Origin of the sequence: Aquimarina agarivorans (assembly GCF_000218485.1) — a bacterium.
In the GTDB taxonomy this organism is placed as follows: domain Bacteria; phylum Bacteroidota; class Bacteroidia; order Flavobacteriales; family Flavobacteriaceae; genus Aquimarina; species Aquimarina agarivorans.
Window position 1 is genome coordinate 1 of sequence record NZ_AFPB01000022.1, and the last position, 57,084, is coordinate 57,084.

Annotated in this window: 49 protein-coding genes; 29 read left to right on the forward strand and 20 right to left on the reverse strand. The window is 33.8% G+C overall.

Annotated features, from left to right (window positions below; translation table 11 throughout):
- Positions 1-60: 60 nt before the first annotated feature.
- From GMC_RS0100780 to GMC_RS0100820, 8 genes are all read right to left on the reverse strand, one after another.
- A complete protein-coding gene (locus GMC_RS0100780) occupies positions 61-4,965 on the reverse strand; it encodes a DNA repair ATPase (protein WP_010520338.1) in 4,905 nt (1,634 codons plus the stop codon).
- A gap of 285 nt (positions 4,966-5,250) precedes the next feature.
- Complete coding sequence (locus GMC_RS0100785) at positions 5,251-6,558, reverse strand: serine hydrolase domain-containing protein (protein WP_010520339.1); 1,308 nt, start codon at positions 6,556-6,558, stop codon at positions 5,251-5,253.
- 142 nt (positions 6,559-6,700) lie between these two features.
- Entirely contained in the window at positions 6,701-7,000 is a 300-nt protein-coding gene (locus GMC_RS0100795; protein WP_010520340.1) for a hypothetical protein, read from the reverse strand.
- A gap of 104 nt (positions 7,001-7,104) precedes the next feature.
- Positions 7,105-9,204, reverse strand: a complete 2,100-nt coding sequence (locus GMC_RS0100800; RefSeq protein ID WP_010520341.1) for a flotillin family protein — start codon at positions 9,202-9,204, stop codon at positions 7,105-7,107.
- 13 nt (positions 9,205-9,217) lie between these two features.
- The gene (locus GMC_RS0100805) at positions 9,218-9,889 is read right to left on the reverse strand and encodes a hypothetical protein (protein WP_010520342.1); all 672 of its coding nucleotides are present in this window, start codon (positions 9,887-9,889) and stop codon (positions 9,218-9,220) included.
- A 129-nt stretch (positions 9,890-10,018) separates the two neighbouring features.
- The gene (locus GMC_RS18505; protein ID WP_010520343.1) at positions 10,019-10,453 is read right to left on the reverse strand and encodes a YbjQ family protein; all 435 of its coding nucleotides are present in this window, start codon (positions 10,451-10,453) and stop codon (positions 10,019-10,021) included.
- Positions 10,454-10,813: 360 nt separating this feature from the next.
- On the reverse strand, positions 10,814-11,527 hold the full coding sequence (locus GMC_RS0100815) for a PspA/IM30 family protein (protein WP_010520344.1): 714 nt from the start codon (positions 11,525-11,527) through the stop codon (positions 10,814-10,816).
- Positions 11,528-11,531: 4 nt separating this feature from the next.
- Positions 11,532-11,927 (reverse strand): CesT family type III secretion system chaperone, encoded by a 396-nt coding sequence (locus GMC_RS0100820; protein ID WP_010520345.1) that lies wholly within the window; start codon positions 11,925-11,927, stop codon positions 11,532-11,534.
- 272 nt (positions 11,928-12,199) lie between these two features.
- Here GMC_RS0100820 and GMC_RS0100825 point away from each other — a divergent pair, with 272 nt between their 5' ends.
- Positions 12,200-12,958: a helix-turn-helix domain-containing protein gene (locus GMC_RS0100825; RefSeq protein ID WP_010520346.1), complete on the forward strand. Its 759-nt coding sequence runs from the start codon at positions 12,200-12,202 to the stop codon at positions 12,956-12,958.
- 71 nt (positions 12,959-13,029) lie between these two features.
- Here GMC_RS0100825 and GMC_RS0100830 read toward each other — a convergent pair whose 3' ends face one another.
- The 3 genes from GMC_RS0100830 to GMC_RS18515 form a co-directional block, all read right to left on the reverse strand.
- Positions 13,030-13,434, reverse strand: a complete 405-nt coding sequence (locus GMC_RS0100830; protein WP_010520347.1) for a lipocalin family protein — start codon at positions 13,432-13,434, stop codon at positions 13,030-13,032.
- Positions 13,435-13,694: 260 nt separating this feature from the next.
- Positions 13,695-16,217 carry a T9SS type A sorting domain-containing protein gene (locus GMC_RS18510; RefSeq protein WP_010520348.1) on the reverse strand — a complete coding sequence of 841 codons (2,523 nt, stop codon included), beginning with the start codon at positions 16,215-16,217 and terminating at the stop codon, positions 13,695-13,697.
- A gap of 894 nt (positions 16,218-17,111) precedes the next feature.
- Complete coding sequence (locus GMC_RS18515) at positions 17,112-18,518, reverse strand: family 43 glycosylhydrolase (RefSeq protein WP_010520349.1); 1,407 nt, start codon at positions 18,516-18,518, stop codon at positions 17,112-17,114.
- A gap of 456 nt (positions 18,519-18,974) precedes the next feature.
- On the opposite strand from GMC_RS18515, the gene GMC_RS0100845 reads away from it, so the two are divergent.
- Complete coding sequence (locus GMC_RS0100845; RefSeq protein ID WP_157998124.1) at positions 18,975-20,024, forward strand: 3-deoxy-D-manno-octulosonic acid transferase; 1,050 nt, start codon at positions 18,975-18,977, stop codon at positions 20,022-20,024.
- 83 nt (positions 20,025-20,107) lie between these two features.
- Here GMC_RS0100845 and GMC_RS0100855 read toward each other — a convergent pair whose 3' ends face one another.
- The 3 genes from GMC_RS0100855 to GMC_RS0100865 all read right to left on the reverse strand — a co-directional run bounded on the left by GMC_RS0100855 (position 20,108) and on the right by GMC_RS0100865 (position 22,406).
- On the reverse strand, positions 20,108-20,884 hold the full coding sequence (locus tag GMC_RS0100855) for a hypothetical protein (protein ID WP_010520351.1): 777 nt from the start codon (positions 20,882-20,884) through the stop codon (positions 20,108-20,110).
- Between the two features lie 98 nt (positions 20,885-20,982).
- The gene (locus tag GMC_RS0100860) at positions 20,983-21,597 is read right to left on the reverse strand and encodes a deoxynucleoside kinase (RefSeq protein ID WP_010520352.1); all 615 of its coding nucleotides are present in this window, start codon (positions 21,595-21,597) and stop codon (positions 20,983-20,985) included.
- Between the two features lie 5 nt (positions 21,598-21,602).
- Positions 21,603-22,406: a hypothetical protein gene (locus GMC_RS0100865; RefSeq protein WP_010520353.1), complete on the reverse strand. Its 804-nt coding sequence runs from the start codon at positions 22,404-22,406 to the stop codon at positions 21,603-21,605.
- A 164-nt stretch (positions 22,407-22,570) separates the two neighbouring features.
- On the opposite strand from GMC_RS0100865, the gene queG reads away from it, so the two are divergent.
- From queG to GMC_RS0100925, 11 genes are all read left to right on the forward strand, one after another.
- On the forward strand, positions 22,571-23,497 hold the full coding sequence (queG, locus tag GMC_RS0100870) for a tRNA epoxyqueuosine(34) reductase QueG (RefSeq protein ID WP_010520354.1): 927 nt from the start codon (positions 22,571-22,573) through the stop codon (positions 23,495-23,497).
- A gap of 304 nt (positions 23,498-23,801) precedes the next feature.
- Entirely contained in the window at positions 23,802-26,075 is a 2,274-nt protein-coding gene (locus GMC_RS0100880; RefSeq protein WP_010520356.1) for an NADP-dependent malic enzyme, read from the forward strand.
- Positions 26,076-26,215: 140 nt separating this feature from the next.
- Entirely contained in the window at positions 26,216-26,797 is a 582-nt protein-coding gene (ruvA, locus tag GMC_RS0100885) for a Holliday junction branch migration protein RuvA (protein WP_010520357.1), read from the forward strand.
- 4 nt (positions 26,798-26,801) lie between these two features.
- Positions 26,802-34,166, forward strand: coding sequence for a T9SS outer membrane translocon Sov/SprA (sov, locus tag GMC_RS0100890; protein WP_010520358.1), 7,365 nt, complete (start codon positions 26,802-26,804; stop codon positions 34,164-34,166).
- A gap of 123 nt (positions 34,167-34,289) precedes the next feature.
- Entirely contained in the window at positions 34,290-34,670 is a 381-nt protein-coding gene (gene gcvH / locus GMC_RS0100895) for a glycine cleavage system protein GcvH (protein ID WP_010520359.1), read from the forward strand.
- The gene (locus tag GMC_RS0100900) at positions 34,663-35,076 is read left to right on the forward strand and encodes a VanZ family protein (RefSeq protein WP_010520360.1); all 414 of its coding nucleotides are present in this window, start codon (positions 34,663-34,665) and stop codon (positions 35,074-35,076) included. Before gcvH ends, GMC_RS0100900 begins: the two co-directional genes overlap by 8 nt.
- Before the next feature lie 44 nt (positions 35,077-35,120).
- The gene (locus tag GMC_RS0100905) at positions 35,121-35,858 is read left to right on the forward strand and encodes an energy transducer TonB (RefSeq protein WP_010520361.1); all 738 of its coding nucleotides are present in this window, start codon (positions 35,121-35,123) and stop codon (positions 35,856-35,858) included.
- Between the two features lie 165 nt (positions 35,859-36,023).
- Positions 36,024-36,926: a heme o synthase gene (gene cyoE / locus GMC_RS0100910; protein WP_010520362.1), complete on the forward strand. Its 903-nt coding sequence runs from the start codon at positions 36,024-36,026 to the stop codon at positions 36,924-36,926.
- A complete protein-coding gene (locus tag GMC_RS0100915) occupies positions 36,917-37,498 on the forward strand; it encodes a cytochrome c oxidase subunit 3 (protein ID WP_010520363.1) in 582 nt (193 codons plus the stop codon). Before cyoE ends, GMC_RS0100915 begins: the two co-directional genes overlap by 10 nt.
- Positions 37,499-37,552: 54 nt before the next feature.
- Positions 37,553-38,533 (forward strand): cytochrome c oxidase subunit 3, encoded by a 981-nt coding sequence (locus GMC_RS0100920; RefSeq protein WP_010520364.1) that lies wholly within the window; start codon positions 37,553-37,555, stop codon positions 38,531-38,533.
- A gap of 26 nt (positions 38,534-38,559) precedes the next feature.
- Entirely contained in the window at positions 38,560-38,916 is a 357-nt protein-coding gene (locus tag GMC_RS0100925; RefSeq protein ID WP_010520365.1) for a cytochrome C oxidase subunit IV family protein, read from the forward strand.
- 97 nt (positions 38,917-39,013) lie between these two features.
- On the opposite strand, the gene GMC_RS0100930 is transcribed toward GMC_RS0100925, so the two are convergent.
- Positions 39,014-39,784 carry an XRE family transcriptional regulator gene (locus tag GMC_RS0100930; protein ID WP_010520366.1) on the reverse strand — a complete coding sequence of 257 codons (771 nt, stop codon included), beginning with the start codon at positions 39,782-39,784 and terminating at the stop codon, positions 39,014-39,016.
- A 107-nt stretch (positions 39,785-39,891) separates the two neighbouring features.
- On the opposite strand from GMC_RS0100930, the gene GMC_RS0100935 reads away from it, so the two are divergent.
- Both GMC_RS0100935 and GMC_RS0100940 read left to right on the forward strand, forming a co-directional pair.
- A complete protein-coding gene (locus GMC_RS0100935; protein WP_010520367.1) occupies positions 39,892-40,251 on the forward strand; it encodes a DUF559 domain-containing protein in 360 nt (119 codons plus the stop codon).
- A gap of 174 nt (positions 40,252-40,425) precedes the next feature.
- Positions 40,426-40,944 (forward strand): hypothetical protein, encoded by a 519-nt coding sequence (locus GMC_RS0100940; RefSeq protein WP_010520368.1) that lies wholly within the window; start codon positions 40,426-40,428, stop codon positions 40,942-40,944.
- 84 nt (positions 40,945-41,028) lie between these two features.
- Here the strand turns inward: GMC_RS0100940 and GMC_RS0100945 are convergent, their stop codons facing one another.
- From GMC_RS0100945 to surE, 5 genes are read right to left on the reverse strand one after another with little or no spacing between them, the layout of a single operon-like run.
- Positions 41,029-41,397 carry a methylglyoxal synthase gene (locus GMC_RS0100945; protein ID WP_010520369.1) on the reverse strand — a complete coding sequence of 123 codons (369 nt, stop codon included), beginning with the start codon at positions 41,395-41,397 and terminating at the stop codon, positions 41,029-41,031.
- A 31-nt stretch (positions 41,398-41,428) separates the two neighbouring features.
- A complete protein-coding gene (locus tag GMC_RS0100950; protein WP_010520370.1) occupies positions 41,429-41,917 on the reverse strand; it encodes a C40 family peptidase in 489 nt (162 codons plus the stop codon).
- Entirely contained in the window at positions 41,914-43,023 is a 1,110-nt protein-coding gene (lpxB, locus tag GMC_RS0100955; RefSeq protein ID WP_010520371.1) for a lipid-A-disaccharide synthase, read from the reverse strand. The genes GMC_RS0100950 and lpxB overlap by 4 nt, the downstream gene beginning before the upstream one ends.
- A 7-nt stretch (positions 43,024-43,030) precedes the next feature.
- The gene (locus GMC_RS0100960; protein WP_010520372.1) at positions 43,031-43,321 is read right to left on the reverse strand and encodes a hypothetical protein; all 291 of its coding nucleotides are present in this window, start codon (positions 43,319-43,321) and stop codon (positions 43,031-43,033) included.
- Positions 43,314-44,096, reverse strand: a complete 783-nt coding sequence (surE, locus tag GMC_RS0100965; RefSeq protein ID WP_010520373.1) for a 5'/3'-nucleotidase SurE — start codon at positions 44,094-44,096, stop codon at positions 43,314-43,316. The genes GMC_RS0100960 and surE overlap by 8 nt, the downstream gene beginning before the upstream one ends.
- Positions 44,097-44,514: 418 nt before the next feature.
- Between surE and GMC_RS18525 the strand changes: the two genes are divergently transcribed.
- The 14 genes from GMC_RS18525 (at position 44,515) to GMC_RS22860 (ending at position 57,081) form a co-directional block, all read left to right on the forward strand.
- Positions 44,515-46,653, forward strand: a complete 2,139-nt coding sequence (locus GMC_RS18525; protein ID WP_010520374.1) for a carboxy terminal-processing peptidase — start codon at positions 44,515-44,517, stop codon at positions 46,651-46,653.
- Between the two features lie 5 nt (positions 46,654-46,658).
- The gene (locus GMC_RS0100975; RefSeq protein WP_010520375.1) at positions 46,659-47,771 is read left to right on the forward strand and encodes an ABC transporter permease; all 1,113 of its coding nucleotides are present in this window, start codon (positions 46,659-46,661) and stop codon (positions 47,769-47,771) included.
- Positions 47,772-48,015: 244 nt separating this feature from the next.
- Positions 48,016-48,819 carry a DNA/RNA non-specific endonuclease gene (locus GMC_RS0100980; protein WP_010520376.1) on the forward strand — a complete coding sequence of 268 codons (804 nt, stop codon included), beginning with the start codon at positions 48,016-48,018 and terminating at the stop codon, positions 48,817-48,819.
- A 45-nt stretch (positions 48,820-48,864) separates the two neighbouring features.
- Positions 48,865-49,428, forward strand: coding sequence for a porin family protein (locus GMC_RS0100985; RefSeq protein WP_010520377.1), 564 nt, complete (start codon positions 48,865-48,867; stop codon positions 49,426-49,428).
- Positions 49,429-49,797: 369 nt separating this feature from the next.
- Positions 49,798-51,141 (forward strand): deoxyguanosinetriphosphate triphosphohydrolase, encoded by a 1,344-nt coding sequence (locus GMC_RS0100990; protein ID WP_010520378.1) that lies wholly within the window; start codon positions 49,798-49,800, stop codon positions 51,139-51,141.
- Between the two features lie 35 nt (positions 51,142-51,176).
- On the forward strand, positions 51,177-51,821 hold the full coding sequence (locus tag GMC_RS0100995; RefSeq protein ID WP_010520379.1) for a DMT family transporter: 645 nt from the start codon (positions 51,177-51,179) through the stop codon (positions 51,819-51,821).
- Between the two features lie 103 nt (positions 51,822-51,924).
- Positions 51,925-52,368 (forward strand): hypothetical protein, encoded by a 444-nt coding sequence (locus tag GMC_RS0101000; RefSeq protein ID WP_010520380.1) that lies wholly within the window; start codon positions 51,925-51,927, stop codon positions 52,366-52,368.
- Between the two features lie 36 nt (positions 52,369-52,404).
- Positions 52,405-52,995, forward strand: coding sequence for a penicillin-binding protein activator LpoB (locus tag GMC_RS0101005; RefSeq protein ID WP_010520381.1), 591 nt, complete (start codon positions 52,405-52,407; stop codon positions 52,993-52,995).
- 173 nt (positions 52,996-53,168) lie between these two features.
- The gene (locus tag GMC_RS0101010) at positions 53,169-54,563 is read left to right on the forward strand and encodes a COG3014 family protein (RefSeq protein ID WP_010520382.1); all 1,395 of its coding nucleotides are present in this window, start codon (positions 53,169-53,171) and stop codon (positions 54,561-54,563) included.
- A gap of 39 nt (positions 54,564-54,602) precedes the next feature.
- A complete protein-coding gene (locus GMC_RS0101015) occupies positions 54,603-55,547 on the forward strand; it encodes a 2-hydroxyacid dehydrogenase (protein ID WP_029489532.1) in 945 nt (314 codons plus the stop codon).
- Between the two features lie 248 nt (positions 55,548-55,795).
- Positions 55,796-56,002 (forward strand): NINE protein, encoded by a 207-nt coding sequence (locus tag GMC_RS18530; RefSeq protein WP_010520384.1) that lies wholly within the window; start codon positions 55,796-55,798, stop codon positions 56,000-56,002.
- Between the two features lie 86 nt (positions 56,003-56,088).
- Entirely contained in the window at positions 56,089-56,571 is a 483-nt protein-coding gene (locus tag GMC_RS18535) for a DUF6428 family protein (protein ID WP_010520385.1), read from the forward strand.
- A 94-nt stretch (positions 56,572-56,665) separates the two neighbouring features.
- Positions 56,666-56,878 (forward strand): GNAT family N-acetyltransferase, encoded by a 213-nt coding sequence (locus GMC_RS20375; protein WP_010520386.1) that lies wholly within the window; start codon positions 56,666-56,668, stop codon positions 56,876-56,878.
- Positions 56,879-56,931: 53 nt separating this feature from the next.
- Positions 56,932-57,081, forward strand: a complete 150-nt coding sequence (locus GMC_RS22860) for a GNAT family N-acetyltransferase (protein ID WP_157998125.1) — start codon at positions 56,932-56,934, stop codon at positions 57,079-57,081.
- Positions 57,082-57,084: the final 3 nt, after the last annotated feature.

Below are 57,084 nucleotides of genomic sequence, written 5' to 3' on the forward strand. Positions count from 1 at the left end.
AGACACTAAGCGGATATACGTAATTTATTTTATTGAAATTTATCGCTTGCTTTAATGAGGTTACTTTTTTAATCTATTTTTTAGGCCATTTTTCAACACTTCTTGAATCCCCATTAAATTCTCACTAAACTGCATCATTTGAGCCAATACTTGTGCCATTTCGTTTTTATCACCAAAGCCTTTTAGCTTGTTGTTTTTTACAAAAGTTTCTTTAATCACTTCCCATCGAGGTAACTCTTCTCCAGCAATGGTATTTGTAAGCTCTTTGTACTTTAATAAATTAGCTTCGGCGGCACTAGTTAAGGTTTGGGATTCGTTTTCGTAATGCGATAGGAGCAGGCTTTGCAATTCCTTTTCGTTCATAATAGGAACTACTTTAGCGACTAATTTACTCATGTCTCTGTACGAACCTTGTAATTTGAACGAAGGTTCGGTACGGTAGGCATCTTCCATAGCTGCCGATTTAATGTAAGTTTCATTTACCTTAAGCACGGTGTTTCGTATAGTAATTACTTTTTCTAGAATGGATACATAATCCTGTATCTCTTGTTTGGTATGATTTCCTTGGAGTTCAATACCTTCTTGCGAACCTGTTTCGACCATTTCAATCAGTTTATAAATATCATCAAAATACTTGCTGCTTAATTGATACAATATCGGGTTGGAAGTCATGGCGTTTTCAACCAAACTCAGTTTAAATAAGTCGGCAGTATCGCCAATAATATCTCCTAAATTATAAATATCTGCACGGTTAGCTAACATGTCCGGAATCTGGAATTTTTCGCCACTTTCGGTATAGGGATTTCCTGCCATAATAACACAGAATTTTTTGCTACGTAAATCATAGGTTTTTGGTTTGCCTTTATAAATCCCTTCAATTTTTCGAGTTCCATCGGAAAGGGATATAAATTTTTGTAAAAACTCGGGATTGCAATGCTGAATATCATCAAGGTATAGCATCACATTATTCCCCATTTCAAAAGCAAGATTTAGCTTTTTCAATTCCTCTCGTGCTGCCGAGTTGATAGCAGCCATTGGGTCTACAGAGGTCACCTCATGACCAATAGCAGGACCATTAATTTTCATAAACACCAGACCTAAACGATTGGCCATATATTCCATTAAGGTAGTTTTACCATAGCCTGGAGGCGAAATTAATAGTAACATTCCCATACGATCGGTACGCTTGTTATCGCCAAGACTCCCCAATTGTTTGGATAAGTTATCGCCAAACAAAGGCAAGTAGACTTGATCTATTAATTTGTTACGGACAAAGGAGGAAAGGACTCTAGGTTTAAATTCCGAAAGTTTTAATGATTCTTTTAATTCTTCAGTGACCTGATGTTTGGCATTTTTATAACTTTCAAAAGCAGGCACTTCTACAGCAGTGAAAAGTGTTATATCTGAAATAAATTGGTGGTAATTAAAAGTAAAATTACCTTCGGTTATTGAGGCATGACTTCCTTTTAAGTTTTCGATAATTTGCAAAGGATTTACATGAATCACTTCGGACGTTGAGGCATCTTTAAACAAAAGTAGGCAAACGACCTCATGTGCGTAGGCTTGTAAATTTGAATGGGCTATTTTTATATACGAAGTAACCCATTGCAGCGCTAATTGTATGGTTTCGTGAATACCATGTTGTTGCCTAGTGTTTTCAAGCGATTTTTTAAAGGAAGTATTTCCCTTTTTACTTTTTAATTCCTTGATAAAAGCATCATGTATTTCTTGAGCAGTTTGGCTTATGCAAAAAACAGTGTCAGTTTGTAACTCATAAAATAAGTAGGAAGCTACAGCGGTTTCAGTAAAAAGTGAATTTGCTGTAGGCGTTGCCACATTTTTTTCAAGGATTTTTGCAGTGGATATATACGCTGCTAATTCCGAAATGATGTTTTGGTAGGCAGTACTTTCAGGAAAAACAGCACGTACCTCGCCCGATGCTTTAATTTTTTGATTCCAATACTCTTTTTGTTCGTCAGCTAAGCTGTGCCAAAAAAACTGTCCATGAGCTCTAGTAATTGGAGAGAAACGCAGTAGGCCTAAATCATGATTTTTAGTGACTAACACCTTTAAAATTTTAGCCGCATCAATATCATGCACGCCTTTCACATAACCTTCGGCATAATTTTTACTGCTTTGGGTTTGTATAAGTTGTAGTAAGTCTTCTTCCGTTTGCTTTTCTAAGCTTTCTTTTGGATTGTTGGAAAATACCTTGTAGGCTAAATAGGCTGATCGATATACGTTCTCATTTTCGGAAATTAATTCTTGATTCCAATATTTTTTAGATTTAAGAAGGATTTCATTTTCAATTTCTTGATAAAAATCAGTCCCCGTTAAATGGTATTGTAACGCATTGTCTTTGTATACAATAGTTAAATCTAATGCTTGTTTATTAACGCCAAACTTGTGCTTACCCAGTTTTATAACATTCTCACCATCCTCATATAAATCTTGTTTGTCTTTTAGTTTTCTAGTGGCATCTTCCTTAGCAACCTTTAACGCAGTTTCAATAGTTTCCGCCTTACCTGCATCATCTAATTTTTGTAAGCTTTCAATAATATCTCTAAGCTTATTAATCATTAAATCCGAAGCAAAATAACCATTGATTTCGGCAACACTGGCAAAACTCAATGCCTTTTTGGTGACTCCTTTTAAAATTCGGTTTGCAGAATTTTCTAAGGCAACCGCTTTTTTGTTTCGGGCCTCAATTAAACTGTTTTTTCTAGTTTCAAAGGCATTGTAAACCTCTTCGCGTTTATCAATGATTTGAGAAATGAAATCTTCAAAATCAGCAAAACGTCCTTCTAAATCTTCTAGCTGAACCGAAACCTTGTTGAGTAATTCATCTGTTTTTTCGGGTGTGCTAGCAATATCTAAATAGTTAATAATACTTTGATTAACCAGTTTTAATTGTGCGCCAAATTCGGCAGTGGCTTCCTTACTGCCTAAGGATTTTATGCTGTTTTTTATTCCCGCTTTAAGCTGATTTATAGTTGCAAAAATCAAAGAAATATTGTCAATTATTTTGGTAGAATGCGAGGTGTCCTCAATTTGCAAATTAGACACAATGTCGATAAGCATTTCTAAATCCACCGCAATTTGATTGACTTCTTCCTCTAGTTTTTTGACAGCAATTACTTTTTTAATGCTTTCAAGTGCCGTTTGTTTTTCCTCTAAACGTTTGTGGTAGGGCAGAAGGGCTTTGTCATCCAATAAAAATTGAACACAACGTTGCGAAATTCGATCTGTTTGTTCGGCAATTTCTGCTTCTAAATCGCTAATAAATTGTTTGTCCACATAGCGGATATCATTCATGCCAATAACTTCTCCGCGAAGGCTACGTAATTGCGCTAATACCTGAACAAAATCATCAATGGATTTAAAGGAACTGCTTTTTATTTTACTAAAAATAGCATCGGCCTTAGCTTTGGTTTCCTTGGTAGTGTTTTCGGCCGTTTTTCGGAGTTGGATAACCTTTTCAAACTCATCAATAGCTGCATTGGCAGCGCCGTTAATTTCATCTAAGGGAACCGCTAAATCAGAGGTGTCTGGTTCTCTAATCCAATAATAACTATTGGTAATGTCACTTGAAAATTTAGCAATATCATCGTACAAACCATCGTAACTATCCTCCTTATTTAAAAGAGTAATTAAGCCCTGGCATTCGGCCATGGCTTTTACAATATCTTTGTTGCCTATTTTATAGAGTAAGGTATCTGTATGTTCCGAAGGAATAACATCTCCTTTAATAAAAGGCGTTTGCCAAATTTGAATCACATGGTGTTTGGTTTGTTCATCTTCGGTTTTAAAATAACATAATTCGCCCTGCGTTAAAATGGTAAAACCATTACAAATAATAGGTGTTTTTACCTGTTGCTCAATCACATTATAGGACATTAATACATATAAGCCTTTTTTACTTTCGTAGAAGACATATAAATAATCTTCTCCATTAGGAGAGCTTATTTTTTCTTGAAATTTAACATCGTTAATTCCATTGTCAAATAATTTAAAATCGCCAGACTGCAAGTAATACCCATCGGCAAAAATAACGCCTTGTTCATCGGATAATAAAACGCAAGCATCTTTTATGCTGTCAATTTTTTTGACTTCTTGAATTTTATGGTTGTACACAAAATAACGAGGCGCTTCCTGAAAGGGTTTAATTTCAATAGCAATTAGGTTGCCTAAATCGGCATAACGGTATTGTCCGTCATCCAAAGTTTGGTCAACTAATTCAACCGATTCATTATAAATTCCTTTACCATCGTTGGTGTTATCTTCGATTTTAATGGTTAAATCACCTCCAATGGTTTCTACAAAAACCTTGTCTAAAATTGAAATATGCGGATGATCACCATAACGATGCATATCACGAGTTACCTCGGTCCAATTAAATTCGTGTTGTTTCGGAAATGTAAACTCGTGTTCACTTCGGTTATCAATATAAGTAAGTTGCCCTTCATTAATTAACCATTTAAAGGTTTTAATATCGGTGGGACTATCACTTAACTGAAACACCATATGCAAGTAATTACCAACAATGGCAAACTTGGAAAATATGGTGTTTCGGTAATATTTATATAGGTTTACAAAATCGCTTACAAAAGTAGAGTCTTCAAATAGCTCTAAAGGCTGAGGTGTAAAATGATTTTCTTCGTAGGTGTAAATGCTAAACACGTCGGCTAAGGTCATTTCGGTACGTAAGCCGAAATGAACATTATATCCAAAAATACAATGTTCTCCTATAGTTACAATATCGCGTGCAATACAGTTGTTTTCGGTATTGATGCGATTATTAGCAATCAATTTGGTTTCAACACTTCCAAAAACTTTTTTACGGGCATCATTTAACTGAGCTAAACGCTGTAGTAGTTCCGTTTTCTGTTTTTGTAAACGGTTTTGGATAATCTCATAGGTACCTCCTTCGAGTTGTTGTGTACTATTTGTGTTGTTTTGTTCCATGTACTATTCTTTTATTATCGGTTGTATGAAACCTCTTTTTTTCACTTAGCAAAATTTATGTGCTCCATTTTTAAAAAAAACAAGGCGCGATTTAAAAGTTTTAATGCTATTAATCTTATGTGTTAGAATTTTGTCATGAGGTTATGATGTATAATAAATACTAGTGTTTTCATGATTTTAGCATAGCATCATTGCTTTATAGTTAAATTAAAAAATACAGTTTGTGGTAGTATTTACAGTAAATCATAAATACAATAGTTTCTAATGCATAAATCGGGTTCAATTTTATTCCTTAGTCAAAACTTGAATGAGCCCCCCTTGTTTAAAAGTCATTTGATTTTTTGAAGGCACAAACTCCATACTGATTCCAGCAGGTTTAAATGTAAACAAATGGGTGTCTTTTTTACTTAAGTTGAAAGCGCTTTGACCAGTAGCTTGCGCTTTTAATGTATTGCCACTTTGGAATAGTGTAATTTTTAAAGGGAAACTTCCATTTCCATAAGTACCTACATAGGCATCATAATTTACTTTAATATTAAAATCAGGGATGGTATAAGGTTTGTCAAAAAGGGCACTTAAAACGGCAATGGTGATGTCGTTCAGCGCAAAGTCAATTCCATTTGAAACTATAGCAAATGCCTTTTTATCTTTTGGGAAATACGAAAAAGCAGATTGAAATCCATCAATTCGTCCATTGTGACCGTAGGCTTTTTTTTCATAAAATGGAATACTGGTAATACCAAGGCCATAGTTTTCTTTAAGCCTTTTCATTAACTCAACATTTTTTTTTGAAATAATTTCATAGTTAAAAAGGGCATCAGCAAATAAAACCAAATCACTAGGAGTTGAGCTTATTGCGCCAGCACCTAAAGGTACTGAGATATGAGTTTCCGGTTGTTTTGTCCAATTTTTAGCCAATAAATAAGAGTTACTTTCATTATTTTGGAGGTTAATTTTTGGCTTTATATACGTGTTTTTTAGTTGTAGCGGTACAGTAATTTTTTCTTGTAAAATGTCGCTAAACTTCTTTTTATATATTTTTTCTAATAGTATTGAAAGTAATACATAATTGGAGTTGCTGTATGAAAATTTTTGACCAGGAGGGAAATCACTATCAAAATTAGTAATGAGAGCTACTAATTTTTCTCTGGTTATAGGTTTGGTGTAGTAATTAAAAAAATTTGGATCGCTCGTTAAATTATGAATGCCGCTACGGTGTTGTAATAAATGAGTTACGGTAATGCTGTCGGCATTTTTTATTTTAGGAAAAAATGCAGATAGTGGATCGGTGAGTTTTAGTTTGTTTTCTTCAACCGCTTTGAGAATTAATGTAGCGGTAAAAGTTTTACTAATAGATCCAATTTTATATTTGGTATTAGCTGAAGGTTTTTTATTAGTCGCTATATCAGAAAACCCTACCTGTTTAGTGTACACAATGCTGTCATTTTGAAACAAAGCAACACTACCCATAAATTTATTGTGTTCCTCCAAGTTTTCGAAATATTGATCTAGTTTTTTGGTGTTGATATGTTGGGCATAGCCTGTTTGGACTAGCAACAAGCACATAAATGATTTAAATATTCTAGTTAGCATGATAATAAGTTTGTTTTGTGTTGTTTTTTAATACTGTTGCCATTGCGGCAGCTGCTCCTCCAAATCCCATATTCCTGAATGTTTATTAGTGTTTGCTTTTGATTTTTAATTTCAATCCACCGTTACCCACGTATTATTTTCGTTATCCCAAACTTAATTTTTTGTGGTAGTTTCGGATACTACATTTTCCACCGTAGATCGATCCGTTAGAGAGGAACCATCGGTATGTTTTGTAGTTTTGTATACGGTCATTTTTTGTGGTAGTAATGGAACCCTTTTCATTTTTTTTGCTAATCACTTCATCAATTACCGTATCAATTTTAATAACACGTGCTTCAGTTTCAGTAGCAAGGTTGTTTTTGCTACTATCTAGATCTTTTTTGTTCGATAGTGTACAGCTAATGGCTGTAACTATAATTAGTAAGCTGAGTATTTTTTTCATTGTAATAAAGTATTAGAGTGATTGTGTTGTGTATTAATAAATTACAATTAGGGTATCAGACAGCACCTCGATCACTTGTACTGTCTGATCAATACTAACAATATTTACCCTAATTTTTTATCAGATAAACCTAATCCTTTTGCCAAATTAGCTAAGTTGCTAAATAGGTTTTGTTCACTACTATCGGTGGTTTTGCCTTTCAAATCAAGTAATAGATTTGCAATAGTTACATTTTTGATATCCTCAGATGAAATTCCGTATTTAGTAGCAAAGCCTTTTACTTTATCTAATAAATTTCCCTTAACATCGTCGCTTCCTAAAATAGCATCTTTAACCTGAGTAATATTATCTGAATGGTTTACTAAACGATCTACACCTTTTGATTTAGTGATCTGTCCAATAATTTGATCAAAAAACATCGTTTCCCCACCAACTATATCAATATTGGCCGCTTTTAAGGCTGCACCAATAACATCTGCTTGTGCGTAAGCAATTTCTTTTTGGATATTGATTTCGGCCAAGTCCACTTGTAATTCCTTATCCAAACGCAACTTGAATTCTTCGTGCTCTTTACCCACACCGTCAAGTTTTTTCATAGCTTCCGCTTTTTCTTCAATACCAGCAGCTTCGGCTAAAGCGATTTCTTTATCGCCAATAGCTTTAGCTAAGGCTTTTTCTTTGATAACTTCTGCTTCAGCAATACCTTCTTCTTTAGTAGCTTCAGCTTTCGCTAAAATACCAGCAGCTTCGGCTTTGGCTTTCTTCTCAATAACGGTAGCTTCAACAACACCTTGTCGCTCATTAGCATCCGCTTTGGCATGCATTACTTGCGCTTCGGACATTCCAATAACAGCCTCTTCCTTGGCAGTTGCTTCGGCTAATGTTTTACGAGCTTCCGCTTCTTTTTCACTAGCTTCTTTTTGCGCTTGCGCTTCAATATTAATTTCTTGTGCTTTTTGTTTTGCCGCTTCTTTTTGTGCCTCGGCAGCTTTGGTGGTTTTAATCAACGCTTCTTCTGCTTCGGCTTGAGCTATAGTAATTTTAACTTGTTTCTGGCGATCCGCAGTTTTAAAGGCTTCAATATCCTTCATGTTTTCCTGCTCCTCAACCACACCTTTTTCTAAAGTAACCCGATCTCTGATGACATCTTGAATGTTTTTCTTTTCAACCTCTACTACCTTTTCTTTCTCAATTTGAGCCAAGGTTACAATACGTTCGCGTTCGGTAGCTTCAAGCATACGGTCTTTTTCAACACGTTCAGTTTCCACGGCATCGGTACGTTGTTTGTTTTTAGCAGCAACAATAATTTGTCGCTCCATGTTTTCTTCAGCAACTTTTACTTTTTCTTCAGTAATAATGCGAGCGGTTTCAGCTTTTAAACGCTCTTCTTCAGATACTTTTAAGGTCTCTGCTTCTTCTCTAGCTTTAATGTTGGCAATTTCGCGCTTTTGTTGTTCTTCTTTTTCGGCAAGTTGTTTGTCTAATTCCAAAATGGCTTCTCTAGCTTCCACATCTTGTTTACGGATCACCTTTTCCTCATCGCGTTTGATGAGGTTGGCTTTCATGTTTTGAGCCGCCGTTAATTCAGTGATTTTTTTAATTCCTTCGGCATCTAAAATATTATCGGGTTTTAAATAGGTAACCGGAGTTTGCTCTAGGTAATCAATGGCGCAGTCTTCCAAGGTATATCCATTAAGATCGGTTCCAATAATGTCTACAATTTCATCGCGAAACTCTCTACGTGCCTCATACAATTCTATAAACTGAAACTTTTTACCTACAGTTTTTAAGGCTTCCGAAAATTTGGATTCAAATAACTCCTCCAGCGTTGCAATTTTTGAAGCACGTGCTGTACCAATGGTTTGTGCTACTTTTTTAATATATTCTACTTCATTGTTAACCCGAACAAAAAAGGCTACTTTGATATCAGCCCGCATGTTGTCCTTACATAAAAGTCCTTCTTCGCCCAAGCGTTCAATTTGAATTTTTTTTACTGAAATATCCATAATTTCGACTTTATGAAACACAGGGACTACGTATAACCCTTTGTCAGTAGCAACTTTTGTGCCCTGAAATCCTGTCCGAATTAAGGCTTGTCCCTGAGGGATTTTTTTGTAAAACATTGCTATTATAGCAAAGTATACAATGATCAGGAATAAGAGTAATCCTATTCCAATTCCGATAAGTGGTAAAATTGAATTCATAGTTTTAATTTAGTTAATCGTTATAAGATTTTACGTAATAATAATTTTTGTCAACAGACTGTTTTATGATTAGTATATCTTGACCGTAATTTATTTGTTCGCCATTTAAGGATTTAGCATAAATGGACATTGGATTACCGTCAGCCACTACTTCGGCCGATCCCATTTTATTTTCTTTGATGGTAGAAAGCATTTTCCCTTTTCGACCAAGCATATCGGTAGGCAGATCGCCATCTTTGTTTAGGTTTTTAAAAAAGCTTTTGAATGGTGTGGTAAATAGCTTCATGAAAAATAGCGAAGGAATAATGCCAGCCAAAAATAAGATATATCCAAAACTAGTGTTGTAAGTGTTAGTTAATGTGGTGCTTATGGTGGTACATAACCACCAAATAAATATCCAACAAGTGAACGTAAACATGAACGGAAGTCCCGTAAAATTAAAATAGATAAGTATTATTTGCCACCATTTTAATTTTTTTCTTCGTTTACGAACGATATCTTCATTATTAATTTCGGTATTAGCCACATCCTGAAAATCCATATTTCCACCTTCGATATGGGTTTCGCTGTCTACATCCACATCAAAATCAGCATCAACATCTACATCAATGTCTAAATCCACATCGTATTCAAAGTCAATACCCGAAACCATAGTAAAAAGCCAATATACTATGAGTAAAAGCATTAGTATGGTTAGTATTATATTTACTGGCGAAAAGACGATGTGAGATAGTTGTTCCAATGTAAGTAGTTATTTAGTTTTGTTAGTGAGTTTTTCTGGCTAGGATTTATATGTATCTAATTATCCCGTTTTTCAAAATCCTCTGCTTTTCGTTGTTTTATTTGATAGAAAATAAAATAAATTAAGAGGATACCGAAACTGCCCCAAATTAATCCGTGAATGCCAAGTATCATAAATTCTATACACCTCATATTGATTAAATTTTACAGCAGTTCCGTAAGCTAAAATCTCCGAACAACCTTGCATAACCATGCATGTGGTTAGGCGAACATTAATAACGGCATCGGCACCTAGGCGTTTGGCATCTTGTTGCATACGTTGCATGGCCTGTTCGCGTGATTCTGCTTGTAGTTTGGTGTATTCGCTAATTTCACCGCCTACTATGTTTTTTAAAGTTGCAAAAATATCACGTCCAACGTTTCTGGCCCTAACGGTACTGCCACGCGCTACCCCTAAAATTTGAATGATTTCTTTATTGGGTACGTAATCTGTTGTTGAAAGTATCATCGTATTTATTTTGAGTTATGTTAGTAATTATTTGCCGATATAATCAGCTCTATTACATTGCACAAATCAGTCAAAGCGATATCAAATTGACATTGATTTGAATGTTTTGTGTAGTAATAAAAACTATCGAGAGCTTTATTACATGTTATTAGATAGTTTTCAATACCATCAGCTCTATTTCACAATACAAATTACTCGAAGGGATAGGGGAAGAGAATCGGTTCGAGTGTTTTAAGAAGCTATAGCGCGATAAAAATGTATCGATAACTGGTTTTCGGTTGCCGATTGTCAGTTGATATATCATTGGTGAGGATTGGTTAGGTTTTTTTACTTTGCTAAAAAAACCTAACCTTTAACCTATTATGATTTATCGCCACCTAATCCCATTTGTTCTTTTAGTTTTGCTAAGCTGTCATCGGCACTAATGTTTTTTGTGTCTAAAGCCTTATCAATTTCATCGTCAATAGTACGGCCAGAGTCAGCAATGTCTCCGTAGGCTTCTGCCAAAGCTTCATCTTGCTGTACTTTTTCCTTCATGCGTTCCAGCATGGAAACCGTACTGGAACTGTCAATTTCAGCCATTTGTTTGTTCAGGTTTTTTGTAGCATTTGAAACCTTTACCCGTGCTTTTAATGTTTTTAGTTCATTTTCCCATTTGCTAATGTTTTGTTTTACCTCCTGCACATTACGTTCCAACTGTGCTACAGAATTGTCAAATTTATCGGCATCAGCCTTACTGCGTGTTTCCTGAGCAGTAGCTTCTTCTTTTTTTACTAAAGCTTCTTTAGCCAATCGATCAGCTTCCTCTGGTTTTACATCACCTGACTGCGCCTTTTTTAGAATTAGCATGGCTTTTTGCTGATAATCTTCTGCTTTAGCAGCAAACTCTTCAGTTTCATTTTTAGCACGTATGGCCAAAGCTTTAACTTGCGCTAATGATTCCAAGCTTTTTGTTAAATCCCCCTTCATATCTCTAATACCTTGTTCGGTTAATTTAATTGGGTCTTCGATACTATCTAGTGCCGAATTTGCTTGTGCTTCTCCTATTTTAAATAATCTTTTGAAAAAATTCATAATTTTAATACTTTGAAAAATTAATAATCTGTTGTGAGTATTCACTCAATAATAAACCAAGAGAATTTAGACTAGCTTCTAACTCATTTAAGTCTAAATTTTCGATTTGCAGGGTGTCTCTAAAAATTACCCTTTCACCAGACTCATCCAAAACAAAGGCTCCATGTACAATATCTCTGTTTTTTTGGAGTAGGCTTTTATAAATTTCTGCATTGTTATTTTTAATGTCAAAAATGTGTTGTTCAATGATTAAAATTGGAGTGGCAATGCCTAAAATCAGGTTTTTAATACCCTCACTTTCTTTACTAATCATAATGATATTTTCAGTTTCACTTTCGTGAGAAATATCAAAATTGAGTTGGAAAAGATATTCTTTAATCATTTGGAAATTTTCGTTCATATCTACTTGTTTAAGTTGGTTTTAAGTTTTGATTTTTTATTTCAATAATACGAAAACTTAGTTCATATGTTACTGTACTTGTGTGCAAAATTAATGGCTACATCATAAGGGGTTATCTATAAGGGTTGCTAAAAAAAATAGTTATTACTGTTTTATTTAATGATAATATACTTGTGTTACTGTTGCTGTTAGTTAATAAGTGGTATATTAGCTAATAATATTAGTGTAAATGTACAATTAATTTTTATATTTGCAAATAAAATTAGCAATTAATGTCTTTTTTTGGAAAAAATATAAAAAAAATCCGAAGTGTTAAAAGTTTGAGTCAACAAGCATTTGCAGAGCTATTTGATTTAAAAAGAGGGACTTTAGGTGCTTATGAGGAGGGTAGGAGTGAGCCTAAAATAGAAACTATTTTAAAAATAGCTAATTTTTTTAGCATATCATTAGAAAGTTTGTTGACTAGTGAGCTTACGGTAAATGAACTGCTAAAATTTAAAGGAGACATCACCACTGATGTAAAAGATGACAAACGCGAAAAATTTGCTTCAGTTCCATGTATAACTGACCTTACAGCTGATGAGTACGTTGAATTTTACGATAAAGAAAAGTTTATAAATGAGCTTCCAATAATTCAGTTACCAATTAACATTGATAAAGAATTCAGGGGCTTTACCGTTTCAAATCTAGAAATGACAAGTCATGATAATGGGTTTTATCCTAAGGATATAGTTGTTGGTGAAAAAGTACCTAATGATATAATTAAAAAGTTGAACAACGGAACCTTGGTTTTTGTATTAGTCAATGCACAGTTAATATTTAGAAGACTTTACATTGTGAAAAACAAAATTGTTCTAAGAGCAGATCATAAAAACATTGAAGATGAAACTTTTTCAATTTCAGAAATTAAAGAACTGTGGCGTGTGCGTTACGTGTTTTGCAGACGTATTCCTGAATTTACCGATGGAGTTGAGGATAAGTTGTCAAAAATAGCACTAGAAATTAGTAAAATGAAAGAACGTTTGGGGTAGTGATTGTTTTAACGTAAAAAAGCCATACCAAATTATTGGTATGACTTTTTGGTATTTCAAAATTTAAAGCCTTAGTTGGATTTGGAAGTAACTTGATTTATGTTAGTTCCTCTGGTTAGTAAAAATTCGCCCATACCTAGTTTAAGCACAAGCTCATTTTTTGAAGATTTTAGAATGGTGAATTCAGACTGTACACCTTCACTACTTTCAACAGCAATTGTTTTATTGTTTTCGTTCAGTTTCCACTTGCCTGTACCAATTTCATCCATGATACGAGATTCAAATTTGCCATCTGTTTTAAAAATAAATGTCCATTTATCAATGATTTCAGCATTCATGTAATCTAAGCCTGCTTGATCAATTTTTTCTTTATTGTGAGCGTCTTTAAAAACCCATTTGCCTATAATAGAATCTGAGTTTTGAGCATTGACAGAAAATGAAATGGTGGATAATAATAGTAGTGTAATTTTTTTCATGTTTAGTTTTAATTAATTATTTTTTGTAGTAAAAAACTTTCATTTGCTTTTATAAATTTAGTTAAATCAATAGTTTAAGTGGTTGTTTTTTTTTAAAAATTTTTAAATAATTAATTTTGTCTTGGTCAAGGTTGAAATCAAATTTTTTTAATAAAAAAAATTGTCTGAAGATTTTACTCCTCAGACAATTTTTTAAAATTTTTACAGAATTACAAAGCAGGTATGAATCCGCTGGATTTTATTTAAAAATTATCAATTAATTATTTTACCGATAATTTTAAAGTTTTGGCGTTTATTTTTAAGAAATAGATACCAGTTGAAAGATGTGTTACATCAATTTGATTATTAGAATCTACAACTTTACGATCTATTAATTGACCATTTATTCCGTAAATAGTAACCATTTCATTAGTTGTAGCACCTTCAATGGTAACCATTTCATTAACATTTGCAGGGTTAGGGTATACGGCGTATCCGCTAAATTGCGAGTCGATAGTAGCGTCTATTATTTTTTGACCAGAGTTATTTACAACTCCCCAAGTATAAGTGTCCCAGCCGCCTATTTTGTTTGATATAGCACCTAATTCTTTAGAAGTAATACCTAAGCGAGCTGTTACATATTTATCATTAAAAGCTTTTAAAACCACTCTATTTCCGGCTTTACTTTCCCAAGTAAATGTTTCCCAACCATTTTTGTTGGTTGATCTTGCTACTAATTGGCTGTTTTCATTAATTCTGGCTTGAACATATTTGTTATTTGCCATGGCTTTAAGGTGTACTTTGCCATTTCCAGCATCTACAACTAAAAATTGTTCCCATTTAGCTACCCTTGTAGCAATTGCACGTAATGGAGCAAAAGGCTCATCTTTTCGGGCGCTTACATATGCTGAGGCTCCGTTATTTGATTTTAACCAGATGATTTTACCTATTGGAGCATTTTGAGTATTGCCGTTTCCAGGGTTTGGATTGGTAGGTGCAGGAGTACTTGCTGATACAGGTTTAATACTCCATTTAGCCGCATTTTTTATTGGGATAACAAATCTTACGTAATTTCTGTCAATGCCAACTCCATGTACCAAGTTAATTGGTTTTGATCCGTTTGTGGATAAAATGGATTGCTTTTCATTACCTCCAGGAAAAAATTCGTAATCGTTACCAGACTTTGTGATTGCCCAAAATGGCAATGCACCAGTGGCTGCATTTAAAAAAGGAAAAATATTTTGAGGTTTGTCATTAATAATGTCAAATTCAGTATATCCTAAATGTGTTTCTAAATACCTTTTATTGCCCACGTTTTGAATATGATATGTGTAAGGTGGGTTAAAAGTAATTCTCCACTGAGTATTTGCACCATTTCCATTGGTTGTCACAATACCACTTCCGGAAGCAGTAAGTTTTTTCCCGTTAGCTTTATTTGTAATAGTATAAATTCCGTTTGGTAATATGGCAGCAGCAGGAGTAATTCTAGTTATTCTTCTTAATGAATTAGGAACTCCTTTGATTTCAATTTTAGCATTGTTACGAGGAATATTCATTCTGATACCCTTATTTTTAGGTAAATTTAAACCAGGGTTATTTACAATTTTTATGTCGTTTGAGGCTAATTCGTTAGGAATTGGTTCACGACTTCTTGCTTCGTAAAAAGAAAAGTCAATAGCATTATTATTAACAGCATTGGCTTTTGTAAAATTGTTTCCAGTAATGGTAATTTTACTAGGAGCATATGCCGATATGAAAAAATTATAAGTACCTACAATTCTGTTATTAATAAATTCTAAATCTGAAGAGACCTGTAATTCTCTATCCAATTGTACAATTCTAGAACTGTTGTTTGTGTTTTTTACTCTACAATTAAATGTATTGTTACGCACTCTAATATCATTTGAAAATTCTTCAATATGAACTAAATCAACAGCACCAGTTGTATCATTAAACGTACATCCTTCAATAGTCACATTTTCAATTCTAGACAAGGCAATACCAGAATCTTCTATCAAACAATTTTTAAATAAGGTGTTTCTAAAATTCCAAATTGTTGGGTATTCGCTGTTTCCTGCATCTAATGAAATTGCACGGTCATCAAATCCAACGGTTCCATCAGGTTTAATTTCACATTTAACTAAACTTGCTTTTCTTGAAAAATTAGTTCTACCAAAACGATTGGCCCAATATCCAATTCTTCGATAATTAATTAATGAAGAGTTTGTCATCTTCAATCCAATCCCATTACCGGTATGAATACTATAAGCACCGCCATCTAAAATAACATTTTGAAATTCTATACCCTTGTACTGCTCTTGAGTTACAGCAATTGGGTTAGGAGCCAAATAAGTAGTGTGACGTGCATCAATAAGAATATCAAAAATATCTTCGCCAAGATTCTTTTTTATTATTGAAACGTTAGCAAATTTTATGTTATCAGATCTTAATAAAAAGGAAGACGTATTATTCCAGACCGTTCTAATTCCTGATGCACCTCTTTTATTTGCATTAAATCCATTTACAGGGGTTTTTCCACGAAATGTTATTGCCTTATTAATTGTAACAATGGTTGCGCCGTCAAAATTATATTTAGGACTGTTAAATACAATAATATCACCATCAGCAGCGCTATTAATAGCTTTTTGAATTTTAGAAGCTATATTTCCTGAGTTGCCATAGGCAGTATCAAAAAATATTGTTTTTGAGTGAATGAAAGATATGTTGAATATGAAAAATGCCAGAACAGCAGTTATATGTTTGGAAAAGCTTCTGTTAAAGGAAGCACTTTTTGATTTAATCATTGTAATTTATAATTAAGTGTGTTTAGTTTTCGATTTAATTTTTTAGTAGTTGTTATACCAGGTCAGTAGCCGTAATTGAGCAGTAATATTTAATTACAAGTGGACTTTTTGACGGAAATTTTTTTGAGGGGGGTAGTTTGTATTCTTATAAGGGGGTAGTTTTTGTTCAACAAAAGATTTGTAATTCTTACATAAAATTATTGGCCTAAATTAGCTGTTAAATGCTTATTGCTCTAAATTTTAACGATTGAATTAAGTTAATTTTTGATTTAAACCCCTTTTTTTTTGGACTGAAATTAAGTTATTAGTAATCAAAATGTAAGCTTATTTTTAATGTTAATTTCACATTATTTTTGTAGTAGTTTACTTTTTTAATATTAACAAATTAGATTCATTATCTATATAATTTGTTAATTACTTAGCAGAGAATCTTCCGACAAGCTTAATTTTACAGAAAAAAGTTGTTTAAATTTTAAAAGTAAATACAATTGATTTGTAAGGCTATTAACGCTTAAAAGATGGCTGCGTAAGATTTTTAAACAGTAAAAGGGACTTAGTGTTTTATTGCGGAGAGTAGTGTTAGAGTATCTTGTGTATAATTTTTTTGACTTGAAATCTTATGCCGGTTCTAATTTTAAATTATTCCAATAAAATTAGGTGTTTTTTGTTTTGATAAGATATGAAATATTAGCGTAGCCTTAGCTAAGGTGGTGGTTCATGTTGAAGTCTTAAGCGAAAAGAAGCACTTTAAATGGGAAAGTTAATTTCATAAACGGTATCAATTTAGGTACCCCAAATTTAAACGTACAAAAAAGCGGAAAATCCAATTCGGAGATTCCGCTTAAATAAAATATTTATTGTTTGTTAGTATTTTATAAAAAATACCGTTTTGAGTTACATTTTAATGAAGCTCTTAGTAATGGTAGCGCCATTGTCAGCATCAGTCAACTTAAGGATATAAAAACCTTTTTCAATGTTGATATCATCAATGGCGTTTGAACTTTTTAAAACTCCAGTTTTTGCAATGCTACCATCTAAAGCCATGATATCAAATTTTAAATTGTTTACTTGTTCCATTCCTGTAATGTTTATATTATTTTGAACAGGGTTAGGATATATAGTAATTGAACTGTCATCCAAGGTCACAAAAGTGTTAGTCGATAAAACGCCTAATTGAATGCCAGGATTATCAGAATCATTTACAATTTTACTTTTATCTACGTTTTCAAACCTTCGTAAGGACATCCATTGGTTATTTTCTAATACGTGACTTATTCCCCATGAAACTCCCGATACAGGAGAGGTTTCATTATTTATTGAGCGATACAGGCCAGCTGCTTCTGGGTAATCTGTATTTCTAGGCTGAAGTCTAATAAATTCTTGAACTCTACCCTTTAAATCAAAATTTATTCCATCATCTGCATATTGTAGCGTAGCAAATTCGGGTCCATCTTGATGAACCATAATACCAAGTCCTTCGCCTGATTTCCATACACAAACTTCGTGACCAGTATTGGTAATAGGATTGGATGGGGATTTTACAAAAGGTCCTGTTGGACTATCTGAAATTGCAACCCCCCACTTAACTTGTTTGTCAAGATCCCAAATTCCAAGTCCGCAAATATTACCTTCATTTCCTTCACCTTTGTAAAATAGGTAAAATTTATCTTTAAAAAACATTAAACAGGGATCATGAACTGCATTACTATCAAATACTTTTTGATTTCCAGTAACAGGAGTTGGCGCTAACAAAGGAGTTGTAAGTTTTTCCCAAGGACCATCTGGAGATTGAGACTTAGCCATAGCAATGGTATTTCGTCCAAAAATCCCCTCAGTATTGGATGCAGCCTGATAAATTAAGTAAAAAGTGCCTTCGTGGTAAAAAACTTCAGTAGTAAAAGCTGAACGATGATCTAAAGATCCAGCGGGTCCCCTGCCAACAGCAACGCCTTGCTCATTCCAGGTGTTTCCATCTAAAGATGTGGCATAATACAAATCATTCATATCCCAAGGTGCTATTTTATCCTTCATGCTAGTTCTACTATAAGAATACCAAACGTAATATTTGCCTTCTACTTTTAATACGGAACTGGGATCTCTTCTAACAAAGTTTGGGTTTGGTGCCAAGTCACCATTAAGTCTAAATAAATCATAAGTGATATTCCATTCAGGGTCTTCGTTAAAAACAACATCACAGCCGTTTTTAGCATATTCTTCTAAACGAAGTGTAGCTTTACTTTTTTGAGCAAAACTTGTAAATACAATACATACAAGGCTAACTAATAAGGTGGTTTTTTTCATTTTAATTATTTGTAGTGATGAAATTAGTTTTATCGGTTCTTTGGCCTTTTCTTTTAATAAAAAAAGTCATACAATAAAATAATGTGTTTCGTTGACAAACGTAGGATACGACTATTTGTTGCTAAGCGGTTTCATAAATTTTTTCAATACTTTAATCCGCATGATTCACTTAAAAAGCAGAACGTTATTGCGATAAAAATTAATTGATAAAATTTTAAACAAACCTCATAATGGTAAACAGATAATAATTTATTGGTTTTTATAGTTTTAAAACTCATTTTAAGTCTGCGATTTTGAGTTTATAAAATATTATATCTTTTCAAAATAGATCAACGCTTATATGAATTGTATTTTTGTAGAAAAACTTAATCGAATTTCATGTTGCGATTGCTGTATAATTTATTTTCTTATCTGTTTGAATTTATAATGCCATTTTTAACGGTAATTTCGCCCAAAATGAAGTTATTTGTTGTTGGTCGAATACATTCAAAAAAAACCTTGCAAACGGCAGATTTTTCTAAAAGTAGTTGGCTTTGGTTTCATTGTGCATCTTTAGGGGAGTTTGAGCAAGCCGTACCTTTAATAGAAAAACTAAAAAAAGATCATACTAAAATACTGGTCACTTTCTTTTCGCCTTCTGGTTTTGAAGTTAAAAAGAATCATAAACTAATCGATCGCGCACTATACTTACCTATCGATACGCCTAAAAATGCTAAATTATTGGTGCAAAGCGTTAAACCTAAGGCGGCTTATTTTATTAAATATGATTTTTGGGAAAATTATTTTAAAGCCTTAACAAAGCATCAAGTGCCAATATATATGGTGTCTTCAAATTTTAGGGCAAATCAATTGTACTTTACATGGTACGGTGCTTTTTTTAAAAAAACATTAAAAAGAGTTTCTCATTTTTTTGTGCAGAATGAGGCCTCCAAACAAATTTTAAATTTGAATGGTTTTAATAATGTAACCATAAGTGGAGATACTCGTTTTGACCGAGTTAATGCTCAGTTACAAATGGATAATAAATTGGATTTTATGGAAGCATTTATTAATAATAGGGTATGTGTTGTTTTAGGGAGTACATGGCCTGATTGCACTTTCGCTTACGCAGAAGCTATAAATACAAGTTCAGCCAATGTGTGCTTTGTTATAGCACCTCATGAAATTAAACCTGATAAAATTAAAGCGTTACTAAGTAAAATCAAAGTAAGTAAAAGTGTGCTTTCTGAAGGGGTTGATTCTAACTCTAAAGTACTAGTTGTTGATGCTATTGGATATCTGACTAAAATTTATAGTTATGCGAATATTGCTTATGTTGGTGGCGCCATGGGAACTACAGGCTTGCACAATATTTTAGAACCTGCTGTGTTTGGAGTGCCAGTTTTAGTTGGTCCAAACATAAGTAAATTTCCTGAGGCAACAGCATTGGAAAGGCACGGAGGACTTAAAGTAGTTACGGATCAAAAAAAGTTTTCAAAATACTTTAGAAAAATTGTTGTTAAATGATAAACTTAGGCATAATATGGGAAAAGCATCAAGAGATTTTGTCGCAAGTCAAGTTGGAGCAACAAAAGCTATTGTGGAAAATACTACGTTTTAAATTTTGAAAAAAAGATGTTTATTTGGCTAACCAATTTTAAGAAAAAATCATACAGATCGGCAATGATATAGTTGTTATCACTCAAATACATGGTGTCTAAAATTATAGTAAATTCATTGTGAATACTTTCTATTGAAAACAGCGCCGTGTGTAAATGCTCAAAAATTTCAAAATTTAAAGTTTTTAGTAAAAAAATATTTCCACCTAGGTCATTAACAAATGATTTTGCTTTGTTAGGATTTTTATTAATAGTAGTAGCTAAATAGTGGTCGCATTTTTCTAATTCCTGCTTTAAATAGGCAGCAACTTTTTTCCCTTCTGCGTTAAGCTTAACAAGTTGAAAAAATGTACAAAACCACCCTTTGTCAAAATAGTCTTTAATTTGAGCATTTTCTATGACAGTTTGGTATATGGAATAGTCATCAGGTAAGTCCGAGTGCACTTTTTTTACGTAACTTGTTAGCGGATATCTGGTGTTTTTTAATAAAATTCGGGTAAAATAATAATCAAACTGGTCTGTTTCGTATTCGGAAAAACAACTTCCAGCGGTAATAAAAGTAGCTGAACTTAAAGGGTCCTTTTGTATAAAAATGACTTGCTTTAACGATAGGTTAAGCAGGGTGAGTTTAATGCAATCAATAATTAAAATGTTGTTGCAATTGATGAGTAATTCGGTAGTCGTTGGGGGTAATTTTTTTAATAAACCAATGTCAATAGTTTTAGTTTCAGCATTAGCATTAAAAGACGGAAATGCTGATTTACTCATAACAAATTGGCTAAATTTTAAGGGCTAAACTTTTGATTTTAATTCATTATGAAGTGAAGTCATTTGTTTTTTAACTGTAATATTGATTTTAGCAAAAATTAAAATAGCCCATTAAGTTTGGCATTTATTTTATTAACAACTTCGCCCAAATCTTCAGGATTATTAACAAAATCAAGGTTGTCAACATCAATAATCAATAAATTTCCTTTGTCATAACCTTTTATCCAATCTTCATAACGGTCATTTAGTTTACTTAAATAGTCAATTGAAATACTACTTTCATAATCACGACCACGATTATGGATTTGCTTTACTAAGTTGGGAATGCTGCTTCGTAGGTAAATCAATAAATCTGGTTTTGCAACTACGCTTTCCATAAGATCAAATAAAGAGCGGTAATTTTCAAAGTCTCGATTAGCCATTAATCCCATAGCATGCAAATTAGGGGCAAAAATATAGGCATCCTCATAAATACTCCGGTCTTGAATGGTCGGTTTACCTGATGCTCTTATGTCCAAAATCTGTCTAAAACGGCTATTTAAAAAGTATACTTGTAAATTAAACGACCAGCGATCCATGGTGTTGTAAAAATCTTCTAAATATGGATTTTCCAAAACATCCTCATACAATGGCGACCATTTAAAATGTTTTGCCAATAATTCGGTTAGACTAGTTTTTCCAGCGCCTATGTTTCCTGCGACAGCTATATGCATAGTGGTTAATTTGAAGATAAAGTTAATTGGTACGTATAAACGTTGCTTCCATTGTAAATATAAAGTTTTTCATTTCTTACGGAAAAATCTTGCCAATTATTTTGTAAAATAGACGATGAACTGAGTGCATTCAAAGATTTATCAAAAAGTAAAAACTCATTTTTATTGTTAGTAGCTACTACGTACTTGTTGTTTAAAAAAATATTTTCAATAGCGGAATGATCCGTGCAATGAAGTTTAGTGCCGTAAATGTTATAACTGCATATTTTAGAATCAAAAAGCACGTAAGCCGTATTGAAATCTGCGGTTAGTTGTAACGGTTTTTCTGAAAAAGGAATGGTTTGACTTAGCGTAATATTGCTTTGATAATTATAAAATTCCAAACTATTTGATATTTCGTTATGTAACCAAACTTCTTGATTCTTGGTATTTTCAGCCCATAGAGCAATTTTTGAGGGTTGAATGGTATTTAAATCAATCCGTAGTGTTTCGTTCAAAAATCGATCCAAAAAAACTATAGTATTGGTTTCTTTATAAAAAACGAGTATTTGTAGCGAGTTTAGTAATGAAATATTTGTGGGCTCTCCTAATTCATAATTAGTGTAAACCCATTTATCGGTGTTGTTAGTTTTAGTTATAATCTCGTCCTTGGTAAAATAAAGAAATTGATGAGTGTCAGTACCAATAAATTTATCGTAGGTGTTTTTTGGAGTAACAGTGCTGTCAATTAATTTAAAATTAATTTCCTGAGCATTCCCAGCCGTTGCCGATAAGCAAAAAAAAAGTAAGAGTATATTTTTTAAAACCATTGAAAAAGAGCTAAGCAAATATATTGAAAAGATTCATTTGTTTTGTGAAGAAAACAGTAGTAATAGCTGATATTTGTAATGAAGTTATCATAAGAAATCATATAAGCCATCTGCAATAATTTTTAGTATGATCTGCTAAGCATTATGTATTTTAGTAAAACCAAATGGATGCAAGTCTTAAATATGCGCAATTAATTAAAAATGAAGCTAAGCGATTAGGCTTTATGTCATGCGGTATCAGTAAAGCGGGTTTTTTAGAGGAAGAAGCCCCGCGCTTAGAAAATTGGCTTAAAAATAACATGCATGGAGAAATGCGTTACATGGAAAATCATTTTGATAAACGCTTAGATCCCACAAAATTGGTCGACGGAGCAAAAAGTGTGATATCTTTATTGTTGAATTACTATCCTGAAAAGTTACAACAGGACGCTGCGGCCCCTAAAATTTCCAAATACGCTTACGGTCAGGATTATCATCATGTTATAAAATCAAAGTTGAAAGAATTGCATCATTTTATTTCCGAAGAAATAGGAGAAGTTGGTGGTAGGGCTTTTGTGGATTCTGCACCAGTTTTAGATAAGGCCTGGGCCCAAAAAAGCGGTTTGGGTTGGGTAGGAAAAAACACCAATCTAATTCAAAAACAATCAGGTTCATTTTTTTTTATTGCAGAATTGATCCTGGATATTGAATTAGCTCAAGATCATGCGGTAACAGACCATTGTGGGAGTTGTACTGCGTGCATTGATGCTTGTCCAACGCAAGCCATAGTGGAGCCTTATGTTGTAGATGGAAGCAAATGCATTTCTTATTTTACAATTGAACTAAAAGAAAGTTTGCCAGCTAGCATGAAAGGGAAATTTGACAATTGGATGTTTGGGTGCGATGTATGTCAGGATGTATGTCCTTGGAATCGCTTTTCAACAGCGCATAATGAGCCGTTATTTAACCCTCATCCAGAATTATTAGATATGACAAAAAAAGACTGGCAGGAAATTACACAAGATGTTTTTTCAAAAGTTTTTCAAAAATCAGCTGTAAAAAGAACAAAATACCAAGGGTTAACCCGAAATATTAATTTTTTAAATGACTAGCTTTTGGATCTATACTAAAGATGCTTCGGGAATAATAATATTCAGGAGTATGTTTTTTAAATTGAAAGTCTGATTTTACACTTTAAATAACTGTGAAAAACTTCTTGATAAAAAGAAACATTTTAAGTCGCAATATGTAGCGTAAAACAAAAAAGATAGTACCTTAAAAGCCAAAAGCCAAAAGCCAAAAGCCAAAAGCCAAAAGCCAAAAGCCAAAAGCCAAAAGCCAAAAGCCAAAAGCCAAAAACCAAAAGCCAAAAACCAAAAGCCAAAAGCCAAAAACCGAAAACCAATAACCAATAACATGGATTCAGATAAAAAGAAAAAAGAAGCATTACAATACCATGCCGAACCTACACCTGGGAAAATAAAAGTAGTACCTACAAAAAAATACGATACGCAACGTGATTTGTCACTAGCTTACTCGCCAGGGGTAGCGGAGCCTTGTTTAGCTATTGAAAAAGAGTTTAACGATGCATACAAATATACGGCAAAAGGAAACTTAGTGGCGGTAATTTCAAACGGAACAGCGGTTTTAGGGTTAGGAGATATTGGTGCTATGGCCTCAAAGCCAGTAATGGAAGGTAAAGGATTGTTGTTTAAAATTTTTGCTGATATTGATGTTTTTGATATTGAAGTTGATACAAAAAATGTGGATGCCTTTATTGAAACTGTTAAAAATATAGCGCCCACTTTTGGAGGGATTAATCTAGAGGATATTAAAGCGCCTGAAGCTTTTGAAATAGAGCGTCGTTTAAAAGAAGAGCTGGATATTCCAGTAATGCATGATGATCAGCACGGGACGGCTATAATTTCTGCGGCAGCGTTATTAAATGCCTGTGAATTGGTGGGTAAAAAAATTAGCGATGTAACCATTGTAATCAGTGGCGCGGGTGCAGCAGCAGTTTCATGTACTAGATTGTACAAGTCTTTTGGTGCTTTGGCCAAAAATATTGTGATGACCGATAGTAAAGGGGTTATACGCAAGGATCGTGGCAGTTTGACCCCGCAAAAAGCAGAATTTGCTACCGACAGAGATTTAGACACGCTGGAAGATGCTTTAATCAATGCCGATGTGTTTATAGGGTTGTCAATGGCAAATTTAGTAACCCCTAAAATGTTGCTTTCCATGGCAAATGATCCTATAGTATTTGCAATGGCAAATCCAAATCCTGAAATTGACTATGATTTAGCGGTAAAAACACGTAAAGATATTATTATGGCTACTGGCCGAAGTGATCATCCTAATCAAGTAAACAATGTTTTAGGATTTCCATTTATTTTTCGTGGCGCGTTGGATGTTAGGGCTACGGCAATTAATGAAGAAATGAAGCAAGCGGCAGTAAAGGCATTAGCTGAATTAGCTAAAAAACCAGTGCCAGAACAGGTAAATATAGCATACAACAAAACCAAATTGACATTTGGAAAGGATTACATTATTCCAAAACCTTTTGATCCGCGTTTAATTGGCGAAATTCCGGTAGCAGTTGCCAAAGCAGCTATTGATAGCGGTGTGGCACAAATTGAAATTGAAGATTGGAATGCTTACAAACAACAGTTGTTAGGGAGGTTGGGTGATAATAATAAATTTTTGGAATTGCTTATCGACCGAGCAAAGCAACAACCTAAAAGAGTGGTGTACGCAGAGGCGGATCAAATTCAGGTATTGAAAGCAGCACAAATAGCTTTTGAAGAGGGTATAGCAATTCCTGTTTTGTTAGGAAACAAAGCAATGATTTTGGAATTGATGAATGAAATAAAATTTGACGCTAAAGGTATTGAAATTATTGATCCAAAATCCAATGATGAAGCAGCTCGCAGAGATTTGTATACGGAAAAATACTGGCAAGAGCGTCAGCGCAAAGGAATTACTTATTATGATGCTAAAAGTTTGATGCGAGAGCGTAATTATTTCGGTGCTATGATGGTAAATATGGGGGATGCAGATGCATTGCTTTCAGGGTATTCCCGAAGTTACAATCGGGTAATAAAACCTGTTTTAGAGTTAATTGGATTAGCGCCAGGAATACGTAGGGCTGCGGCAACCAACTTAATGATTACGGATTATGGGCCGTTGTTTGTTAGTGATACCTCAATTAATATTACCCCTTCGGCAAAAGAACTGGCTAAAATTACTAGAATGACGGCGGCAACGTCTCGCTTTTTTGGAATTGATCCCGTTATTGCTATGGTTTCATACACTAACTTTAACACAGCCAAGGATATGGATGTGGCTAAAGTGAATGAGGCGGTTAGTTTACTGCATAGAACCTATCCGGAAATGGTGGTTGATGGGCCTGTGCAAACCGATTTTGCATTGAATAATAAAATGCTTAAAGAACGCTTTCCATTTTCGAAGCTAGTGAATAAAAGGGTGAACGCATTAGTGTTTCCTAACTTGAGCGCAGCAAATAGTACTTACAAATTGTTAAAAGAATTGCATAAAGCTTCATCAGTAGGGCCTATTTTAATGGGAATGAAAAAACCTGTACATATTTTACAACTAGGTGCAAGTGTGGAAGAAATGGTAAACATGACTGCAATAGCTGTTGTTGATGCACAGGTAAAGCAGCAGTAGTTTATTCGTGATTTTTCTGTTTTTTATAACAAATCATTTGTCAGAAATACTTTACGAATCCTTTCGGGGTAACTAACAAGGACGTAGGTGCAAAAAGTTAATTATTTTAGTATTTTTGACAACTAATCTTATTCGTTTTTATGATCACTCATATTAGAGGGAAACTTATAGAAAAAAACCCAACAGATGTTGTAATAGACTGTAATGGTGTTGGTTATTTTTTGAATATTTCATTGCATACTTATTCCTTAATTGGAGAAGGTGAATTGTTGCAGCTATATACGCACCTTCAGGTAAAAGAAGATGCACATACATTATACGGTTTTGTTGAAAAAGCTGAAAGAGACATTTTTAGGTTGTTATTGTCAGTTTCAGGAATTGGCTCAAGTACTGCTAGGACTATGTTGTCCTCCTTAAACCCAAAGCAGGTAAAGGATGCAATTGCTTTAGCGGATGTCGCTACCATTCAATCCGTAAAAGGAATAGGGGCAAAAACAGCTCAACGAGTTATTTTGGATTTAAAAGATAAAGTGCTAAAACTGCATGAAGTTGATGAAGTTTCTTCGATTTCAGGCAATACCAACAAAGAAGAATCGTTATCAGCATTGGAGACTTTAGGATTTAATAGAAAGATAGCTCAGAAAGTGGTAGAGAAAATTCTGACTTCGGAACCAAATCTTACTGTAGAAAACGTGATAAAACAAGCGCTAAAAAAATTATAGTCATTTGCAACGAATAACACACCTACAATATAGAGTATGGATAGTTTTTATTGGACTTTTTGTACTTACAAATACTGATATTTTCGCACAAGAAAAAGAAGAAACTGTCCGGGATTCAACAAGCACGACACATTCGTTTACAAAAATGTCGCTACCTGATCCTGATAGTATCGAAAGTAAATACGAATACGATCCAATAACAGATCGATATAAATATTCTGAAAAATTAGGTGAATTTAGTATTAGGTATCCATTATATTTAACTCCGCAAGAATTTCAAAAATTGGTTCGGAAAGAACAAATGAGAGATTACTTTAAGGAAAAAGTAAATGCGCTTACGGGTAAAAATGTGGATGAAGAAGAAAAAAGAAAAAATTTACTTCCTATTTTTTATGTAAATTCTGGTTTTTTCGAAACTATATTTGGTAGTAATGAAATTGAATTAATACCCCAAGGTTCAGTTGAAGTTGATTTGGGGATTTTATTTAACAAGACTGATAATCCTGCATTTTCACCTCAAAATCAAAGTAACTTTACCTTGGATTTTGATCAACGTATTAGTTTGAGTTTGCAAGGAAATATTGGTACTAGACTTTCAGTATTAGCAAATTACGATACCGAGTCTACCTTTGATTTCCAAAATCAACTTAAATTAGGGTATAATCCTAATGAGGATAGTATTCTTCAGGCACTTGAAATTGGTAATGTAAATTTACCTTTAAATAGTTCTTTGATTAGAGGAGCACAAAGTCTTTTTGGAGTAAAAGCACAATTGCAATTTGGAAGAACAACTGTAACAGGAGTATTTTCAGAACAAAAATCGGATACGCGATCAGTAAGTGTGCAAGGAGGAGGAAGAGTAGAAGATTTTGAGCAATTTGCAATAGATTATGATGAAAATAGGCACTATTTTTTAGCGCATTTTTTTAGGGATAATTATGACAGATCCTTAGCACAATATCCATTCATCAATTCAAATATTCAAATTACCAGAGTGCAGGTTTGGGTCACTAATCGCGCCAATAATGCCAGAGGATTTTCCAACGCGCGTAATGTAGTAGCCTTACAGGATTTAGGTGAATCTGATCCTGAAAATATAGGAATGCAAATAGCGCCAAATACACCTCCAAGTGGCTTCTTAAGACCAGGAGTGACACCTAATAGTTTGCCTCAAAATGAAAATAATCAATTTGATCCTAATTTAATAGATCAAGCGGGTAGGGGATTTTTAAATTCCAGGATTCGTGACATTAATCAGGTAGATCAGGGGTTCAACGTGCCAGGATTCAATCCATCTCAAGTATCTGATTACTCTAGGTTGGAAAATGCACGATTGTTAACTGAAAACCAGTATACCGTAAACACTCAGTTGGGATATGTTTCTTTAAATCAAAAGTTAGGTGATAATGATATTTTAGCAGTAGCATTCCAATATACAAAGGACGGTGAGGTATTTCAAGTAGGTGAATTTGCAAACGATGGAGTAGCAAACACATCAGCAGATACAACGAATGGTGAAGTAACCCCAGGGACAGATGATGTAGATAATGTTTCGCAAACGCAAGCGTTAATTGTTAAATTATTAAAATCGAATCAAGTTAATGTGGCATTGCCATCCTGGGATTTAATGATGAAAAATATTTATAGTTTAGGTGTTTTTCGTCTGTCGCAGGAAGATTTTAATTTAAATATATTGTATACCGATCCTTCACCAGTAAATTACTTAACTGAAGTAGGAAGCCAGACATTAGTGCCAAGAAACGGATTTGGGAACAGTCCAACTTTACTTAAAGTGCTAAACATGGATAGGTTAAATATCAATAATGACCCAGTTAATGGAGGTGACGGTTTTTTTGATTATTTCCCTGGTTTAACCGTAGATCCTGAAAATGGACGAATTATATTTACTACAGTGGAGCCTTTTGGGGAACACTTATTTAGGGCACTAAGTGCGCAACCTAATAACTTTGATTTAGAATATAATCCAGCTCAAAGAAACAGCTGGAATGCAGAACAACAAGAATATGTATTCGATCAATTATACTCAAATATTAAAATAGCTGCAAGAGAGGAGCAAGCAGATAAAAATAAATTTCAGCTTAAAGGACGATACAAAACATCAGGTCAGGATTGTATTAGTATAGGTGCATTTAATGTGCCGAGGGGTTCGGTCACAGTTACTGCAGGAGGGAGAGTCCTGCAGGAGGGGATTGATTTTTCGGTAAACTATCAAATTGGTTGTGTTGAAATTTTAGATCAGGCACTTAAGGAATCCAATACTCCAATTGATATCTCAACTGAAAATAATGCAGTTTTTGGGCAACAAGTAAAACGTTTTTCGGGAGTTAATGTGGAGCATAAATTTTCGGAAGATTTTGTTGTTGGTGGTACGTTAATTAATTTAAAAGAACGTCCGTTAACTCAAAAATCAAACTTAAATTTTGAGCCTATAAACAATACTATTGTAGGTTTAAATACTAACTTTTCAACTGAGGTGCCTTTTTTAACCCGTATGGCTAACAAGTTGCCAAATGTAGATACGGAAGCGCCTTCAAACTTCTCATTCCGTGGGGAGTTTGCCTATTTGTTTGCAAATGCGCCTGATGCGGCAGATTTTGATGGAGAAATTACCTCGTATGTCGATGACTTTGAAGGGTCTCAATCCAGAATAAGTATGATGTCACCACTTTCATGGGAATTATCGAGTGCACCTATAAATTTTGGAGGTGAAAGCGGAATTAACGGACTAGCAGCAGGAAATAAAAGGGCGGGACTTTCATGGTACAGTATCGATCCTGTATTTTACAATAACCGAAGACCCGATGGGATAACAAATGATGATATTTCATTGGCAAGTACTCGACGTATTAGTATTAACGAAATTTTTGGAGAACGTGAAATTGCACAAAACCAAACCAGAGCAATTTTTACCTTGGATTTAAATTATAGACCCAACGAAAAAGGTCCTTACAATTACGATACTAACAATAGTTTTGTTACTGAAGATAGAAATGCCAAATTTGGAGGAATTACCAGGGCTTTAACAACTACAAATTTTGAAGAGGCTAACATTGAGTTTTTAGAATTTTGGATGCTTAACCCTTACGTAGGTGATAGTCTTATAAATGACTTGAATGATTCAGGGAAACTTGTTTTTAATATTGGTAACATCAGTGAAGATGTATTAAAGGATGGTCGCAAGCAATACGAAAATGGACTTCCAGCCGAAAATTTTCCATTTACAGGTACAACTAATAATCAGCAATTTATTGAAGGATTGGGTGAGGGTGGGCGACCTATAGGAAGAATTCCTCAAAATCAATCATTGATATATGCATTTGATACCGAAGGTGGTGCCAGAACGATCCAGGATGCAGGTTTTGATGGTCTTAAGGATGATCAGGAGCTAATAGCCTTTAATGCATTTAATGTAGATGCTGAGGATCCATCAAATGATAACTATCAGTCCTTTTTGCAAGCAAATGGAGGTATCGTTGAACGTTACCAAAGGTTTAATGGAATCGATGGAAATTCATTTACTGAGGTGTCTAATGATAATAGAGGGAGTACCACTGTGCCCACAGTAGAGGATGTGAATAGGGATAATACCATGGATGATATTAATAGTTATTTTGAATATACTATAGATATCAGCAGAAATGTGCTAAACAAAAACAATCCTTTAATTTCTAGTGTGGTTGCTGGTAATGCTAATACACCTAATGGAAATACAGTGCCCTATGAGTGGATACAATTCAAAATTCCATTAAATAATGACGATTTAAATAGATCGCAAAATTCTACGGAAAAGTTACGAACTTCGGAAGGGGGAGCTTCAAACCTGCGTTCAGCGCGATTTATGCGTATGTTTGTGTCTGGATTTCAGGAGGAAACCTTGCTTCGTTTAGGAACTCTTGATCTGGTTCGTAGTAATTATGTTAGGTATGAGGTAACCTCTCGTGATGGGATAGATACTGAAGGGCTAAACGTAAGTGCAGAAGGTGGAGTAACTGACCCTACATTTTTTGAAGCTTCTTCTGTAAGTATAGAAGAAAATCCAGATTACAAAACACCACCAGGAATTGTTAGAGAACAACTAAATAATAACAATACTATTTTATCGCAAGATGAACGTTCATTAGCGTTAACGGTAAATGACTTGCAGGCTCAAGATGGTCGAGCAATGTTTAATAATTTTAATATAGACATGCGTCAGTATGAAAATTTGCAATTATTCATTCATGCAGAAGATTTACCTGGTCAAGATTTACTTGATGATAAAGATGTTAGTGCCATTATAAGAATTGGAAATGATTTTACCGATAATTTTTATCAAATTGAACTTCCGTTAGAAGTGAGTCAAGGAGTTTCTCAATCACAATTATGGCCAGAAAATAATAACTTTAATTTATCCCTGGATTTACTACAAAGGATTAAAGCAAGAGTAAAGTCACTACCCACAGCTGAAAGGCAAGAGTTATTATTTTTTAACGAGAATCTAGAGCAACTAACCAAAGAAGATGTGCCTGATCTTGGCGAGCTTAAAATTGGTATTAAAGGGAATCCTAGTTTTGGAAATGTACGCGTACTAATGCTAGGGGTGAAAAATAATTTAATTGGAGACGACATCACAAATAACCGAAGCGTTCAAGTGTGGTTTAATGAAATGCGTTTGAGTGGACTTCGAAATCAAGGGGGGTGGGCAGCTGTTGCCAACGTAGATGCAAATATTGCTGATTTTGCTAATATTACGGCTTCTGGTCGATTAAGTACTATTGGATTTGGCGGTGTAGAGCAAGGGCCAAATGAACGAAGCACCGATGATATTAAACAATATGACTTTACAACTAGTGTGCAACTTGGGCAATTGTTTCCTAAAAAATGGGGGTTCCAAATCCCGGTAACATATAGCAGGGGCGAGGAGTTAATTACGCCACAGTATGATCCTTTAGATCAGGATTTGATTTTGGAAGATGTATTAGATAATGCAGGTGATGAAAGAGATGCTATTGAAGAACGCTCCACAGATTACACTAAAAGGCAGAGTGTTAGTTTAATTGGTTTGCGAAAAGAACGTACAGGAGAGAAAAAACCAATGCCTTATGATGTTGAAAACCTTAGTTTTTCTACCACATACAACCAAACTGATCACCGCGATTTCGAAATAGAAAAGTCTTTGGATCAAAGTTTTAATGCCAATGTCACCTACAATTATAGTTTTGTGCCGTGGAATATTGAGCCATTGAAAAAGATCAAATTTTTAAGCAAGTCTAAGCATTTGGCGTTTTTAAAGGATTTCAATTTTAACCCTTTTCCAACAAATATAAGTGTCAACTCAGGTTTAAATAGGCGATTTAATAGCCAGCAATTTAGAGATGTTCTAGCCACACCAGGAAGCATACAAATACCAGCGTTAAAACAACGAAACTTTTTGTTTGATTGGCAATACGCATTGAATTACAATTTAACAAAATCTTTAAATTTCAATTTCACTTCTTCGGTAAATAGAATTGTTAGGAATTATCTGGATGATGACAATAACGTCATTGATGATATTGGAATTTGGGATGGATTGACTAATATTGGAGATCCAAACAATCACAATCAGAGTTTGCAGGCTAATTATGAATTGCCATTCAAAAAGTTTCCTGCCTTAGCATTTATAAAATCGGCGTATTCGTACACAGGTAATTTTCAGTGGCAAAAGGGTAGTGATATTTTTAGGAGTTTGGAAGATCCAGAAACTGGAGAGGTTATTCCTGATCAAGGAAATACCATTCAAAATTCCGGAGTACATCGTTTAAATACAGCATTAGATTTATCTAAATTCTATAAAGGAATAGGTTTGGTAAAAAAGACTTCCAACCAAAAGAAAAAGAAACGAAAAAAGAAAAAGAAAGATTCTTTAGGTGTAAAAACAGTAAAAGTAGCGCCAAGGACTATTGCTGATCGTAGAAAAATAAATTCTAAAAAATTAAGTACTAAAAATAAAATTTATAATACGGGGATTAGCATTGTAACAATGCTGAAAAGGTTAAACATCAATTTCCAAAATGATGCGGGAACAGTATTGCCAGGATATACTAATGATATTGGGTTTTTAGGTACGTTGAAACCATCATCAGGTTTTGTTTTTGGGGGTCAGGCCGATGTAAGGCAGGAGGCTGCTCGTAGGGGATGGTTGACAATTTATGATGAGTTTAACCAGCAATATCAAAATAGAACAGCGAACCAAATAGATGTGCAAGGAACGGTAGAGCCTTTAAAAAATTTCAAGATAGACATTACCGCTAATAGAGCTAAATCAACAACTTATACGGAAAATTATATAGTGGATGTAATTGCAGATAGTCAGTTTGAATATAACTCGCTTACACCTAATACGTTTGGAAATTACAGTATTTCTACAATTTTAATTAAAACGGCATTCCAAAAAAGTAATGAGACTACCTCACAAGCTTTCGAAGATTTTAAGGCGAATAGAGTAATAATTGCAAACAGATTAGCAGGACCCAATGCCCCTAGGGCTTTAGATGCCAATGGCAATGAAACAATTTACCCTGTAGGTTATGGGCCAAATAATCAGGCGGTATTATTACCTGCTTTTTTAGCAGCGTATTCAGGGAATAGTGCTGATAACATTAGTACAGGATCTTTTAGAGATATACCATTGCCTAATTGGAGCATGAAATATACAGGCTTAATGAAAATGAAATGGTTTAAAAAACGATTTAAGCGTTTTTCGTTGGCGCATGCCTATCGTTCGGATTTTACCATTAATCGTTTTCAGTCTAATTTAGAATTTAATGCCAACGATGTTGGGGATGAACGCTTTGATCAAGGAGGTAATATTAAAAATGAGTTACTGTTTGGAAACGTTAACCTAACGGAGCAATTCAGTCCCTTATTAAAGGTTGATTTGGAAACGAAAAGCTCAGTTAAAGTGTCTACCGAAATAAGAAGAGATCGTGCTTTATCTTTTAGTTTCGATAATAGTTTGCTGACTGAGGTCAAAGGAAGTGAGTATGTTATTGGGTTGGGGTACCGTGTAAAGGATATTACATTTGGTACTCGATTTGGTAGTTCAAGTGGCCGCCGAAGAATTATAAAAAGTGATTTAAACTTAAAAGCAGATTTATCGTTACGTCAAAACGAAACGGTTATTCGTAATCTTGAAGTTGACAACAGCCAAGTAACCTCGGGACAAGATATTTATAGTTTGCGCGTAACGGCGGATTATGCCTTAAGTAAAAACCTGACGGCTTTATTTTTCTACGACCACTCATTTTCTCAATTTTCGGTATCCACGGCATTTCCGCAAACAAATATCCGAAGCGGGTTTACTTTGCGATATAACTTTGGGAATTAAATTTTCTTAAAAAAATAAAATAGTTGTTTAAATAAATTATTATAATGTTTAATTTGCAGTGTCGACTTAGTAGGTATACTACAGTTGATTTGTTATCAATTAAAAATAATTTAAAGCTTTTTTATGGAATTTCCTTCAGAATTAAAATATACAAAGGAACACGAATGGGTGAGCATTGATGGAGATGTAGCAATTATTGGTATCACTGACTTCGCACAAAGCGAATTAGGAGATATCGTATACGTTGAAGTGGAAACAGTTGATGAAACCTTAGATCAGGATGAAGTTTTTGGCAGTGTTGAAGCGGTAAAAACAGTATCAGACTTATTCTTGCCCCTTTCGGGAGAAATTATTGAATTCAATGAAGGTTTGGAGGATGATCCAGAACTTGTAAATACAGATCCATATGGCAAAGGTTGGATGATTAAACTTAAAATAAGCGATTCAAGGCAAATTGATGGTCTTATGAGTGCTGAAGATTATAAAGCTTTAGTAAATGCGTAATGCATTAGCGATTCTTGCTTACAGCTATGGGATTTTTATTGTAGTAGCTTCGTTGGCAAAATTTGTTATTCATGTATTTCCAGATGGAGTTCCAAATAGTGATAAATATGCACATGCTGCAGCTTACATGGTTTTTGTAATTATATGGGGAGCGTATTTAAATAGTAAAACTTCAGAGGAATCCAAAGTAGGCTTTGTAAAACAATTAGTAAAAGCCTTTTTTATAGCTGTAGTTTTAGGAGTCTTTATGGAATTTGCGCAATGGGGATTAACATCATACAGGCAGTTCGATGTGTTGGATATGCTTGCAAATACATTAGGAGCAGCTTTAGGATTACTTATTATGCGTTTATCAATAAAATATTTAGTTTTAATAAAAAAAGTGGGTATTAGATTTTTTAAATAGCTAATAATTTAGCTATTTTTACTCACGACTAACGAATAGATCTTATGAATTTAAAAAAGAATCCAAAAGCTGACTTAAGGAGCAAAAGCACGCTTTTTTTTCAGGTAGGCTTAATAGTGGTTCTGTTATTGACTTGGGGAGGTATTGAATATAAAACCTACGACCGTCAAATAATAGAAGAAGAGGAGTTTGAACTTGTTGTAGAAGAAGAAGAGGATATTCCTATCACAAAAATGGTTTTTAGAAAACCACCACCGCCACCGCCACCGCCACCATCTATCGAAATTATTGAAGTAATTGATGATAAAGAGCCAGAGCCAGAAACTGTTTTTGAAGAAACTGATGTAGAAGAGGAGGAAGATATCCCTGATGAAGTGCCTGACTTTACTGCTGATGAAGGTGATGGCGAGGAAGAGATTGGTGATGTGCCATTTGCTTTAATTTCAGAATCACCAACATTTCCAGGGTGCGAAAAGGAAAGAGGGAACTCGGCAAAAAAAGCATGTATGGAAAAAAAGATCCAAAAGTTTGTGAATCGTAAATTCAATACTGATTTAGGTTCGGAACTTGGATTGTCAGGAGTACAGCGAATTTTTGTAATGTTTAAAATTGATAAAAAAGGTGATATTGTTGATGTAAGAGCAAGAGCGCCACATCCAAAATTGATGAAAGAAGCACAACGTGTTGTTTCATTATTACCTAAAATGAAGCCAGGAAAACAAAGAGATAAAACAGTTGGTGTATTGTATAATTTACCAATAACGTTTAGAGTAGAAGATTAATTTCTATTTTGTTGAAAATGAAAAAAGACTACCAATATGGTGGTCTTTTTTGTTTTGGCAAACAACCAAAGTGTCACAATTGTTAATACCTTGTAGAAATATTGTGGGTAAGGTTTTTATGGGCTATCTTTGCACCTCAAAAAAATGACCTAATAATCGCCAATTTTGAGTGTAGTTGAAATCCAAAAAGCCAAAGTTTCTTTTGTTACCGACTTTAAGGAAATTACCAAAGTTCGTTTAGCAGTAAGCGTTGTTTTTTCTGCTATAGCAGGTTATTTACTAGCTGCCGATACGGTAATTTTTTCTGAACTATTGGTATTAACCATCGGAGGGTATTGTATGGTTGGGGCATCCAATGCATTTAATCAAATTATTGAGCGTGATTTAGATGCGTTAATGAAACGTACCCAAAATCGGCCAATCCCTTCGGGGCGCATGTCGGTCAATACGGCTTTTACTATAGCTGTTGTGCTTACGGCTATTGGTTTAAGTATGTTGTATTACTTAAATCCAAAGACCGCCATGTTTGGAGCAATTTCTATATTTTGTTATGTTAGTTTGTATACCCCTTTAAAAACAAAAACTCCATTAGCAGTTTTTGTAGGTGCCATACCAGGAGCAATTCCTTTTATGTTAGGTTGGGTAGCGGCTACGGGGGAGTTTGGTATTGAACCAGGTACGCTATTTATGATTCAATTTTTTTGGCAGTTTCCTCATTTTTGGGCTATTGGTTGGTTTTTGTATGACGACTATAAAAAAGGAGGTTTTTTTATGCTTCCTACGGGAAAAAAAGATAAAACAACTGCAGTGCAGGTTATTATTTATACCATTTGGACAATAGCTTGTTCTCTTATACCGGTGTTCGGCAAAACAGGGGAATTGCACATTAGCGTTGTTTCGGGTGTTTTAGTTTTTGGTTTAGGCATGTATATGCTTAAGGAGGCAATCAATCTATATAAAGTACGTACTAGTCAAGCTGCAAAAAAGCTGATGTTAGTAAGTGTGCTTTATATAAGTGTTTTGCAAATTATATATGTAGCGGATAAATTTATTATGCAATGGATTTAACAGAAGGAACATTTAAGGAGAAAAATGAGCGTGCCAAAGTGAGCATGATGTGGTTTGCAATGATTAGTATGTTTATGACATTTGCAGGGCTATTGAGTGCGTACATTGTGAGTAGCAAACGTGAGGATTGGTTAATAGATTTTGAATTGCCAAACGTATTTGTTGTAAGTTTAGCCACTATATTTTTAAGTAGTGTGTGTTTTCATTTGGCCAAAAAGTCGATTATAAATGAGAACAATCAGTTAGCGACAATAATGCTATTGGCCACATTTATAACTGGTGGATTATTCATTTGGCTGCAATTTAAAGGTTTTGGCGAGATTTTGAATTTGAATTTGCACCCAACAGGTGGAGCATCAAATGTAAAAACGTCATTTATTTACATTATTGTTTTTGTACATTTATTGCATATAATTGGTGGTTTGTTGGTACTTACGGTAACCATTATGAATCACTTGAAAAATAAATACAATAAAAACAATCACTTAGGGATTACTTTGGCAGGAATGTACTGGCATTTTGTGGACGTACTTTGGGTATGTCTCTTTTGCTTTTTATATTTCATGAGATAATAAAATTCCTTACTTTTGTCGAATAATAAACTAATATAACTAGTAAAATTACTTATGGATACAACTGTTATTAAAACAGGTACTGAAGGTAACGCTTGGGGCGGCGATAGTCAGCCGTTAAAAGTGAGCTACGGTAAAATGATGATGTGGTTTTTCATATTGTCTGATGCCTTAACATTTTCAGGATTTTTAGCCGCTTATGGTTTTTCGCGCTTTAAGTTTATAAATTCATGGCCAATTGCTGATGAGGTATTTAATCACTTTCCTTTTTTACATGGAGTGGATGCGCCAATGTATTATGTGGCTTTAATGACGTTTATCTTAATTTTCTCTTCTGTAACTATGGTATTAGCCGTGGATGCGGGACATCAAATGAAAAAGAATAAAGTAGTTATTTACATGTTCTTAACCATTATTGGGGGTATCATTTTTGTTGGTTCTCAAGCTTGGGAATGGAAAAATTTTATCAAAGGAGAGTACGGTGCAGTAGAAACTAAAGGTGGTCAAATTTTACAGTTTGTAGATAAAGATGGACACAGAGTTAAATTGTCTGATTTCGTTACTGCGGCTCCTATTGTAAGAGAGCAACACCAAAATAAAAACGGAATTTGGTTTTACGGAGAAAAAGAATTGCCAACTTATACGGTAGATGATGTAGTTAGCGGTTTTAAAAAACGTTCTGATTTGTTAATAAGAACTCAAATATTAACCGAAGATGGCAAAAAGACAGTGTTGTCCAGAGAAGCTTCAATGGATAAACTGACTAATAGTGTAGTGGGAGTAGTTGAAGGGGCTAACTTAATTAAAAACGAGTATGGAAGTACTTTGTTTGCAAACTTCTTTTTCTTTATTACAGGATTTCACGGATTTCATGTATTTTCAGGGATTGTGCTTAATATTATTATATTTTTTAATGTATTAATGGGTACTTATGAAAAGCGAAAAAGCTACGAAATGGTTGAAAAAGTTGGTTTATATTGGCACTTTGTCGATCTAGTTTGGGTATTTGTATTTACATTCTTCTACCTAGTTTAATTGTTAAAGTTTTAAGTAAAGTAAAAATGGCACACGAAGTAGGACACCACGAATCGAATACCAAAAGAATTTGGAAAGTATTCACTATTTTATCAATAGTAACTATTGTAGAAGTGATATTGGGAATTATTAAACCAGAAGCGTTGAATGCAAAAGTTGCATTTATGAAATTGCTAAACTGGATTTTTATAATACTAACGTTATACAAGGCGTACTTAATTACATGGGCATTTATGCACATGGAAGGTGAAACAAAAGGATTGCGTAGATCTGTTGTTTGGACAGGGATTTTTTTAATATGTTACTTAATGTTTATTTTGTTAACCGAAGGGGATTACGTTTTTGAAGTATATAAAAATGGATATAAAAGCTGGGATTTTTAATACAACAGTTTTGGAAAATAGAAAAAAGCTACCCTTGAGGTAGCTTTTTTATGAATATAATGTTCGATATGGTATCAGTTGGGGTTTATAAAAATTACTATTTATTTTTTAACGAATTCACTTCACTTGTTAATCGCTGCATAGCTAGCTGTAATTCATGAATGGTTGCAGTTTCACCAATGGAGTGAATATCAAAACTAAGTTTGCTAGTCACTTCCCATACTTCCTGTATTTCATGACTATCAATAGTGATTTTAGGGTACGAAGGATTTAAAGAAATTAATTCTACTAAACTGCTACCTGGTTGTTTGTGTAGTTCCTTAACTAAAATACTGTCTTTTAAAACCACTACACAAATGCGTTTATTACTCAAATCATTGAGTGTGTCCATGCCTTTAGCGATCACCCATTCATTTGGTTTTAAATTGGGATACATACTGTCTCCTTGTACTTGAAAACCTCTGAATGAGGCATTCCTATACTGGGGTAAGGGAAAATCAAAAGCGGGTAATTCGGTAAACCAATGCCTGTCCTGAATATTGGTGGGATATCCAGCAGCAGCTTTAGCGTCTACAAGCACCATATTTTCATTTTTTTCTGAATTTAATGTGATTACTTTAGGAGTAACATCAGCTTGTAAGGCATTCATATTTTTAATGGCGCTAAAACCATAAAGCCATAATGGGTTAATATTACATTGTTGGATTAATTTTACGAGAGTATAACCAGTTATTTTTGTTCGACCACGTTCTATATCAGCAATATTGTTTTTAATGTCTAGTAACCCGGCAAATTCTTTTTGCGTAGCACCATTGTTTTTTCTTATTTGTTTGAATCGTTTTGCTGCAATAGTATTTGAGTCTTCCATAAGTCAAAAATACTAAAAATGGATTAAATCCAAATAGAATACGATTTAAGTTTTAAATTGGAAATAATCCATATATTTGTAATATTTCCAATTCATGTTATTTAATTATGTCAACTACTATTCCATTTACTACCACAAAACATAAGATCAAATATGCATTAAATAGTTTATCTGAGGCTTCCGTAAAATTGGAAAATAGGATAAAAGCAAGCGAGCTGGCTGACTTTGATATCAAGAAAAATAGTGAGATTGATATATTTAATTTTGATTTCTTTTCAGAAAAATTAAAATTGGGAATTCAATTGGGTTCATTTTCATTTACTAATGATGATTTGGAAAGTAATGAGGAAATGAAATTGGTCCATATTCCTAAATTAGGGTTACAAGTATTAAAGGTAAGCGACTATCAAGTGTTGATTGATAGTGACCAAATAATTCGTTATTTAAAACTAGTTGTTAATAACTAAAACCAATACTGCGAGGGTATATTGAGTTTAATAAAATGAATTTTTTGTTTTAGTCATGTATTTTGAAGACTAATTTAGTTTTTGATAGATAATATAGGTTTTTTTAACCTTGTGTTAATTTTTTGGTTTTTAAAAATACTATATTTGATAAACTAATATCTAACACTTACCCTAATGAAAAAATTAATTTTAGGATTAGCGGCATTATCTTTAATGTTTGCTACCTCATGTAGAGAAACGGCAAAGAATGCCGAAGAAGCTGCTAACGATGCAGGTAATGCAGTTGAAAATGCAGCTAATGCGACTAAAGAAGCTACGGGAAATGCAGTTGATGCCGCTGGAAACGCTATTGAAAATGCAGCAGATGCAACTAAAGATGCAGCAGGCAATGCAGTTGATGCGGCTGGTAACGCATTGGATTCAGCTAAAGATGCTGCAGGCAACGCTGTTGATGCTGCTGGTAATGCAGTAAATTCCGCAAAAGACGCAGCTGGTAATGCAGCGAATTCAGCAAAAGATGCAACTAATAATGCAGTGAATTCGGCAAAAGATGCAGCAGGGAATGCTGTTGATGCTACTAAAAATGCTGCAAGTAATGCGGCAAATTCTGCAAAAAATGCAACCAACAATGCAGTTGATGCTACAAAAAAAGCAGCAAATGATGCCGCTAAAAAAATAAAACACGATCACTAGTATTGTGAGATAATTGTTAAAGAGTAAAAAAAGACTAGTATTTAAACTAGTTTTTTTTTGCTTTGTTAGTAATGATATTGCTATTTAGATTTCTGAACCTTTGAGTAATAAACTTGCGGTTGCAGGGTTTGTGGCTAAAGGCACATCATAAACGTCACATAAACGCATCAGCATAAAAATATCGGGCTCATGAGGGTGTTTTGCTAAAGGATCCCTAAAAAACAGTACCATATCTACTTTATCTTCAGCGACCAAAGCGGCTATTTGCGCATCGCCACCTAAAGGTCCTGATTTAAGTGCATTCACTGTAAATCCAGCCTTTATGGCCTTTTGTCCAGTAGTTCCAGTAGATATTAAGTCTACGTTTTTTTTAATAAGTATTTGTTTGTGGGTATTCAAAAACTGAACCATTTCAGCCTTTTTGCCATCGTGTGCTATAATTGCTATAGTCATGTTCAAATTTATTAAAAACTAAAATTTTGTATTATAAGGGTAAAATGCGTTTTGCATATCTGAATGATTTTGCCCAGTATTTGCTGTTTAGTGATGATTCTATAACGCCTTTTGAACTACTTGAGTGTATGAAAAAAATGGTGCCACCACTTACTTTTGACACTACACCAACATGGTTTATTTTTTTAAAAGATTTGCCTGTTTTAAAAAAAATAAGATCTCCTTTTTTAATTTGTTGTTTTTTAACGGGTCTTCCTTTTGTGGACATGGCAGCTGAAGTTCTGGGTAGTACGATATTTTCTTTAGCAAATGAGGTGTACACCAAACCAGAGCAATCCATACCTCGCTTAGTGGTGCCGCCGTATTTATAGCGCGTTCCTATAAAACCTTTGGCATGATGTACTACACGAAGGGCTTTTGGGCTTGCTGATTTTCGATATGTAGAAGGACTTTTTTTTAATACCCCGCAGGATACTAATGAGAATATTAAAACTATTGAGACTAAAACTTTTTTTATCATTGCAACGTTTTAATGATTAATTCAGCTGTTTTTTTACTGGCTCCAGTGCTTCCAAGTTTTAACTCTAAATCATAATAATCTAAAAACAATGAAGTTCTTTTTTGTTGGTCGGAGATCACGTCAAATTCTTTTTTTATATTTTCAGCAGTAAAGTCATCCTGAATTAATTCTTTTACCACTGGTTTGTCCATTACCAAATTAACTAAGGAAATATACTTGAGTTTTATAATTCTTTTCGCAATAGCATAAGAAATAGCACTACCTTTGTAGCAAACTACTTGTGGAACTTTAAAAAGCGCAGTTTCCAAAGTGGCTGTACCTGAAGTTACTAATGCGGAATAGGCAACACTCAAAATTTCGTACGTACGATTTTGAATTAATGTAACTGGTTTTTTGCCAATAATGGCTTTGTAAAATGAGGCCTCATGACTTGGAGCACCGGCAATTACAAATTGAAATTGTGGATAAAGATCAGGAAGTGTTAACATAGTTTGTAGCATTTTAGTTATTTCTTGTTTTCTGCTACCTGGCAATAAGGCTACAATAGGGCGCTCATCTAAATTAAAAGCTTTTTTAAACTTTTTGGAATTTATTTTAGGAAAATTAGCAATGGCATCAATTAAAGGGTGTCCTACGTAGTTTACTTTGTAGTCATATGAATCATAAAAAACCTTAACAAAAGGAAGGATAACGTACATATGATCAATAGTTGCTTTAATAGTTTTAACCCTGCCAGAGCGAGATGCCCAAACTTGGGGGCTAATATAATAGTGAGTTTGATAGCCTTTAGGTTTTGCCCATTTTGCGATTCTTAAATTAAAACCCGAATTGTCAATAAAAATAAGCGCATCTGGATTAAAAAAATCAATATCTTTTTTACAGAATTTAAGTAACCCTAAAATTTTAAAAATATTTTTTAAAATTTCAGTAAATCCCATAAAGGCACGCTCTTTATAATGTTTTACCAAAGTACCACCTGCGGCCTTCATTAAATCGCCTCCCCAACACCTAATGTTAGCGGATGGATCTTTCTTTTTTAATTTTTTAATTAAATTAGCACCATGCAAATCTCCTGAAGCTTCCCCTGCGATAATATAGTACTTCATACAAACGTTAGCTTAACTTTTTATAAACAATAAACATGGCTACTATTAATGTGGCAATAATTACACCACGTGCCTGATAATTCTTGTGTTGTTTTAAAAACAAGAAAAAAGCGGGAATATTCAGTAACGCTCCTGCAGCTAAAATTGCGCCAATTAAGTTTTCTTCAAAGGCAGCTTCAATAGTTGTTTTTATACTCATGTTTGAAAAACCAACTATCCAAAGAACACTTCCCACGGCAGTGGCTATAAACCCAACAATTACTCCGATTAATACAGGTTTTATAGTGTATTTATTCATTTAAATTCCAAGTATTTAATTCCTGAATGTAGTGATGTGCCGTTAAATCAAACTGGGTAGGTACTACCGAAACATATCCATTTGCGAGCGCCCATTCATCTGTGTCTTCGCCTTTATCTTCGTTTACAAATTTACCAGTTAACCAGTAATATTCCCTTCCCATAGGACTGGTACGTTTGTCAAATTCTTCTTCCCAATGTGCATTAGCTTGCCTACAAACTTTTATTCCTTTTATTTGCGATGCTTGCAGTTTAGGAATGTTCACGTTTAACACTACACCTTTTGACAAACCATTTTCAAACACTTGATTAACAATGGTTAAAATAAATTCCTTGCAGTGACTAAAGTCTGCCTTCATGCTATAATCAAGTAATGAAAAACCAATTGCAGGAATACCCTCAATACCGGCTTCCACAGCAGCACTCATTGTGCCAGAGTAAATTACATTTATGGCAGCATTGGAGCCGTGATTAATTCCGCTTACGCAAAGATCGGGTTTGCGTTTTAAAATTTCATGCGTTGCCATTTTTACGCAATCAACAGGAGTGCCTGAACAGCTGTATTCTTCCTGCGGAGCATCGGTATCAATGCTAGTTTTATCGCAATATAAAGTTTCGCTTATTGTTATGGCATGACCTTTTGCACTTTGAGGACTATCAGGCGCCACTACTAAAACATCGCCAATGGTATTCATAATTGAAATTAAAGTACGAATTCCTGGAGCAGTAATACCATCATCATTTGTTACCAGTATTAAAGGTCTTTTTTTTGTCATAATTTAAAATTAGAAAAGGTTTAATTAAAAATACTAAGAATTAAGCCAGTTTATTTGTATAAATTTTGTGTGATTACATCTAAATTATAAGTATCATTTGGTGTAGTAAAAATACTGTTTTTTACGTCGGAAAATGTAATATTACTCCATAATAAGCGTCTTACATATAACGATACGTAGTAGGCGATATGTCTAAAAAAAAATACATTTAATAAATTAGTAAAAAAGTATATTGCTGCTACTATATATTAAATAGGGTTATTTGTTGATTTTAAATAGTTATTTCAAAGCTTTTAGGAAAAAAACTAATGACAATTGTAAAATTTAGCACAATTATTAGTTGTATATTCATATTTAACTTTAATTTACAGAAAATTTACTTTGCTTTAATTAGCTTAGGAAAAACAGAAAGATTTTAATGAAAAAAAGTGTAATAATTTTATTGTTTGGAGTAATGGCTGGAGTTGCTTCATGTAGTTTCACCCCCAAAAATGATACAGACCCTGATCGAAATAAATTACTTATCGATTTAATTTCCTTTGTATTAGAAAAAGCACATTTTGATGCAAGAAAGGTTGATGATAATTTTTCCAAAGAAGTATTCGAAGATTTTATAGAATCTTTAGATCCTCAAAAAAGATATTTTTATCAATCTGATATTGATGAATTCAGGAAATATGAAAATTTAATTGATGATCAAATTAGAGATAAGGATTTGTCTTTTTTTAAACTTACTTACGAAAGATTTACGGAACGTGTAGATGAAGTGAAAGCGGTATATGCAGATTTGCTAAAAAAACCTTTTGACTTTACGGAAGATGAATCCATTAACACGGATTATGAAAAACTTGAATATGTTTCATCAAAAAAAGAAATGCGCAAGCGTTGGTCAAAGCGTTTAAAATTTAGTGCCTTAAGCACTTATTATGACAGGTTAGAAGAACAAGCGCAGGATAAAGAAAATAAAGTTAAAGATGCTAAGTTTAAAACAGACGCTGAATTAGAAGTTGAGGCTCGTGAGTTAACTTTAACTTCAATAAAAGAATATTTTGAATTTACTGATGATTTAGATGAAAAAGACTGGTTTACGGTGTATATTAATTCTATTGTAGAGTCATTTGATCCGCATACATATTACTTTGCACCAAAGGATAAAGATCGTTTTGATATTTCAATGTCAGGTAAGCTGGAAGGAATAGGAGCGCGTTTGCAGAAGAAGAACGAGAATGTTAAAATCGTTGAAGTGATTTCTGGAGGACCAGCTTGGCGCGGAGAGGAAGTTGAAGTTGGTGATATTATTTTAAAAGTTAAACAAGAAGATGAAACAGAACCAATAAGTATTGTTGGGATGCGTTTGGATGACGCGGTAAGTTTAATTAAAGGACCAAAAGGGACTAAAGTTATCTTAACTTTACGAAAAGTAGATGGAACTATTGACAATGTTGAAATTATTAGAGATGTAGTTGAGCTGGAAGAGACTTATGCTAAATCTTCATTAATTGATAGGGATGGTAGTAAATTTGGGTTAATAAATTTACCAAAGTTCTATTTCAATATGGATGATTACGATCAACGAAATGCTGCGCTTGATGTAGAAAAGGAAATTGAACGTTTAAAAGAAAAAAATATTGATGGCCTTGTAATTGATTTAAGAAATAACGGAGGAGGATCACTAAAAACTGTTGTTGAAATCGCAGGATTATTCATCAAAAAAGGACCAGTCGTTCAGGTAAAAGCAAAAGAAAGTAAACCACAAGTATTAAAAGATACTGATGCCTCAATAACCTGGGACGGACCATTAGTAATTATGGTTAACGAACTTTCAGCTTCTGCTTCTGAGATTTTAGCAGCGGCTATGCAAGATTACCACCGAGCTATTGTTATTGGAAGTAAGCAAACTTATGGAAAAGGAACAGTACAAAATATCATGGATTTAAACAGATGGTTGCGTAGTAGTGATGTTGGCGATTTAGGAGCTTTAAAAATCACCACACAAAAATTTTATCGTGTTAATGGTGGGTCAACTCAGTTGGAAGGTGTGAAAAGTGATGTCGTTGTTCCGGACAGGTACAGCTATATTGATATTGGTGAAAAAGATCAGGACAATCCACTACCTTGGGATAAAATTGAGCCAGCAAATTTTAACTTGTGGTCTAATTTAATGGATTACAAAACCATTATTGAAAAAAGTAAACAAAGAATGGCTAATAACAGTCAGTTGCAACTGATTGATGAAAATGCTAAATGGGTTGCGGAAAGAAGAAATATTTCTGAATTCCCCATGAAGTTTTCAAGTTATAAAAATGAGATAAAATTAAATGAAGATAAAACGGAATATTTCGAAAAGATTGATGAATACAAATCAAATTTAAAATTTAGTTCGTTGCCTTACGAAGTATCTTTAATTGAAAAGGATTCAGTTTTAGGAGAAAAACGTAAGCGTTGGCATGAAAATTTGGTGAAGGATGTATATCTAGAGGAGGCAGTAAACGTGCTGACTGATATAAAATTAGTTCAAAACAGTGCTAGTGGTACTTCGGGTATAATCAATAAGTAAAATAGATGCAACAACGCACAACTTCGTTGAGTGGTTTAGCGCTCCAAAAATTTAAAACTAATTTTTGGAGCGTTTTAAGTTTAGGACTTATTATATTTTGTGGTTTAATTGCTCTTTTTGCATATGTATTGGCACCAGATAATTCTCAAAATGCAAATCAAATGCATTTGTCAATTCATTCGAAACCTCCTGGGTTTAAAGTGAAAATGCTTAGTGTGCCTAATGAAATAAGTAAAGAACAGTCATTGATAAGTAAGTTTTTAGTTGGGGATAAAAACAGTCCTTGGGAGTATCCAATTGAGCAGCTAAAATTTACTGATAAAGCAGTAATTATGTACCCCTACTCTTCGGGGAAAGAATTAAAAGGGGTGCCTAAAAAAATTTTATTAACTCGTTTTCCAAAAGGAAGTACAAAAAGTTCAATTGAAGCCAACTTTGTAGACCACCGTCTATTTATTTTAGGAACTGATAAATATGGCCGTGATTTGTTGAGTAGGTTGTTAATTGGTAGTAGAATATCCTTTAGTATTGGATTTATAGTGGTGTTAATTTCTTTAATAATTGGTGTGCTTTTAGGCGCACTAGCTGGTTATTTTGGAGGGGTTATTGATGTCGTTATCATGTGGATAATTAATGTAGTATGGTCAATTCCAACCTTGCTTTTAGTTATTGCAATTACATTGGCTTTAGGCAAAGGTCTTTGGCAAGTGTATATTGCAGTGGGTTTAACGATGTGGGTGGAAGTTGCTAGAGTGGTCAGGGGACAAGTGTTAAGTATAAAACAACAACAATATGTTACCGCAGCAATAACCTTAGGATATTCTCACGCTCGCACATTGTGGTATCACGTGTTGCCAAATAGTATTGCACCAGTAATAGTTATTGCAGCAGCCAACTTTGCAAGTGCTATTCTTATTGAAAGCGGATTGAGCTTTCTGGGAATAGGAGCACAACCTCCTGTACCAAGCTGGGGATCAATGATTAAAGATCATTATTCATATATTATCTTGGGGAAGGCGTATTTAGCTGTTGCTCCAGGAATAGCAATAATGCTTTTAGTAATGGCATTTATGTTACTAGGGAATGGAATTAGAGATGCCTTAGATGTTAAAGGTTAAAAGGTATCAATGTTTCACAGGGTAAGATTTTACACTTTTAGGAAGGGGAGAAAAAATAAAGAAAAATTAGTCTTATACCATAAATTTGAGATTTAACACATTAGAAAATAAATGTGAAGTATAGACAAAAAAACGTTCTGTAAATTTGGAATTTAGGACTTAGCGGATGTGATTAATCTATGTTACGAAGACATAATTGATAATAGAAAACGTAAAATAATGTAATTCATTAACCCACAACCAAATGAAAAAATACACTTATCCATTACTTATCGCGCTAGTAACGGTGGTATTCTATTTTATTGAAAAAAAATTGGATAAGGACTATTACAATGATTATAAGGAATCCACTAATGACTCGGTGGAAAGTCATAGTTTTAATTATCTACCCACTTCAACTACAGGACAAATTGTTGAACATGCTTATTATACGTTATCTTATAACGAAAAACACGAGCAGGCAGAATGGGTAGCTTATGAACTATTGAAAAAGCATACCGCGTACAACGACTTTAAAAGGCCTTATTTTGAAGTAGATCCATTGGTAAAAACAAATTCTGCCAGTTGGCGAAATTATAAAAATTCAGGATACGATCGCGGACATTTATGCCCAGCGGCAGACAGACGTTTTAATAAAAAAGCACATGATGAAACATTTTTAACATCAAACATTTCGCCACAAAAACATGAGTTTAATGCAGGGATTTGGAATGATCTTGAAAAAAAAGTGCGTTACTGGTTAAAAAAAGATATGCAGTTATTTGTAGTAACTGGACCGGTGTTTGGCAATTCAAAAAAAACTATAGGTAGTGAGCAAGTAACCGTGCCAACACACTTTTACAAAGTGATTTTAAAATACGGATCGGGTAGTCCAAAAATGATTGCATTTTTGATACCGCACCATACCACTTCGCGAAAGCTAAAGCAATTTGTGGTTAAAACTGACAAAATTGAATCTTTATTGGGGATTGATTTTTTTAGTAAACTCCCTGATAATCTTGAAGATAAATTGGAGTCAAAAATAGATGTAGGTTTATGGCTACTGTAAAAAAATATTCCTACATAATTTAAGTTATACGGAAAACACTTTTATATGCGTATTTTATTAATTTCTTGTTTTTTTTCGTTGATTTTTAATACTACTACTAGTATATTTGGTCAAAATGAAATAGAATTTGGTGGTATTGGAGGTTTCAATTTGTCCAATGTAGTTGGTAGCGATGTTAGTGATGATAATGGATTGCGAGTTGGCTTGCACCTGGGAGGTTATGCTCAATTTGAAATCGATAGTGAGTTCGGTTTTAGGCCTGAATTGCATATTTTATCAGTAAAAGGAACAAGTTCAGGGGGTTTCAGAACTATTTACATGGATTTTCCGCTATTGGCAACATATCAATTGGCAGAAAAGTTTAAAGCGATGGCAGGGGTACAGCCTTCTTTATTGTTAACGGCAAGAGTTGATGACGGTAGAGGAACTATTACAAACGATATAAGAACAATCGATCTTGGATTTGTACTTGGAGGTTGGTATGAGCTTGACGAAAAGTGGGGCATAGGAGCTCGTTTTGTGCCAGGTATAAGTAGAGTAGGCGCAAGTGGTCAAGAGAGGTCTTACAATTTTAACTTTCAACTATCGGTAGGATATCGATTTTTGTAAAACTTTTGTTTAAGCTTCAAAAGGTTGCTTAAACTAAAGGTAAAAGTTTTACATTGAAGCATGGCTTTTGGTGTATTGTTTTATTCCTGGATCTGGATGTATCTATTTGCTATTAAATGAATTAATCTGAGGTTAGGAACACTACAAACTTCTGTAAAGGAAATGATGATATATTATTTTTAGTTAATTTTACTTCAATAAAAACAGTAAACGTTTTAAATAGTATTTTTGGATTCTTAAATGTACTAACAAATATCAATTTAACGGTTATATTGGTTCTGATTTAAATTTTTAAATGGATAATTTAATGTTGGAAACGGTACAAATAGCATGAATTGTTAGTCAAACAATAAAAATTAAAAGTACATGATGCAATGGGAACAACTTCTTTCTTTAAAGCGGCAAGGAGATACCAATAAGCGCTTGCGGAAGGAACAAGATGAAACCCGATTGGGTTTTGAGGTGGATTATGATCGTATTATTTTTTCAACATCATTCCGAAGTTTACAGGATAAAACACAAGTAGTTCCTTTATCAAAAACAAGTTTTGTACATACCCGATTAACCCACAGTTTAGAGGTTTCAGTAGTTGGACGCTCACTCGGACGTATCGTTGGAAAAAAAATTATTGAAAAATATCCGGCGTTGAAAACCATACACAGGTATCATTTTAATGATTTTGGTGCCATTGTTGCCGCAGCAGCGCTTTCGCATGATATTGGCAATCCTCCTTTTGGGCATTCGGGCGAAAAAGCCATTGGCGAATACTTCAAATCAGGTAATGGAAAGCAGTATAAAAATGAGCTTTCACCAAAACAGTACACGGATTTGGTTAAATTTGAAGGGAATGCAAATGGATTTAAAATTTTAAATGAAACAAAACAAGGAATTCAAGGAGGTTTACGTTTGTCCTATGCAACACTTGGAGCTTTTTTAAAATATCCCAAAGCATCACTTCCGCATAAGCCAACACCTCATATAGCGCATAAAAAATATGGTTATTTTCAAAGCGAAGCTTCTTTTTTTGAAGATTTAGTTAAAGATTTGGGCATGATTGCTCATAAAGTTGATGGTGAAATTTGTTACCATCGTCATCCATTAACTTTTTTGGTGGAAGCAGCCGATGATATTTGTTATACTATAATCGATTTTGAAGATGGTATTAACTTAGGTTTGGTCGAAGAAGATTATGCGCTAGAGTATTTAATAAAATTAGTAAAGCGTAGCATTAATACAAATAAGTATCATGCCCTTACAACAACGGCTGAACGTCTAAGTTATTTACGCGCATTGGCTATAGGAACGTTAATTAATGAAGCCGCTGAAATTTTTTTGGAAAATGAACAAGATATTTTGGCAGGAAAATTTTCTACGGACTTACTGCGCAAAAGTAAGTATCATGCGCAAATAAGCGACATCATTAAAATTAGTGTAAAAAAAATATATCAAAGTAATGAGGTGGTTGAAAAAGAAATTGCAGGCTATCAAATTTTAAATACCTTGTTGGATACTTATTGCACGGCAACAAAAAGTTACCACAATCAAAGTCAAACAGCTTATGATAAATTAATTTTAAAAGCGGAAGGCGCTCATTTCGATTACAAGAATGAGGATGTATATTTACGCCTAATTAGTATAAGTCAGTACGTAGCAAGTTTGACTGATGGGAGTGCACTGCAAAAGTTTAAAAAGGTAAAAGGGCTAAGTGTTTAATTTTTTACATTTATAGGTAAAATAAGGAAAGAGATATGGAAAGGGAAAATCAATATTCAAAATTTTATAAAGGGTGCACTACTGTAGAATTAAAAAAAATAATTACTCAAAAAGAGCTTTATCATGACGAGGCAAGAGTAGCAGCCTTTTTAGAATTGAAAAATCAAGGAATATTACTAAATTCAGAAGAAGAAAGTGAGCTTCAAAAATTAACGTCTAACCTAAAAGTGTCCGATCAAAAAGCTCAAAGTAAAAAAAAAGAGGGTCAAAAACCTGAGATCAATAATCCTTTGGAAACGCCAAGTTTGTATTCCCCAACAGCAGTTTTAGGATTTACCATATTATTTTCAGTCATTTTTGGTGGTATTTTAATGTTTCTTAATTTAAGAACCTTAAATAAAAAATCTACGGCACTAAAAGTGCTGTTTGCAACTATAGGATTCATGTTAATCGGAGGATTAGTTGCTCAATGGAGCGAAATGAATCAATGGGTCATTATGCTTGTAAATGTAATTGGAGGTATCGTATTAATTGAATTCTTTTGGAAAAAATATATTGGAAATACCTCAAATTTTAACAGAAAATCAATCTTGAAGCCAGCAGTAATTTCATTATTGGTATCTTTTTTAGTGACTTATCTTTTTATATATTTAAATCAAGGAGTACTGCCAGGAATGTAGTTTTAAATTGTCAGAAATTAGGCTAGGTATAGCTAATTTATGGATTTGAAATTATTTGTGGTACAATAATTGTTAATTAATTATCAACTAAAATACAAGCAATATGAAAACGTATATACTAACATTTTTGGGCGCATTGTCTTTCTGTATGTTGTCTGCTCAAAATTCTGATAAATTAGCGGAGGATCAAAATCCGAATTATAAAGTAGCAATGGAGAAATATATGGAAAGCCCTAAAGAGCTTACCTTATTACAATCAACAACAGTACAGGAAACGTATAAGGCAATTGATCCTTTAGAAGAAAAAAGAGAGCTACGATCACAAAGAAGACAATATAGAGCGCAACGACCATATTGGAGGCACCAACGTAGATTGGAACGTATTAAAAACACGCGCTATTACGAAAATAATAACAATTGGGGTGGATTTTATAATTACGGTTACCGTAATAATTTTATAGGAAGGCACCAACGATTCAGAAATTACAATTACTTTGGAGGAGGCTTACTAGGTTTGGGTCTTGCAGGATCTTGCCTAATAAATTAAAATATAACTTAAGAATTTAAGATAGAAATCATACGAATGAAAAAATCAATAATTACCCTAGTAGCAGCCGCTTTTAGCTTATCAATTATAACCACATCTTGTTCACGAAAAATCACACGAGTAGCAACTGATACCACTATTGATCTTAGTGGGCGTTGGAATGATACCGATTCTAGATTAGCCGCAGAGGAACTTTCAGAAGAAATTTTAACAGGAGACTGGATTACCGATTTTGTACAAAAAAATGGAAAAAAACCAGTAATGATTGTTGGTTTAGTACGCAATAAATCGCACGAGCATATTGAAAGTGAAACGTTCATCAAGGATATTGAAAAAGCTTTAATTCAAAAACAAAAAGCACGTGTAGTGCAAGGAGGAAAAATGCGAGAGGAATTGAGGGCAGAAAGAGCAGATCAACAAAATAATTCTTCAGTATCAACTATGAAAAAATTCGGACTTGAAACTGGTGCCGATTATATGTTACAAGGAAATATTAATTCAATAGTTGATGCCCATAAAAGAGAAAAAGTAGTGTATTACCAAATTGATTTAGAATTAACGCACCTTCAAACCAATGAAAAAGTTTGGATTGGCGATAAAAAAATAAAAAAATTCGTAAAAAATTAAAATCAATAAGTGAAGGATATATTCAAATACAATAGCTACATGTAGCTATTGTATTTGAAGTTACACCTTTTATTATAAGTTGATATAAAAAAGGCTTTCGATACAGAAAGCCTTTTTTTTAGAGAATAAACGAGGTATACTTACACGAACACAAAAAAGATATAATTTTTTAGATGATTTTGAAGTTTACATTTTCAGGTTACTACACCGCTATTTTAACGTTGGTATTACTTACAACTAGCTGTGCCACCTACAATTCTAAAAGTGAAATTTTCCAAGCAAAATTACAGCAAGGTAATATTGAAGGAGCTTTAGCATCAGTGGAAAAAAATAAATTTTTATTAAAACCACGCAATAAACTACTTTATTTATTAGAAAAAGGAAAGCTTTCTTATTTAAAAGGGGATTATAATGCAAGTAACTTACTATTTAATCAAGCTGATAATTTAATTGAGTCTAATGTTAGTTCAGTAGGGAGTCAAATTTTAGGAACTTTACTCAATCCTGAAAAAGAAACTTATAAAGGAGAGGATTTCGAAAAAGTAGCTATTCATTACTATAAAGCATTAAATTATGCCTTTTTAAACCAGTATGATGAGGCTTTGGTGGAAGCTAAACGAATCAATTTACAATTGCTTCAGCTTAATGAAAAATATCCACAAGGAAAAAAGAACCACTATAAGGACGATGCTTTTGCGCATAATTTGCAAGGCTTATTGTATGAAGCTTTGGGAGATATCAATAATGCGTTTATAGCATACCGAAACGCAGTCGATCTTTACTTACAAAATAATGGTATTTATATGGGGGTAGCCGTGCCAGATCAATTAAAGCAGGATTTGTTAAGAACAGCTACGGATATAGGTTTTGCAGATCAAGTTATTCGTTATGAGGAAAAATTAAATACAAAATATCAATCTGGCTCAAAGGATAATGAAGTTGTTGTTTTTTGGGAAAATGGACTAGTGCCTTATAAAGATCAAACCTTTTTTACTTTTACAATATTGCCAGGCAATAGAGTAGGTTATGTAACAGTTGTAAATGAAGAGTTAGGAATAGATTTACCATTGCCAATAGATACGGGAGGAGATAATAAATCTGATTTCTCTGATTTAGACGTGTTTAATATATCATTTCCAAAATATGTACGTCGTAATGCATTTTATAAAAATGCAACAATACAAGTTGAAGGAAGGTCTTTTCCAATGCAACTAGCTGAAAATTACGAAGAAATAGCCTTTACCACGCTTAAGGACAGGAGATTCAGAGACATAGGAAAAGCAGCCCTAAGGTTAGCGGCAAAAAAGGTATCGCAATACGCACTCAAAAACCAAAATGAAGATTTGGGAGCATTGTTAGGATTGTTTAATGCATTAACCGAAGGTGCGGATACCAGAAATTGGCAAAGTCTACCAAGTCACATTTATTACACGCGGGTACCTTTAAAGCAAGGTGAAAATACATTAACATTTAAAGCTGGTAATAATGATATCGATCAAGAAATAAAAGTGCAATCCAAAGGAACGCTTCAGTTTCAAAAAGTGGTCACGCCTAAAGTTTACAGGTGATTGGTAAAAAAAACTTAGAAATTAGTATTTTTGCACCTTATGAAAATACTACATTTAGACAACAACCACCCTTTGTTAAAGCAGCAACTTCAAGCAGCTGGATTTCAAAATGACGAAGATTATACATCATCTAAATCAGATGTAGAAAATAAAATTGCAGTTTATGACGGTATCGTTATTCGTAGTCGTTTTAAAATTGATGCTCAATTTTTAGATGCAGCTAAAAACCTGAAATTTATTGCAAGAGTAGGCGCAGGTTTAGAAAGTATTGACCTGGATGAAGCAGCAAAAAAAAATATACAACTATTTTCAGCGCCCGAAGGTAATCGAAATGCGGTTGCCGAACATACGCTGGGTATGATTTTAAGTTTATTCAATAAATTGAACATTGCTAATAGTCAAATAAAACAAGGGCAATGGTTAAGGGAAGCTAACCGGGGTATCGAATTAGATGGATTAACCGTAAGTCTAATAGGCTACGGAAATATGGGGAAGGCATTTGCGAAAAAATTAAGAGGTTTTAACGTTGAAGTCTTATGCTACGATATTAAAAGTGATGTCGATGACAGTAATGCAGAGCAAGTAGATTTGGATGAAGTTTTTGAAAAAACAGATGTCTTAAGCATTCACACCCCTTGGACACCATTAACCAACCAAATGATTAATGCTCACTTTATTTCTAAATTTAAAAAATCATTTTGGTTCTTTAATACAGCACGAGGCAAAAGTGTGATAACAAAAGATTTGGTAGCGGCATTAAAATCGGGTAAAGTTTTAGGAGCGGGCTTGGATGTGTTGGAATATGAAAAACTTTCCTTTGAAAAATTATTTGCTGATTCCAATCAAATGCCAGCTGCTTTCAAGGAATTACTCGAGTTTGACAATGTATTGTTGAGTCCTCATGTAGCAGGTTGGACCGTACAAAGTAAAGAAAAGTTAGCCCAAACTATAGTGGATAAAATTCTATCTATTTACCATTCTTAATTAAATTTTTGTTTTTAAATTAATAAACTCAAATATCATTGCATGAGCAAGAGTTTTGTTTTAGTTTAAAGTATCATTCGAAAAAGAGTCTTTTTAAATGGAAAGTTTAATGTCGGAAACGGTATATTATTTCAAAATAATTAAAAAGTCATTTTTTTTACCTTTTTTTAAATTTTATTGGGAATAAAAAAGAGAAATCATCTTTTATTTACGTTATTAAAATTAATATCTATTTATTAAATTGCAATATGTCAGGAACTATTGAGCAATTAAAAACAACGCCAAAATCGCTGGACTATTTTGATGAAAATAGAAGGCTAATTTCTGCAATATTAGCTGTATTAGTTGGTGGACTAGGTATCCATAAGTTTTATTTAGGGTATACTAGAGCAGGTTTTTTGGCAATTTTTATTGTTTTTTGTTTTTGGAATAAGTGTTTTGATAGCCTTAATTGAGGCTATTAATTACCTGTCAAAAACTGATGAAGAATTTTACGAAACCTATATCAAGAATAAGAAAGCTTGGTTTTAATACATAAACTATGATTGTTAAAGAATTTATTGATGCACTTTCAGCAAATCAGGAAAAAGAATTGCTTTTTGAATATGCTCCAGGGATGTTAGTAGGTGCCAATTACCATATTACCGAAGTAAAAAATGTGCATGTAGATAGTGTGGACTGTGGCGGGCAATCCGATAGCTGGGATGAAACTATAGTGCAATTATGGGAAAGTCCCGATGAAATAGGAAAAAAAGATTTCATGACAGTCAATAAAGCCCTTCAAATATTAAAACGCGTATCAAAAGTAAAAGCCTTTAAGTCCAACTCTTTGGTAAAAATTGAATACAGCAATTCGCAATTTCATACAGCTAACCTAGATGTAACTACAATTAGATCAAACGGAAATCAATTAATTTTGTCGTTACATGTAGCATCAACGGACTGCAAAGCAAAAGAATTGTGTGGCGTACCACAGCCAGCGGAAGAAGTAAATAGTTGTACGCCAGGGGGCGGTTGCTGTTAAATGATGGAGCTACAAGGTTTTCAAATAAGGAGATTAACACATCTGGACTGGGGGAGTATATCTTCAAATATACGCCGAAGGTCTGGATACTGGTGTGGCATCATTCGAAACAGGAGTACCTTCTTGGAAAGTATGGAATCAAGCCAATGATGATCAGTGTCGGTTAGTGGTTAGCCTTAATAAACAAGTAGTAGCTTATGCAGCGTTACTTCCAGTGTCTTTAAGGCCTCAATTTAGTGGTGTAGCTGAGGTGTCATATATGTGTCAGCAGCATATCGAGGTGTTGGAGCAGGAGCTAAATTGCTAAAAGAACTTATACGAACAAGCGAAGTTTTTGAATGTTAGACATTACAAGTATCTATTTTCAAGGAAAATACATCAGCACTCACACTATGTAAAAACCTAGGTTTTGTAGAAATTGGCAAACGCGAAAAATTAGCCAAACGAAATGGGAAATGGTACGATGTAATCATGCTAGAGCGCCGAAGTTCAGTAGTGGGTAATGACTAATTT

Excerpts from the sequence above, each read along its gene's own strand:
- GMC_RS18510 (WP_010520348.1), bottom strand. The coding sequence starts at position 16,217 with ATGATTAAATCAAAAAGTGCTTCCTTTAACAGAAGCTTTTCCAAACAT.
- GMC_RS0100830 (WP_010520347.1), bottom strand. The coding sequence starts at position 13,434 with ATGAAAAAAATTACACTACTATTATTATCCACCATTTCATTTTCTGTC.
- GMC_RS0100880 (WP_010520356.1), top strand. The coding sequence starts at position 23,802 with ATGGATTCAGATAAAAAGAAAAAAGAAGCATTACAATACCATGCCGAA.
- GMC_RS0100865 (WP_010520353.1), bottom strand. The coding sequence starts at position 22,406 with ATGGTTTTAAAAAATATACTCTTACTTTTTTTTTGCTTATCGGCAACG.
- GMC_RS0100795 (WP_010520340.1), bottom strand. The coding sequence starts at position 7,000 with ATGAAAAAAATACTCAGCTTACTAATTATAGTTACAGCCATTAGCTGT.
- GMC_RS0100960 (WP_010520372.1), bottom strand. The coding sequence starts at position 43,321 with ATGAATAAATACACTATAAAACCTGTATTAATCGGAGTAATTGTTGGG.
- GMC_RS0100855 (WP_010520351.1), bottom strand. The coding sequence starts at position 20,884 with ATGAGTAAATCAGCATTTCCGTCTTTTAATGCTAATGCTGAAACTAAA.
- GMC_RS0101000 (WP_010520380.1), top strand. The coding sequence starts at position 51,925 with ATGAAAACGTATATACTAACATTTTTGGGCGCATTGTCTTTCTGTATG.
- GMC_RS0100995 (WP_010520379.1), top strand. The coding sequence starts at position 51,177 with ATGGAAAGGGAAAATCAATATTCAAAATTTTATAAAGGGTGCACTACT.
- GMC_RS0100820 (WP_010520345.1), bottom strand. The coding sequence starts at position 11,927 with ATGAACGAAAATTTCCAAATGATTAAAGAATATCTTTTCCAACTCAAT.
- GMC_RS0100975 (WP_010520375.1), top strand. The coding sequence starts at position 46,659 with ATGCAACAACGCACAACTTCGTTGAGTGGTTTAGCGCTCCAAAAATTT.
- GMC_RS18515 (WP_010520349.1), bottom strand. The coding sequence starts at position 18,518 with ATGAAAAAAACCACCTTATTAGTTAGCCTTGTATGTATTGTATTTACA.
- ruvA (WP_010520357.1), top strand. The coding sequence starts at position 26,216 with ATGATCACTCATATTAGAGGGAAACTTATAGAAAAAAACCCAACAGAT.
- GMC_RS0100785 (WP_010520339.1), bottom strand. The coding sequence starts at position 6,558 with ATGCTAACTAGAATATTTAAATCATTTATGTGCTTGTTGCTAGTCCAA.
- GMC_RS0100800 (WP_010520341.1), bottom strand. The coding sequence starts at position 9,204 with ATGAATTCAATTTTACCACTTATCGGAATTGGAATAGGATTACTCTTA.
- GMC_RS0100940 (WP_010520368.1), top strand. The coding sequence starts at position 40,426 with ATGAAAAAATTAATTTTAGGATTAGCGGCATTATCTTTAATGTTTGCT.
- GMC_RS0100825 (WP_010520346.1), top strand. The coding sequence starts at position 12,200 with ATGTCTTTTTTTGGAAAAAATATAAAAAAAATCCGAAGTGTTAAAAGT.
- queG (WP_010520354.1), top strand. The coding sequence starts at position 22,571 with ATGGATGCAAGTCTTAAATATGCGCAATTAATTAAAAATGAAGCTAAG.
- GMC_RS0100985 (WP_010520377.1), top strand. The coding sequence starts at position 48,865 with ATGCGTATTTTATTAATTTCTTGTTTTTTTTCGTTGATTTTTAATACT.
- GMC_RS0100915 (WP_010520363.1), top strand. The coding sequence starts at position 36,917 with ATGGATTTAACAGAAGGAACATTTAAGGAGAAAAATGAGCGTGCCAAA.
- GMC_RS0100945 (WP_010520369.1), bottom strand. The coding sequence starts at position 41,397 with ATGACTATAGCAATTATAGCACACGATGGCAAAAAGGCTGAAATGGTT.
- GMC_RS0100930 (WP_010520366.1), bottom strand. The coding sequence starts at position 39,784 with ATGGAAGACTCAAATACTATTGCAGCAAAACGATTCAAACAAATAAGA.
- GMC_RS18505 (WP_010520343.1), bottom strand. The coding sequence starts at position 10,453 with ATGATACTTTCAACAACAGATTACGTACCCAATAAAGAAATCATTCAA.
- GMC_RS0100990 (WP_010520378.1), top strand. The coding sequence starts at position 49,798 with ATGCAATGGGAACAACTTCTTTCTTTAAAGCGGCAAGGAGATACCAAT.
- GMC_RS18530 (WP_010520384.1), top strand. The coding sequence starts at position 55,796 with ATGTCAGGAACTATTGAGCAATTAAAAACAACGCCAAAATCGCTGGAC.
- GMC_RS0100900 (WP_010520360.1), top strand. The coding sequence starts at position 34,663 with ATGCGTAATGCATTAGCGATTCTTGCTTACAGCTATGGGATTTTTATT.
- gcvH (WP_010520359.1), top strand. The coding sequence starts at position 34,290 with ATGGAATTTCCTTCAGAATTAAAATATACAAAGGAACACGAATGGGTG.
- GMC_RS18525 (WP_010520374.1), top strand. The coding sequence starts at position 44,515 with ATGAAAAAAAGTGTAATAATTTTATTGTTTGGAGTAATGGCTGGAGTT.
- surE (WP_010520373.1), bottom strand. The coding sequence starts at position 44,096 with ATGACAAAAAAAAGACCTTTAATACTGGTAACAAATGATGATGGTATT.
- GMC_RS0100845 (WP_157998124.1), top strand. The coding sequence starts at position 18,975 with ATGAAGTTATTTGTTGTTGGTCGAATACATTCAAAAAAAACCTTGCAA.
- GMC_RS0100925 (WP_010520365.1), top strand. The coding sequence starts at position 38,560 with ATGGCACACGAAGTAGGACACCACGAATCGAATACCAAAAGAATTTGG.
- GMC_RS0101015 (WP_029489532.1), top strand. The coding sequence starts at position 54,603 with ATGAAAATACTACATTTAGACAACAACCACCCTTTGTTAAAGCAGCAA.
- GMC_RS0100935 (WP_010520367.1), top strand. The coding sequence starts at position 39,892 with ATGTCAACTACTATTCCATTTACTACCACAAAACATAAGATCAAATAT.
- GMC_RS0100780 (WP_010520338.1), bottom strand. The coding sequence starts at position 4,965 with ATGGAACAAAACAACACAAATAGTACACAACAACTCGAAGGAGGTACC.
- lpxB (WP_010520371.1), bottom strand. The coding sequence starts at position 43,023 with ATGAAGTACTATATTATCGCAGGGGAAGCTTCAGGAGATTTGCATGGT.
- GMC_RS0101010 (WP_010520382.1), top strand. The coding sequence starts at position 53,169 with ATGATTTTGAAGTTTACATTTTCAGGTTACTACACCGCTATTTTAACG.
- GMC_RS0100905 (WP_010520361.1), top strand. The coding sequence starts at position 35,121 with ATGAATTTAAAAAAGAATCCAAAAGCTGACTTAAGGAGCAAAAGCACG.
- GMC_RS0100950 (WP_010520370.1), bottom strand. The coding sequence starts at position 41,917 with ATGATAAAAAAAGTTTTAGTCTCAATAGTTTTAATATTCTCATTAGTA.
- GMC_RS0100805 (WP_010520342.1), bottom strand. The coding sequence starts at position 9,889 with ATGCTTTTACTCATAGTATATTGGCTTTTTACTATGGTTTCGGGTATT.
- GMC_RS0100980 (WP_010520376.1), top strand. The coding sequence starts at position 48,016 with ATGAAAAAATACACTTATCCATTACTTATCGCGCTAGTAACGGTGGTA.
- GMC_RS18535 (WP_010520385.1), top strand. The coding sequence starts at position 56,089 with ATGATTGTTAAAGAATTTATTGATGCACTTTCAGCAAATCAGGAAAAA.
- GMC_RS0100815 (WP_010520344.1), bottom strand. The coding sequence starts at position 11,527 with ATGAATTTTTTCAAAAGATTATTTAAAATAGGAGAAGCACAAGCAAAT.
- GMC_RS0101005 (WP_010520381.1), top strand. The coding sequence starts at position 52,405 with ATGAAAAAATCAATAATTACCCTAGTAGCAGCCGCTTTTAGCTTATCA.
- GMC_RS0100920 (WP_010520364.1), top strand. The coding sequence starts at position 37,553 with ATGGATACAACTGTTATTAAAACAGGTACTGAAGGTAACGCTTGGGGC.
- GMC_RS0100860 (WP_010520352.1), bottom strand. The coding sequence starts at position 21,597 with ATGCATATAGCTGTCGCAGGAAACATAGGCGCTGGAAAAACTAGTCTA.